The 57,671-nt window shown below is 47.6% G+C and carries 28 protein-coding genes (1 of these 28 only partly in view); 10 read left to right on the top strand and 18 right to left on the bottom strand.

The window, feature by feature from the left end:
* The 7 genes from ACOJUO_RS09720 to ACOJUO_RS09690 form a co-directional block, all read right to left on the bottom strand.
* On the bottom strand, positions 1-710 hold the beginning of the coding sequence (locus ACOJUO_RS09720) for a hypothetical protein (protein WP_422136529.1). Its footprint begins 2,323 nt before the window's first position; 710 of the gene's 3,033 nt are visible here — the first part of the coding sequence; its start codon is at positions 708-710; the stop codon falls past the left edge of the window.
* 162 nt (positions 711-872) lie between these two features.
* Positions 873-5,795 carry a hypothetical protein gene (locus ACOJUO_RS09715; RefSeq protein WP_422139663.1) on the bottom strand — a complete coding sequence of 1,641 codons (4,923 nt, stop codon included), beginning with the start codon at positions 5,793-5,795 and terminating at the stop codon, positions 873-875.
* Between the two features lie 319 nt (positions 5,796-6,114).
* A complete protein-coding gene (locus ACOJUO_RS09710; protein ID WP_422139662.1) occupies positions 6,115-11,046 on the bottom strand; it encodes a hypothetical protein in 4,932 nt (1,643 codons plus the stop codon).
* Between the two features lie 209 nt (positions 11,047-11,255).
* The gene (locus ACOJUO_RS09705) at positions 11,256-16,163 is read right to left on the bottom strand and encodes a hypothetical protein (RefSeq protein WP_422139661.1); all 4,908 of its coding nucleotides are present in this window, start codon (positions 16,161-16,163) and stop codon (positions 11,256-11,258) included.
* An 811-nt stretch (positions 16,164-16,974) separates the two neighbouring features.
* Positions 16,975-21,864 carry a hypothetical protein gene (locus tag ACOJUO_RS09700; protein WP_422139660.1) on the bottom strand — a complete coding sequence of 1,630 codons (4,890 nt, stop codon included), beginning with the start codon at positions 21,862-21,864 and terminating at the stop codon, positions 16,975-16,977.
* A 185-nt stretch (positions 21,865-22,049) separates the two neighbouring features.
* Positions 22,050-26,984, bottom strand: a complete 4,935-nt coding sequence (locus tag ACOJUO_RS09695; protein WP_422139659.1) for a hypothetical protein — start codon at positions 26,982-26,984, stop codon at positions 22,050-22,052.
* Between the two features lie 211 nt (positions 26,985-27,195).
* Positions 27,196-32,097 carry a hypothetical protein gene (locus ACOJUO_RS09690; RefSeq protein ID WP_422139658.1) on the bottom strand — a complete coding sequence of 1,634 codons (4,902 nt, stop codon included), beginning with the start codon at positions 32,095-32,097 and terminating at the stop codon, positions 27,196-27,198.
* A gap of 374 nt (positions 32,098-32,471) precedes the next feature.
* Between ACOJUO_RS09690 and ACOJUO_RS09685 the strand changes: the two genes are divergently transcribed.
* Positions 32,472-33,134 carry a hypothetical protein gene (locus tag ACOJUO_RS09685; protein ID WP_422136522.1) on the top strand — a complete coding sequence of 221 codons (663 nt, stop codon included), beginning with the start codon at positions 32,472-32,474 and terminating at the stop codon, positions 33,132-33,134.
* 40 nt (positions 33,135-33,174) lie between these two features.
* Here ACOJUO_RS09685 and ACOJUO_RS09680 read toward each other — a convergent pair whose 3' ends face one another.
* Complete coding sequence (locus tag ACOJUO_RS09680; RefSeq protein ID WP_422139657.1) at positions 33,175-35,739, bottom strand: hypothetical protein; 2,565 nt, start codon at positions 35,737-35,739, stop codon at positions 33,175-33,177.
* 753 nt (positions 35,740-36,492) lie between these two features.
* Between ACOJUO_RS09680 and ACOJUO_RS09675 the strand changes: the two genes are divergently transcribed.
* Together ACOJUO_RS09675 and ACOJUO_RS09670 are read left to right on the top strand one after the other, a co-directional pair.
* A complete protein-coding gene (locus tag ACOJUO_RS09675; protein ID WP_422139656.1) occupies positions 36,493-38,034 on the top strand; it encodes an ankyrin repeat domain-containing protein in 1,542 nt (513 codons plus the stop codon).
* A gap of 133 nt (positions 38,035-38,167) precedes the next feature.
* Positions 38,168-39,228, top strand: a protein-coding gene (locus ACOJUO_RS09670) for an IS630 family transposase (protein ID WP_422136519.1) whose coding sequence is annotated in 2 segments (ribosomal slippage) — positions 38,168-38,588 and positions 38,588-39,228 — 1,062 coding nt in all. Because the reading frame shifts where the segments join, the coding sequence is not laid out codon by codon here.
* A gap of 23 nt (positions 39,229-39,251) precedes the next feature.
* On the opposite strand, the gene ACOJUO_RS09665 is transcribed toward ACOJUO_RS09670, so the two are convergent.
* The 3 genes from ACOJUO_RS09665 to ACOJUO_RS09655 all read right to left on the bottom strand — a co-directional run bounded on the left by ACOJUO_RS09665 (position 39,252) and on the right by ACOJUO_RS09655 (position 43,315).
* Entirely contained in the window at positions 39,252-41,129 is a 1,878-nt protein-coding gene (locus tag ACOJUO_RS09665) for a hypothetical protein (RefSeq protein ID WP_422139655.1), read from the bottom strand.
* A 348-nt stretch (positions 41,130-41,477) separates the two neighbouring features.
* The gene (locus ACOJUO_RS09660; RefSeq protein ID WP_422132667.1) at positions 41,478-42,491 is read right to left on the bottom strand and encodes an IS110 family transposase; all 1,014 of its coding nucleotides are present in this window, start codon (positions 42,489-42,491) and stop codon (positions 41,478-41,480) included.
* A gap of 86 nt (positions 42,492-42,577) precedes the next feature.
* Positions 42,578-43,315, bottom strand: coding sequence for a hypothetical protein (locus ACOJUO_RS09655; RefSeq protein ID WP_422139654.1), 738 nt, complete (start codon positions 43,313-43,315; stop codon positions 42,578-42,580).
* A gap of 345 nt (positions 43,316-43,660) precedes the next feature.
* On the opposite strand from ACOJUO_RS09655, the gene ACOJUO_RS09650 reads away from it, so the two are divergent.
* The 4 genes from ACOJUO_RS09650 to ACOJUO_RS09635 all read left to right on the top strand — a co-directional run bounded on the left by ACOJUO_RS09650 (position 43,661) and on the right by ACOJUO_RS09635 (position 47,166).
* Positions 43,661-43,894: a TA system antitoxin ParD family protein gene (locus ACOJUO_RS09650; protein ID WP_422136516.1), complete on the top strand. Its 234-nt coding sequence runs from the start codon at positions 43,661-43,663 to the stop codon at positions 43,892-43,894.
* Between the two features lie 153 nt (positions 43,895-44,047).
* Positions 44,048-44,443: an IS607 family transposase gene (locus ACOJUO_RS09645; RefSeq protein ID WP_422136515.1), complete on the top strand. Its 396-nt coding sequence runs from the start codon at positions 44,048-44,050 to the stop codon at positions 44,441-44,443.
* A gap of 106 nt (positions 44,444-44,549) precedes the next feature.
* Complete coding sequence (locus tag ACOJUO_RS09640) at positions 44,550-45,488, top strand: zinc ribbon domain-containing protein (RefSeq protein ID WP_422136514.1); 939 nt, start codon at positions 44,550-44,552, stop codon at positions 45,486-45,488.
* Between the two features lie 43 nt (positions 45,489-45,531).
* On the top strand, positions 45,532-47,166 hold the full coding sequence (locus ACOJUO_RS09635; protein WP_422137299.1) for an IS1634 family transposase: 1,635 nt from the start codon (positions 45,532-45,534) through the stop codon (positions 47,164-47,166).
* A gap of 223 nt (positions 47,167-47,389) precedes the next feature.
* Here the strand turns inward: ACOJUO_RS09635 and ACOJUO_RS09630 are convergent, their stop codons facing one another.
* The 3 genes from ACOJUO_RS09630 to ACOJUO_RS09620 all read right to left on the bottom strand — a co-directional run bounded on the left by ACOJUO_RS09630 (position 47,390) and on the right by ACOJUO_RS09620 (position 51,915).
* Positions 47,390-50,077 (bottom strand): hypothetical protein, encoded by a 2,688-nt coding sequence (locus tag ACOJUO_RS09630; RefSeq protein WP_422136512.1) that lies wholly within the window; start codon positions 50,075-50,077, stop codon positions 47,390-47,392.
* A gap of 215 nt (positions 50,078-50,292) precedes the next feature.
* Positions 50,293-50,757 (bottom strand): coiled-coil domain-containing protein, encoded by a 465-nt coding sequence (locus tag ACOJUO_RS09625; RefSeq protein WP_422139653.1) that lies wholly within the window; start codon positions 50,755-50,757, stop codon positions 50,293-50,295.
* A 99-nt stretch (positions 50,758-50,856) separates the two neighbouring features.
* Positions 50,857-51,915, bottom strand: coding sequence for an RNA-guided endonuclease InsQ/TnpB family protein (locus ACOJUO_RS09620; RefSeq protein ID WP_422139105.1), 1,059 nt, complete (start codon positions 51,913-51,915; stop codon positions 50,857-50,859).
* A 22-nt stretch (positions 51,916-51,937) separates the two neighbouring features.
* Between ACOJUO_RS09620 and tnpA the strand changes: the two genes are divergently transcribed.
* The gene (gene tnpA / locus ACOJUO_RS09615) at positions 51,938-52,351 is read left to right on the top strand and encodes an IS200/IS605 family transposase (protein ID WP_422139652.1); all 414 of its coding nucleotides are present in this window, start codon (positions 51,938-51,940) and stop codon (positions 52,349-52,351) included.
* Positions 52,352-52,616: 265 nt separating this feature from the next.
* On the opposite strand, the gene ACOJUO_RS09610 is transcribed toward tnpA, so the two are convergent.
* The 3 genes from ACOJUO_RS09610 to ACOJUO_RS09600 form a co-directional block, all read right to left on the bottom strand.
* On the bottom strand, positions 52,617-54,578 hold the full coding sequence (locus ACOJUO_RS09610) for a BCCT family transporter (RefSeq protein WP_422136510.1): 1,962 nt from the start codon (positions 54,576-54,578) through the stop codon (positions 52,617-52,619).
* A 411-nt stretch (positions 54,579-54,989) separates the two neighbouring features.
* Complete coding sequence (locus ACOJUO_RS09605) at positions 54,990-55,433, bottom strand: RING finger domain-containing protein (protein ID WP_422139651.1); 444 nt, start codon at positions 55,431-55,433, stop codon at positions 54,990-54,992.
* A gap of 53 nt (positions 55,434-55,486) precedes the next feature.
* On the bottom strand, positions 55,487-55,615 hold the full coding sequence (locus ACOJUO_RS09600) for a hypothetical protein (RefSeq protein ID WP_422136508.1): 129 nt from the start codon (positions 55,613-55,615) through the stop codon (positions 55,487-55,489).
* A gap of 80 nt (positions 55,616-55,695) precedes the next feature.
* On the opposite strand from ACOJUO_RS09600, the gene ACOJUO_RS09595 reads away from it, so the two are divergent.
* A complete protein-coding gene (locus ACOJUO_RS09595; protein WP_422136507.1) occupies positions 55,696-56,202 on the top strand; it encodes a DUF29 domain-containing protein in 507 nt (168 codons plus the stop codon).
* A complete protein-coding gene (locus ACOJUO_RS09590) occupies positions 56,195-56,689 on the top strand; it encodes a DUF29 domain-containing protein (protein ID WP_422139650.1) in 495 nt (164 codons plus the stop codon). The genes ACOJUO_RS09595 and ACOJUO_RS09590 overlap by 8 nt, the downstream gene beginning before the upstream one ends.
* A gap of 37 nt (positions 56,690-56,726) precedes the next feature.
* On the opposite strand, the gene ACOJUO_RS09585 is transcribed toward ACOJUO_RS09590, so the two are convergent.
* Positions 56,727-57,629 carry a hypothetical protein gene (locus ACOJUO_RS09585; protein ID WP_422139649.1) on the bottom strand — a complete coding sequence of 301 codons (903 nt, stop codon included), beginning with the start codon at positions 57,627-57,629 and terminating at the stop codon, positions 56,727-56,729.
* Between the last annotated feature and the right edge of the window lie 42 nt (positions 57,630-57,671).

Here is a 57,671-nt window from a genome sequence, read left to right as displayed (position 1 = left end):
ATGGCTTCACCACACTGCCAGGCCGGGGACTGATCCACGCAGATGTTGCGCAGATGTTCCCTCAGATTGTCAGCACTGGCCCGCTCCCACTCCAACGTATCGAAACCATCGCCTTCACGGCCAGTATCGTGAAACAGGCAGGTTTTGATCAGCAAGGGTATCATTTGGTCGGGAAATTCCCGCGCCAGGCGATCGCCGTGCAGTTTACGCTGTTGCAACAGGGCTACTGCCCAGATCGCCGCCCGGCAACTGTGCTGGAGACCGTGAACCTCGCGGGCAATGGTCTGGGCAGAAGGTGAGATGTGTGATGGGCGATAAGGCTGAAGCAAGGCCGTTTTTGCTACCTGAGTGGATTCAATCAACGATGGATCAATGACCGGCCAATGGGCTGGTTCAGTTTCGGTTTCGCCTATACTCGGACACTTTTCTACCGGTTCACTGGTCAGCGTTGCCAGTGATGTGCCACTGATTTTCGAAGTAATATCAGCAACGGTTACATTACGTTTATGCCCGGCCTGACAATCAATTTTGATTGCCTGATTCCACTTTTCAGAAGCAGCACCGGGGAGCATGACCTCTTCAAGTTCACTCACTTTCCTGGTGGCAAAGGCGACGCCTTTGTTAACACTATTGTCAGATGAAGGGATACAACCGGCAAAAGATAGCTGTTCTGTTGTTCCACCTACTGTTTTCCTGGGGAGCGAATCCATTTTTTTAGCCCTCACTGCTGTCCTTGTAATAAGTACCTAACCAGTTGGTTTCCTCCATTGTCAGGGCTAAAAATCCAGACGATGCGTAATATGCTCGCAGGCAGGCTGAAAAAGGTGTGGGTGTCCTGGTCATTCATAGGCTCGCAGGCAGGCAATTCGAGCTCAATAAAATTCGTTATTATTAGCCCACCCTCGAAAATATTCCGGAATCAAGCGGTTCCACTCATCCTCATTTTTTGTATGTTTACCCATGTTAGCGAGATAGATTTCCAGCCAATATTGCTCGTCCTGGTCTTTAGACAACAAATCCATAAATTCCTTGGTTGTTATAGGACTAACGGCAATATTTTGATGACGCAAACAGTGTTTGGCTATTGTTAATTGACTCTCTTCTGAGCATTCTTTCCAGAGTCGATGAAAATATTCCCGGCACTCACTAAGGTGTAATTTACAAAAATGAGCTTTGAACTCTCGCATTTTAACCAGAGGCAAGCCGTCTGTTTTCAGGGATAAAATGGAGTTATTTTCTGTACTTTCGCGATTGACCTCAGGAATATCCTTCAAGCAATCGTCATGCTCATCCGCGCTGTTGGTATTACCGCTAAAGTCTATGTATTTATCATTGTATTCAGGGAACAGAACAAGATTAATAACATTTAATATCAATGCCAAAACCGCTTGCCGGGAAGAATCATTGTGTTTCAGGCGATTCTTGGCAAATAATCTTTCCAATGGACTTAATCGCATGTTGACACAACGTACTTCTTTTAGGAAGGTCGCTCTTAAATCAAAATACCAATCTTTGAGATCTTTGATTTTGCAATCACAGAATTCCGGATTATTTTCGATAAAACTTACTGCATTGGCAGTATTTTCAAATTCAAAGAAAAAAAGTACATCAGTAATTTGACAAAGTTTTTTTGGATAAGTGCTTTTAATTTCATTAATATTTTGGGACAGCACATCACTGATTAAATTCTCCAGCGGTGTTGAGTCGTAGTGTAGAAAATCACTTTTTATCATCACATCCAGCCATTGCCCCAGATTGAACTCATTGTTTTGATTAATACACGACTGATATATGATTCGGGAAAGATGGTGTGTACTTTCAAGTACCAGGCCATCCTTACCAGCTGGAGCGTAAAAGCGAACCTTGTCTAATACCAATGATGAAAACCGCTTACCTTCAAAAGAACATTTGCTGAAAAAGCCATAGTCAACTTTGGCACTGTTTAACAACTCTGTATTAAATTTACATTTGTTAAAAAGAGTGGATTTCAGTCTTGTTCCCTCCATTGAACAGCCGCTGAAATCAATCCTTTCTATACGACCCTCACTATTTAACGTAAGACCATCCAGGGAATCCAGCTTGCCCTCCAACAGTTGTGGGTTTTGCTGAAACAGCAACTGTATTTGCTCTTTGCCACAACACTTGACGAGTCCTTTGATGCCTTCGTGATACTCGCTGCCTTCAGAGATTAACTCGTGGTAATAGATTGACCAGGATTCCCGGAAAAGCTGTTCCAGCGGACGTCCATCGGGCCAGTGGCTAAAGCGTTTCTTTAGTGTACCCAACAATTGCCGCTGTCCTTCGAGAGAACTCATCTCAAGCTTGTATAACTCGTCAAGCAGGGACACGGGATTGGAAAAACGAGTCTCTTGTAAACTACTGTGCTCAATCACACTTCGGTAGTCATAGGTCGATCGCGTAATGATTTTTTCATTACGTGTGAAGGCTTCCAAACCAGAAAATTCCTTCCCATAATGCTTTTCATCTCTATAAATTTCTGCATCCATACGACCGAGTGTTTCAGAAGTCAGACGCAAAGACATGGCCCCACCAGGTTTGTATCTGGACTTATCCTCCAGCCCCTCCATGACTCGGAAAAATATGTATTTTGTGTCGCAATTCATCCTTGTTACCGTATGCATCGCACCGATATCATGGGGTTCCATACCGATCTGACTACGTCTTTCAAAAGAGTTCAGGGCAGCTTCATTTTCCAGGCTGAGCAAAAACTGTTCACTGTTCCGCTCCTCCTCTGCATGAAAGTTTAAATTGTGCCCAAGGCAGAAGTTCCTTGCGGGGTTTGCCGAAATGCCATGGGGAAACCCCGGAAGGAATTGCACCCAACGTCCTGCGCGAATACGAGAGTGGGTGTCCCATTTCAGTTCTTCATCACTGAGATTCAGCAACCGTTTAAGAAACGCTTTTTTGCTGGTGTTTACCGGGGTATTAATATCCGCTGCCACGGCACGGTTCATATTACCAAGGCAGCCGTGGTAGTCGGCCAGGGCGTCCAGCCATATCGCCTCCAGATCACTGGTATCCGGCCGCTCCCCGTCAATGCCCAGCTCTGCCAGCTCCCTGAACAATGCTTCAACCACCGTTTTATTGTGTCCCCCAAAGGTGAGGGTCAGTTGATTTTCATAACTCAGGGCATCAGGCAGGTTCGGAGGTGAAAACAGGATATTGCCCCCTTCACAGACGGTCGATTCAAGTAATACAGCCCGAACCGGTGGGGTGGCCAACCGGGCTTCCTTCAGTTGTTCCGGACTCAAATAACTGACGCTCTGGCCTGTCAGTTTGGCAAAACCATGGCTGAATTCAGCCAGTTCTACTGTCGCTTCAACCTCTTCGCCAATTCTTGAACTGACTCGTGCAGGAAAGACAGGGACGGGCAGTGGTGTTTTGATGGCTGGCAGTTCTGCAATATACGGTACGTCGGCTTTTGATGATGCCCGGCACTTGTTAGCAATGTCCTGCAGAATCGTCACGGTGTTATCAATGGTATTGTGATCCTTTGCCTGCCATCGTGATTTATTTTTGGCTAACTGCCCGGCCACTCTCTCACAATCATTGGCCAGGCTGGCCAGGTCACTGCGCCAGTCGCGGTAACTGCCTTCCAGGGCATACCTGGAATCATTCAGGGCAAAGTTGGTATATTTAACCCGCATCGCCAGACGGTGCAATCCCCGATCCAGGGCCAGGTTATCAGCCAGTTTATTGCCCGCTTCCCGGGACAACTTCAGGGTCATCCGGGTAATGGGTTGGCCATTGGCATCCAGTAACTGGCTGATACCGATCTGCCCGCCGCAGATATCCCGGCCTTTGACCGGCAGCCAACCACCACGGATACCCGCCGCCTCTATCGCCTTGTATTCCGCCATGGATACCCGCTCACCTGCCTCCAGACTGTTGGGAAAGCGAGTGGTCAGCCAGGCAATGCGATCATGAATAGTCTGTCGTAACCAGCTGCGGTCACCGGGCAGAAAACCGCTGTGTTCGATGAGCCGGTCCAGGGCCTGCCAGTCAACCTGGCGCAAGATATCCTTCAGGGTATGGCCCAGCAAGTCATCCTCTAATTGCACGAGAATATCGACGCAGGGGTTATAGATCGGCAACGAGTTCATGGAGGGCGCCTGAGGGTCCCGCAGTTTTTGCAGCAGCACGGGCATGGAGGAAAAGTCATCCGTTTTGGGGGCGGGCTCTGGTTTTTCAGGACACGGGTAGCGAGTTGCCATCCCGGCATAATCCCAGTGAAACATGACCGGCTCCCCTTCCGGGGTCAGTTCAATGCCCTCCCAGGCACTGTTTACCATACTTTCGTTACCGACAATTACATTAATCAGCAATAATCTGGCCCACTGCCCTGGAGACAAAGAGCGCAGCGTCGCCTCGCCGCCTTTGAGCTTGCCCTGCCATTGTTTGGGGAAAGGACTGACCACATAAAAATGATCCTGCTCCTCATGAACAAAACTTTGAGGTACTGTGATGCCCAGCAGCCCGGCAAGGTTAGCCATTAGCAGCTGGTTGCGGGCGCTTAGCTCACAGCTCGCCGCTTTGACGGAATATACTTGTTGGCTGATGGGGTCGGTGTAAAGCCCCGCTGACAAGGTGCAGCTTTGGCATTCTTCCATGGTAGCAGCTTGCGGGGTCAGTTTTGCCAGGGAGAAAGACGATGCCGGTGGTTCTGTCAGCTGTCCGGTATAGGGCCTAATCAACTCCCGGACAACACCGGACTGCTCACCTATGCTAAATAGCTGATAACTGAAGGGCGAAGGGTGGTGCTCCCAATGCTTCTTAGTGTTTTGACACAGGCTGCCGGTACCGATACTGAAGAAATATTCGCAGTTTGCGTCACTGTCCTGCAACTTGATCGGAGACCAGAGGTCACCCTGCCTGGCAATCACCCGGCAGACCTCTTCGGCCAGCTCGCGCCATTCTTGCCTCTGCTGATCATCCTGACAGTCAGCGAAACATTCCAGCCGATCCATGTAAAAGCACCCTCTGACCCGCATAACATCCAGCGTATCGGCGTCATGGAGCAGGCTGCGCAGGGTCTGTATCGCCTCGGGCAGATGCTCGCAGCCCTTCGGATTATCCTTGTGGCAAATGGCCTCACCACACTGCCAGGCCAGGGACTGATCCACGCCGATGTTGCGCAGATGTTCCCTAAGGTTGTCAGCACTGGCCCGCTCCCACTCGGGCGTATCGTTCCCATCGCCTTCACGACCCGTATCGTGAAACAGGCAGGTTTTGATCAGCAAGGGTATCATCTGGTCGGGAAATGCCCACGCCAGGGGATCGCCGTGCAATTTACGCTGTTGCAACAGGGCTACTGCCCAGATCGCCGCCCGGCAACTGTGCTGGAGACCATGAACCTCACGGGCAATGGTCCCGGCAGGAGGTGAGATGTGTGATGGGCGATAAGGCTGAAGCAAGGCTGTTTTCGCTACCTGAGTAGATTCAATTAACGATGGATCAATGACCGGCCAATGGGCTGTTTCGGTTGCAGCTATTTTTGGACGCTTTTTTAACGGTTCAATGGTCAGCGCTGCCAGTGATGTGCCACTGATTTTCGAGGTAATCTCAGCAACGGTTACATTACGTTTATGCCCGGCCTGACAATCAATTTTGATTGCCTGATTCCACTTTTCAGAAGCAACATCCGGGCGCATTAGCTTTTCACTTATACTTACTTTTTTGGCAAAAGCGACGCCTGTCTTAGCACTATTGCCAGAGGAACGGATACAACCAGCAAAAGCTGGCTGTTCTGTTGTTTTAATAGGAAGCGGATCCATTTTTTAGTCCTCGCATCTGCCCTTGTTACACCAGTCTGATTAAGACGAACCTGATCGAATGTGATTTTCGACTTTTTATCCAACAATTAGTTCCCTCCATTGTCAGGGCTAAAAATCCAGACGATGCGTAATATGCTCGCAGGCAGGCTGAGAAAGGTGTGGGTGTCCTGGTCATCTGGTCATACCGAATCCCTTACAGTTTGGACAGTTTATCCAGTCAGTTAGTTCCATCCATTCTGTGAAGACTGGGCAAAACTATAAGATTGACTCCATACCTGCCGAATGGCAGGAGGTACTGAGGAGGGCAGGCAATTCGAACTTAATAAAGTTCGATGGGGTTGGCCCATTCCCCAAATTCGTCCACAAGCAACGAAGCCCACTCTTTATGAATTTTTATATGTTTTTCCATGTTAGCTCTATAGAGCTTCAGCCAATTTTCCACATCCTGACCTTTACACAACAATGTTATAAATTCCTCGGTTGTTGAAGGGCTAACGGCAACATTTTGATGACGCAAACAGTGTTTGGCTATTGTTAATTGACTCTTTTCTGAGCATTCTTCCCAGAATTGATGAATATAGTCCCGGTACTCTTTAAGGTAACTGTCACATAGCCAAGCCTTGTAATGTCGCATTTCAACCAGAGGCAGGGCATCTTTTTTCAGGGATAAGACTGAGTTGTTTTGTGTAGTTTTGCTACTTACCTCAGGAATGGCCTTCAAGCAATAGTCATGCTCATCCGCGCTGTTGGCATTGACGACAAAGTCTATATATTGATCATTGGATTCCGGGAATAGAACGAGGTTAATAACATTTAACATCAACGCCAAAACCGCTTCCCGGGAAAAGTCACTGGGTTTGACGTAGTAGAGTTTGAATAATTCTTCAAATGGATCACCTTGCAGCCCCTTATAATCTCCTTTTTCCAGGAATAGGGTTCTGAACTCAAAATACAAATCTTTGAGATCTTTGATTTTGCGATCATAGAATTCCCGATTACTCCTGACAAAATTTATTGCATTGGCAGTGTTTTTAAATTCGATGGAAAAAAGCCCATAAAGAATACGACAAAGTTGCTGTGGATACGTTGCGATAATTTCATCAACATTTTGGGACAGAATATCACGACTCAAATCATCCAGCGGTGCTGAGTCCCCGCGTAGACAATAGCTTTTGCCCATCAGTTCCAGCCATTGTTGCAGATTGAACTCATTGTTCTCATTAACACACGACTGATACAGGATTCGGGAAAGCTGCTGTGTGCTTTCATATACCAAGCCATCCTGATCATTTTCAACGTGAAAACGGGAATTGTCTAATATCGATGATGAAAACCGCTTACCTTCAAAAGAACATTTGGCGAAAAAGCCGTTCTCAATGGTGGCATTATTTAACAGTTCTGTCTTGAATTTACACTCCTCAAATGAAACGGATTGCAACACTGTGCCATTCATTGAACAGCCTCTGAAATCAACCCCTTTTATATTAAACCCACCCTTCAGCTTAAGACCATCCAGGGAATCCAGTCTGCCCTTCGACAGTTGTGGGTTTTGCTCAATCAGCGACTGAATGTCCTTTTCACCACAAACCTTGACGAGACTTTTGATGCTTTTGTCAAACTGGCTGCCTTCACAGATTATCTCATGGTAAAGGACTGACCAGGATTGCCGAAAAAGCTGTTCCAGCGGGCGCCCATCAGGCCAGTGGCTATAGCGTCTCTTCAAAATAGACAACAATTGCCGCTGACTTTCGCTAGAGCTGATATCAAGCAGGTTCAACTCGTCAAACAAGGACAGAGGGTTGGAAAAACGAGTCTCCTGTGGATTAGCCGAATTATTGTGCTGAATCAAACTCTGGTAGTCACAGGTTGACTGCTTAATGATTTTCTCATTACGAGCAAAGGCGTCCAAACCAAGGGCCTTATTAAACTGACATTGATTATCATAAATTTCTGCATCCATACGGCCGAGTGTTTCAGAAGTCAACTTCATACACATGATCCCATTTTCATAAACCCGCCCTGAATAATCCGCCAGCTCCGCGTCCTCGATGATTCGGGTAAATGCATATCCGGTGTCGCATTTCATCCTGCGCAACGAAGCCCTGGGATTGATATGCCAGGTAGGTTCCATCCCGATCTGAGTACGTCGTTCAAAGGAGCTCAGGGTAGCGTCATTACTCAGGCTATCGATCATAAATCGTTCTTCGCTCCCTTCCCGATCTGCACAAAATTGTATATCGTGCGCGGGGCAGAACTTTCTGTCGGGGGTTGCCGAAATGCCTTGGGGCGAGCCCGGACGTAGTTGAACCCAACGTCCTGCGCGAATACGAGAATGGATTTCCCAATCAAGCAATTCTTCGTCACTGAAGTTCAGCACTTCTTTAAGAAAGGCTTTTTTGCCGATGTTTACCGGCGTATTGAGATCCGCTGCCACGGCAAGGTTCATATCACCAAGGCAGCCATGGCAGTCAGCCAGGGCGTCCAGCCATTGCTCCTCCAGGTCGGTGGTATCCGGCCGCTCCCCATCAATGCCCAGCCCTGCCAGTTCCCTGAACAATGCTTCAACCACTGTTTTACTGTGTCCCGCAAAGGTGAGGGTCAGTTGATTTTCAAAGCTCAGGGCTTCTGGCAGGTTCGGAGGAGAAAACAGAATACTGCCGCCTTCACAGACGACCGATTCGAGTTCAACGGCTCGTACCGGTGAGGCACTCAGGCGGTTAACCTTCAGTTGTTCCGGACTCAAATAACTGACCTTCTGGCCTGTCAATTTGGCAAAACCGTGGCTGAATTCAGCCAGCTCTACTTTTGCTTCAACTTCTTCGCCGATTCTTGAACTGACTCGTGCAGGAAAGACAGGGGCGGGCAATGGCGTTTTAATGACTGGCAGTTTTGCAATGGACGGCAGGTCGGCGGCTAATGACGCCCGGCACTTGTTTGCAATGTCCTGCAGAATCGTCACGGTATTGGCAATGCTATCCTGATCCTTTTCGTGCCATCGTGTTTTATCTCCGGTTAACTGCTCCGCCATGCCGTCACAGTCATTGGCCAAGCTGGTCAGGTCACTGCGCCAGTCTCGGTAACGTCTGTTCAGGGCAGAGTTGGTATATCTAACCCGGCTGGCCAGACGGTGCAATCCCCGTTCCAGGGCCAGGTTATCAGCCAGTTTATTGCCCGCTTCCCGGGACAACTTGAGGGTCATCCGGGTGATGGGTTGGCCATTGGCATCCAGTAACTGGCTGATACCGATATGCCCGCCCCGTATATCCCGGCCTTTGACCGGCAGCCAACCGCCACGGATACCCGCCGCCTCTATCGCCTTGTATTCCGCCATGGATACCCGCTCACCCGCTTCCAGGCTGTTGGGAAAGCGGGTGGTCAGCCAGGCAATACGATCATGAATAGTCTGCCGTAACCAGCTGCGGTCACCGGGCAGAAAACCACTGTTTTCGATCTGCCGGTCCAGCGCCTGCCAGTCAACCTGCCGCAGGATATCTTTCAGGGTATGGCCCAGTAAGTCATCCTCTAATTCTGAAAGAATATCGACGCAGGGGTTATAAATCGGCAACGAGTTCATGGGGGGCGCCTGAGGGTTCCTCAGTTTATGCAGCAGCAAGGGCATGGAGGAAAAGTCATCCGTTTTCGAGGCGGGCTCTGGTTTTTCAGGACATGGGTAGCGAGTCGCCATCCCGGCATAATCCCAGTGGAACATGACCGGCTCTCCTTCCGGGGTCAGTTCAATGCCCTCCCAGGCACTGTTGACCATATTTTCGTTACCGACAATCACATTGACCAGCAATAATCTGGCCCACTGCTCTTGAGACAGAGAACGCAGTATTGCCTCCCCGCCTTTGAGCTCGCCCTGCCATTGTATGGGGACAGAACTGACTACATAAAAATGACCCTCTTCTTCATGGACAAAGCTCTCAGGTATTGTGATGCCGAGTAGCCCGGCAAGTTTAGCCATCAGCAGCTGGTTGCGGGCACTTAGCTCACAGCTCGCCGGTTTGATGGCATAAACCTGTTGGCTAACGGGGTCGTTGTAAAGCCCCGCCGGCCAGGTGCTCTGGCATTCTTCCATGGCAGCAGCTTGCGGGGTCAGTTTTGCCAGAGAGAAGGACGATTCCTGTGGTTCTGCCAGCTGCCCCGTATAAGGCGTAATCAACTCCCGAACAACACCGGACTGCTCACCTATGCTAAAGAGCTGATAACTGAAGGGCGAAGGGTGGTGCTCCCACTGCTTTTTGGTGTTTTCACACAGGCTGGCGTCACCGATGCTGAAGAAATGTTCGCAGCTTGCGTCACTGTCCTGCAACTTGATCGGATACCAGAGGTCCCCCTGCCTGGCAATCACCCGGCAGACCTCTTCGGCCAGCTCGCGCCATTCTTGCCTCTGCTGATCATCCTGACAGTCAGAAAAACACTCCAGCCGATCCATGTAAAAGCTTCCTCTGACCCGCATAACATCGAGCGTATCGGCGTCATGGAGCAGACTGCGCAGGGTCTGTATCGCCTCGGGCAGATGCTCGCAGCCCTTCGGATTATCCTTGTGGCAAATGGCTTCACCACACTGCCAGGCCAGAGACTGATCCACGCCAAAGTTGCGCAGGTGTTCCCTCAGGTTGTCAGCACTGGCCCGCTCCCACTCCGGCGTATCGTTCCCATCGCCTTCACGACCCGTATCGTGAAAAAGGCAGGCTTTAATCAGCAGGGGTATCATGTCGTCGGGAAATGCCCGCGCCAGACGATCGCCGTGCAGTTTACGCTGTTGTAACAGAGCTACTGCCCAGATTGCCGTTCGGCAACTGTGCTGGAGACCGTGAACCTGGCGGGCAATGGTCTGGGCAGAAGGAAAGATGTTTGATGGGCGATAAGGCTGAAGCAAGGCTGTTTTCGCTACCTGAGTGGATTCAATCAACGATGGATCAATGACCGGCCAATGGGCTGTTTCGGTTGCAGCTATTTTCCGACGTTTTTTTACCGGTTCAATGGTCAGCGTTTCCAGCCCTGTCTCAATTATTTTTGGGGGAATATCAGTGGCGGCTACTTCCTGCCCGACATTTCGCATGCAATGAATATTGGCTGCCTCATCCCGCTTTGCAGAAGCAACATCCGTGGGCATTAACTCTCTACTTATACTCACTTTTCTGGCAAAAGCGGTGCCTGTCTTATCAATATTTTCAGATAAACTTGAGCCGGCAAAAGGCGTCTCTTCTCTTGTTCCACCTACTGTTTTACCGAGGAGCGAATCCATTTTTTTAGCCCTCACTACTGTCCTTGTAATATTGACCTTCTGAGTCAAACCGAATCCATTGAAACTTGGACAGTTTATCCAGTCAGTTAGTTCCATCCATTCTGTGAAGACTGGGCAAAACTGTGAGATTGGCTCCATACCTGCCGAATCACAACATCACCTTGTCTATTGTTAAAAGTGCCTCACTGAGGAGGGCAGGCAACTCGAACTTAATAAAATTTGGTGGATCTGCCCCATTCGCCAAATTCTTCAACAAGCAACGGAATCAACTCACTCTGAATTTCTACATGTTTTCCGATGTTAGCGAAATGGATGTTGCGCCAATTTTCCTCGCCGTGTTCTTTAGATAACAAATTAAAAAATGCCCCGGTTGTTTTGGGGCTAACGGCAACATTTTGATGACGCAAACAGTGTTTGGCTATTGTTAATTGACTCTCCTCTGAGCATTCTTCCCAGAATTGATGAATATAGTTCCGGTACTCTTGAAGGCGAAACTTGCAAAGACGAACTTTGTAACGTTGCATTTCAACCAGAGGCAGGTCATCTGTGTTACTTTGTGCACTTGTGCTACTTACCTCTGGAATGGCCTTCAGGCAATAGTCATGCACATCGGCACTATTGGTATTGACGCCAAAGTCTATGTACTGATCATTGGATTCAGGAAACAGAACAAGATTAATAACATTTAACATCAACGCCAAAACCGCTTCACGGGAATAATCACTGCGTTTGACGCTATAGAGTTTAAATAATTTATCAAATGGAGTCCCTGATTCACCCAGATATTTTCCTTCTTTCAGGAAGTTGGTTCTGAACTCAAAATACAAGTCTTTGAGATCTTTGATTTTGAGATCATAGAATTTCGGATTATTACTGGCAAAATTTATTGCATTGGCAGTACTTTTAAATTTAATGGAAAAAAGTCCATTAATAATTTTACAAAGTTGCTTTGGATAAGTGTTTTTAATTTCTTCAATGTGTTGGGACAGAATATCCCGGCTTAGATCATCCAGCGGTGTTGAGCCGAAGCGTAGAAAATCACTTTTTCCCATCACCTCCAGCCATTGTTCCAGATTAAACTCATTGTACTGATTAACACACGACTGATACAGGATTTGAGAAAGATGATGTGTACTTTCATATATCTTGCCCTCCTCATAACCTTCAGAGTGAAAACGGGCATTGTCTAATAGCGATGATGTAAACCGCTGACCTTCAAAAAAACATCCGCTGAAAAAGCCTTTTTCAACAATAGCACTGCTTAACAACTCTATATTGAACTTACACTCCTCAAATGAAACAGATTGCAACACTGTGCCGTTCATTGAACAGCCCCTGAAATCAATCCTTTTTATAAGAGCCCCACCATTCAGCTTAAGACCATCCAGGGAATCCAGCTTGCCCTCCAACAATTGTGGGTTTTGCTCAAACAGCAACTGTATGCCCTCTTCACCACAAACCTTGACGAGACTTTTGATGCCTTTGTCAAACTGGCTGCCTTTACAGGTTATCTCAAGGTAAAGGATTGACCAGGATTGCGGAAAAAGCTGTTCCAGTGGGCGCCCGTCGGGCCAGTGGCTAAAGCGTTTCTTTAGCCTGCGCAACAATGCCTGACCTTCGGGAGAACCCATCTCAAGCAGTTTCAACTCGTCAGACAAGGACACAGGATTGGAAAAACGGATCTCTTGTAAATCACTGTGCTGAATCACACTTTGGTAGTCACCTGCTGACTGCGTAATGATTTTATCATTACGGGCAAAGGCGTCCGAACCAAAGAATCCCGACGCAATTTGGCTTTGGTTGTTATAAATTTGTGCATCCAGACGGCCGAATGTTGCAGAATCCAGGCGCATACACATGACCCCACCTCCGCTTTGCCTGGAATTAGCCGCCAGCTCCTCCTCCATGACTCGGGAAAATGCATATTCGGCATCGCATTTCATCCTGAGTGCCGAAACATTCCCGGTTGGATCTATCCCGATCTGGGTACGTCGTTCAAAGGAACACAGGGTCGCTTCATTTTCCAGACTCTCGACCACAAACTTTCCACTGCTGCTTTGCTGCAATGCAGAATAGTTTAGATCGTGCGCGGGGCAGAACTTCCTGGCAGGGTTTGCCTCAATACCATGGGGCAACCCCGGGCGATAATGCACCAGACGTCCTGCGCGAATACGACAATGGATTTCCCAAACCAGTTCTTCGTCACTGAGGTTCAGAAGCTCTTTAAGAAATTTCTTTTTGCGGGTGTTTACCGGAGTATTGATCTTCGCTGCCACGTCAAGGTTCATATCACCAAGGCAGCCGTGGTAGTCGGCCAGGGCGTCCAGCCATTGCTCTTCCAGGTCAGGGATATCTGGTCGCTCCCCACCAATGCCCAGCTCTGCCAGTTCCCTGAACAATGCTTCAACCACCGCTTTAGTGTGTCCCGGAAAAGTGAGGATCAATTGATTTTCAAAGCTCAGGGCTTCAGGCAGGTTCGGAGGAGAAAACAGAATACTGCCGCCTTCACAGACGACCGATTCGAGTTCAACTGACCGAACCGGTGGGGCGATCAGGTTGGCATGATCCATTTGTTCCTGACTCAAATAACTGACGCTCTGGCCTGTCAGTTTGGCAAAACCGCGGCTGAATTCAGCCAGCTGTACTTTCGCTACATCGTTTTTGCCGGTTCTTGAACTGATTCGTGCAGGCAAGGACGTGAAAGGCAGTGGAGTGTCGATGGTTGGCAGTCTTGCAATGGAGGGCACGTCGGCAGCTAACGATGCCCGACACTTTTTAACAATGTCCCGCAAAATCATCACGGTATTATCAATGGCATAGTGATCCTTTTCGTACCATCGTGTTTTATCTTTGGTTAACTGCTCGGCCATTCCCTCACAGTCGTTGGCCAGGCTGGCCAGGTCACTGCGCCAGTCACGGTAATCGTGGTTCGGGAGGTTTTTGGAATTATTCAAGGCAAAGTTGGCATATTGAACCCGGATGGCCAGACGGTGCAATCCCCTTTCCAGAGCCAGGTTATCTGCCAGTTTATTGCCCGCTTCCCGGGACAACTTGAGGAACATCCGGGTGATGGGTTGGTCATTGGCATCCAGTAACTGGCTAATACCGATCTGCCCGCCCTGGACATCACGGCCTTTAACCGGCAGCCAACCGCCACGGATACCCGCTGCCTCTATCGCCTTGTATTCCGCCATGGATACCCGCTCACCCGTCTCAAGGCTGTTGGGAAAGCGAGTGGTCAGCCAGGCAATACGATCGTGAATAGTCCGCCGTAACCAGCTGCGGTCACCGGGCAGAAAACCGCTGTGTTCGATCAGCCGGTCCAGGGCCTGCCAGTCAACCTGGCGCAAGATATCTTTCAGGGTATGGCCCAGCAAGTCATCATCCAATTGCGCGAGAATATCGACGCAGGGGTTGTGGATCGGGAACGAGTTCATGGGGGGAGCCTTGGGGTCCCGCAGTTTATTCAGCAGCACCGGCATGGAGGAAAAGTCATCCGTTTTGGAGGCAGGTTCTGGCTTCTCGGGACAGGGGTAGCGAGTCGCCAGCCCGGCAAAGTCCCAGTGGAACATCACCGGCTCCCCTTCCGGGGTCAGTTCAATGCCCTCCCAGGCACTGTTAACCATATTTTCATTACCAACAATCACATTAATCAGCAATAATCTGGCCCACTGCTCTGGAGACAAAGAGCGCAGGGTCTCCTCCCCACCTTTGAGCTTACCCTGCCATTCCCCGGGGACACGACTGACCACATAAAAATGCCCCTCTTCCTGATGGACAAAGCTCTGAGGTACTGTGATGCCCAGCAGTCCGGCGAGGTTGGCCATCAGTAACTGGTTGCGGGCACTTAGCTCACAGCTCGTCGGTTTGATGGAATAAACCTGTTGGTTAATGGGATCCTTGTACAGCCCCGTTGGCCAGCTGCCCGAGCAGTCTTTTATGGCAGTAGTTTGGGGGTTCAGTTGTGCCAGTGAGAAAGACGATGCCGATGGTTCTGCCAGCTGTCCGGTATAAGGCGTAATCAGCCCCCGGACAACATTGGACTGCTTAGCTATGCTAAAGAGCTGATAACTGAAGGGCGAAGGATGGTGCTCCCACTGCTTTTTGGTGCTCTCGCACTGGCTGTCGGCACCAATGAAGAAGAAATGTTCGCGGTTTGCAGGACTGTCATGCAAGGTTATCGGATAAAAGAGGTCACCCTGCCCGGCAATCACCTTACAGACCTCTTTGGCCAGCGAGCGCCACTCTTCCCTCTGGTGATCATCCCGACAGTTAGCAAAACACTCCAGCCGGTCCATGTAAAAGCATCCTCTGACTCGCATAACATCGAGCGTATCCGCATCATGGAGCAGGCTGCGCAGGGTCTGTATTGCTTCTGGCAGATGTTTGCAGCCCTTCGGGTTATCCTTGTGGCAAATCGCTTCACCACATTGCCAGGCCAGGGACTGTTCCATGCCACAGTTGCGCAGGTGTTCCCTCAGGTTGTCAGCACTGGCCCGCTCCCACTCCAGCGTATCGCGCCCATCGCCTTCACGACCAGTGTCGTGAAACAGGCAGGCTTTAATCAGCAGGGGGACCATGTGGTCGGGAAATGCTCGCGCCAGGCGATCGCCGTGCAATTTACGCTGTTGCAACAGGGCTACTGCCCAGATTGCCGTCCGGCAACTGTGCTGGACACCATGAACGGGGCGGGCAATAGCCTGTGCATGAGGCACGATAATGTTAGGACAATAATGCTGAAGCAAGGCCGATTTCGCTACCTGAGTGGATTCGATCAACGATGGATCAATGACCGGCAAATGGGCTGTTTCGGTTGCAGCTATTTTCGGACGCTTTTTTACCGGTTCAATGGTCAGCGTTTCCAGACCTGTCGCAATTATTTTCGGGGGAATATCAGTGGCGGCTACTGTATTTCTGTCCTTGTGCCCGAAATCAATATTGATCGCCTTATCCTGCTTAGCAGAAGCAACATCCGGGCACATTACCTTTTCTCTTCTACTCACTTTCCTGGCAAAAGCGCTGCCTGTCTTATCAATATTTTTATCAATATTTTCAGATAAACTTAAGTCGGCAAAAGGCGCCTCTACTTTTCCTTCGTTAATAGGAAGCAAATCCATTTTTTTAGCCCTCACTACTGTCCTTGTAATATTGACCTTCTTGAGTCAAACCGAATCGATTGAACCTTAGACAGTTTATCCAGTCAGTTAGTTCCATTCATTCTGTGAAGACTGGGCAAAACTATAAGATTGGCTTAGCAAAATCGTCGTAAACCCTCGCCCAATCGAGGGTGTCGCAAAACTTCAACAGCTCGTTCTCACGCTCTGAAGTCGTCATTCCCGCGAAGGCGGGAATCCAGCGCCAACGGTGGATCTCTGCCTTCTCGGGGATGACAAGGCCAGGGGAACACCGGGCAGTATGGTTCTGGTGGTAAGTCAGTGTGGATTCCCGCCTTCGCGGGAATGACGAGAATGAAATCGGGAATGACGGGGGTGAAGGCGGGAACCAGAGTTTTGCGACACCCTCAATCGGGCGGGGATATAAGACGGGAACGCAGAGCGTTCCGGTTGAGTATTTGTACGTGGTTGGTTATATTTTCCATCGGTCTGTCTCTATGCAGAGACTCACGGTGACGAAAACCAAGCACTGTTAACAAAAAATTAAGGCAGAGACAACTGCCCAACCGCCCTTGAAGAACCAGACGAGCCCATACCTGAGTGACCCGTTGAGGCTGCGGCAAATCAAACAAAAGACCAATAAATAACCGAGGGGCACCCGGTTACTGCTGATGGAGGCTTCTGTGTAAGTCCAGTCGCTATAGGCTGGCTGTAGCCTGTGAAGTCAGAAGCCTCGCCTGACAAGGCGGGGAGTGTCACGAGCCTGTTGTCTATTGGCAAAAGTGCAACATTGGGTAAGGCAGGCAATTCGAACTCAATAATAACTGTTGCCTTTACCCTGCTTGCCAAAATATTTCTTAAACAAGAGGTCCCACTCTTTCTGATTTTTTTTATGTTTTCTCATGTTAGCGGCATAGATTTCATGCCAATTTTCCTCACCGTCTTCTTCAGACAACAAATTTAAAAATTCTCTGGTTGTTGAGGGACTAACGGCAACATTTTGATGGCGCAAACAGTGTCTGGCTATTGTGAATTGACTCTTCTCTGAGCATTGTTCCCAGAATTTATGAATATAGTTCCGATACTCTTTGAGGCGAAAGTAACAAAGATGAGCTTTGTAACCTTGCATTTTAACCAAAGGCAGATCATCCATGTTGCTTTGTGTACTTTCACTACTTACCTCAGGAATGGCCTTCAGGCAATGGTCATCCGCGCTGTTGGCATTGACGCCAAAGTCTATGTATTGACCACTGGATTCCGGGAATAGAACAAGGTTAATAACATTTAACATCAACGCCAAAACCGCTTCCCGGGAAAAATCATTGTGTTCGAGGATATAGGGGGCGCATAATTCATCAAATGGATCACCTGACGAGTTCTTATAATCTCCTTCTTTCAGGAAGATGGTTCTGAATTCAAAATACAAATCTTTGAGATCTTTGATTGGGCGTCGATAGAATTCCGGATTACTCGAGACAAAATTTATTGCATTGGTAGAACTTTTAAATTTAATGGAGAAAAGTGCATAAATAATTTCACAAAGTTGCTGTGGATATGTTTTTTTAATTTCATCAATATGTTGGGACAGAATATCCCGGCTTAACTCATCCAGCGGTGTTGAGTGACCGCGTAGACAGTCACTTTCCCCCATCACCTCCAGCCATTGTTTCAGATTGAACTCATTGTTCTGATTAACACACGACTCATACAGGATTCTGGAAAGCTTCCGTGTACTTTCATACACCAGGCCTTCTATATCCCTTTCAGGGACAAAACGAACATTGTCCAATAGCGAGGATAAAAGCCGCTTGCCTTCAAAAGAACATTCGCTGAAAAAGCCATTTTCGACAGTAGCGCTGTTTAACAGCTCTGTATTGAATTTGCATTTCTGAAATACAACGGATTGCAGAACTGTACCCTCCATTGAACAGCGACTGAAATCCATCCCTTTAAAAGTATGCTGAATCCCGTCCAGCTTAATACCATCCAGGGAATCCAGCTTGCCCTCCAAGAGATGTGGATTTTGCTCAAACAGCCACTGTCTGTACTCTTCACCACAACACTTGACGAGACCTTCGATCTCTTCGGCAACTTTGCTCTCTTTGCGGGTTGACTGATGGGAACAGGGCTGCTGAAAAAGCTGTTCCAGCGGGCGCCCGTCGGGCCAGTGGCTGAAGCGTTGCTTTAGTGTACCGAACAGTTGCCGCTGTTTTTCGGGAGAACTGATCTCAATTCTGTTCAACTCGTCAAGCAAAGATAAAGGGTTGGAAAAACGAGTTTCCTGTGACTTATCGTGCTGAATCACACTTCTGTAGTCATCAGTTGATTGCGCAATGATTTTCTCATTACGGGCGAAAGCCTCCAAACCGAAGAAATCCCCAAAACATTGGCCGTCATCTCTATAAATTTGTGCATCCGTACGGCCCAGTGTTGCAGAAGTGAAACGCATGTGCATGGCCCTGCCATTTATAGACTTGGAATTATCCGCCAGCTCCTCCATGATTCGGGAAAATGTATATTCAGTGTCGCAGTTCATCCTGCGCGCCGAAGCCTTGGCAGCAATATGCCAAAGCGGTTTTATCCCGATCTGAGTTCGTCGTTCAAAGGAGTTCAGAGCCGCTTCATTTCTCAGGCTGGTCACAATCTGTTCACTTTTCTGTTGCTGCTGCGCACAAAAGTCTAACTCGTGCCCGGGGCAGAACTGCCTGACGGGATTGACCTCAATACCATGGGGCAGCCCCGGGCGGTAATACACCAGACGTCCCGCGCGAATACGATAATGGATTTCCCAATCGAGCAATTCTTCGTCACTGAAATTCAGTAATTCTCTAATAAAGGCTTTTTTGCCGGTGTTTACCGGGGTATTGATATCCGCTGCCACGGCAAGATTCATATCACCCAGACAGCCATGGTAGTCGGCCAGGGCGTCCAGCCATTGCTCCTCCAGATCAAGGATATCTGGTCGCTCCCCACCAATACCCAGCTCTGCCAGTTCCCTGAACAATGCTTCAACCACCGTTTTACTGTGTCCCCCAAAGGTGAGGGTCAGTTGATTTTCAAAACTCAGGGCTCGAGGCAGGCTTGGGGGAGAAAACAGAATACTGCCGCCTTCACAGACGGCCGATTCGAGTTCTACTGCCCGAACCGGTGGGGCGCGGAGGTGGGCAGCCTTCAGTTGTTGCGGGCTCAAATAACCGACGCTCCGGCCTGTCAATTTGGCAAAACCGTGGCTGAATTCAGCCAGTTGCACTTTCGCTTCAACGTCTTTACCGGTTCTTGAACTCACTCTTGCAGGCAAGACCGGGGCAGGCAGAGGCGTTTTGATGGCTGGCAGTTCTGCAATAAACGGCACATTGGTAGCTAACGATGCCCGGCATTTGCTAACAATGTCCTGCAGAATGATCACAGTCTTATTAATGGTCTTGCGATCCTTTGCGTGCCATCGTGTTTTATCTCTGGTTAACTGTTCCGCCATGTCGGCACAGTCATTGGCCAGGCTGGTCAGGTCACTGCGCCAGTCGCGGTAATGGTCGTTCGGGGCGTGTTTGGGATTATTCAGGGCAAAGTTGGTATATTTAACTCGGCTGGCCAGACGGTGCAATCCCCGTTCCAGGGCCAGGTTGTCAGCCAGTTTATTGCCCGCTTCCCGGGACAACTTGAGGGTCATCCGGGTGATGGGTTGGCCATTGGCATCCAGTAACTGGCTGATACCGATCTGCCCGCCCCGTATATCCCGGCCTTTGACTGGCAGCCAACCGCCACGGATACCCGCCGCCTCTATCGCCTTGTATTCCGCCATGGATACCCGCTCACCCGCTTCCAGGCTGTTGGGAAAGCGGGTGGTCAGCCAGGCAATACGATCATGAATAGTCTGCCGTAACCAGCTGCGGTCACCGGGCAGAAAGCCGCTGTGTTCGATCTGCCGGTCCAGGGCCTGCCAGTCAATCTGCCGCAAGATATCCTTCAAGGTATGGCCCAGTAAGTCATCCTCTAATTGTGCAAGAATATCGACGCAAGGGTTGTAGATTGGCAAAGAGTTCATGGGAGGTGCCTGAGGGTTTCTCAGTTTTTGCAGCAGCAAGGGCATGGAAGAAAAGTCATCCGGTTTGGGGTCAGGCTCTGGTTTCTCCTGACACGGGTAGCGGGTCGCCATCCCGGCATAATCCCAGTGGAACATGACCGGCTCTCCTTCCGGGGTCAGCTCAATGCCTTCCCAGGCACTGTTCACCATATTTTCATTACCGACAATGACATTAATCAGCATTAATCTGGCCCACTGCTCTGGAGCCATAGAGCGCAGCGTCGCCTCCCCGCCTTTGAGCTTGCCCTGCCATTCCCCGGGGACAGAACTGACCACATAAAAATGGCCCTGCTCTTCATGGACAAAGCTTTGAGGAACTGTAATGCCCAGCAGCCCGGCAAGGTTAGCCATCAGCAGCTGGTTGCGGGCGCTAAGCTCACAGCTCGCCGGTTTGATGAAATACACCTGTTGGTCAACGGGGTCGCTGTAAAGCCCCGCTGGCCAGCTGTTCTGACATTCCGTATAGGTAGCAGGCAGGTTCAGTTTTGCCAGGGAGAATGATGATTTCGATGGTTCTGCCAGCTGTCCGGTATAAGGCGCAATCAGCCCCCGGACAACAGCGGACTGTTTACCTACGCTAAAGAGCTGATAACTGAAGGGAGAAGGGTGATGCTCCCACTGCTTTTTAGTTTTTTCGCACCGGCTGGCGTCACCGATACTGAAGAAATGCTCGCGGTCTGTGGGTCTGTCCTGCAATCTAATCGGGTACCAGAGGTCACCCTGCCTGACAATCACCTGGCAGACCTCTTCGGCCAGCAGGCGCCAGTCTTGCCTCTGATAGTCATCCCCAGAGGCAGCGAAACATTCCAGCCGATCCATGTAAAAGAAGTCTCTGACCCGCATAACATCCAGCGTATCTGCGTCATGGAGCAGACTGCGCAGGGTCTGTATGGCTTCTGGCAGATGCTGGCAGCCCTCTGGATTATCCTTGTGGCAAATGGCTTCACCGCACTGCCAGGCCAGGGACTGATCCACGCCGCAGTTACGCAGGTGTTCCCTAAGGTTGTCAGCACTGGCGCGCTCCCACTCCAGCGTATCGTCTCCATCGCCTTCTCGACCCGTATCGTGAAACAGGCAGACTTTAATCAGCAGGGGTATCATTTGGTCGGGAAATTCCCGCGCCAGGCGATCGCCGTGCAGTTTACGCTGTTGCAACAGGGCTACTGCCCAGATTGCCGTCCGGCAACTGTGCTGGACACCATGAACCTTGCGGGCAATTGCCTGTGCAGGAGGCGCGATGCTGTCAGGAGAATAAGGCTGAAGCAAGGCCGTTTTCGCTATCTGGGTGGATTCAATCAACGATGGATCAATGACCGGCCAATGGGCTGTTTCGGTTGCAGCTATTTTCGGACGTTTTACCGGTTCAATGGTCAGCGTTTCCAGACCTGTCTCTATTGTTTTCGGGAGAATATCAGTAGCGGCCCGTTTGTGCCCGATCTTGTGCGAGAAATCATTATTGTCTGCGTCAACCCACTTTGCAGAAGCCACATCTGTGGGCATTAACTCTTCACTTATACTCACTTTTCTGGCAAAAGCGCTGCCTGTCTTATCAATATTTTCAGATAACCTTGAGTCTTCAAAAGGCGCCCGTACTTTTCCTGCGTTGATAGGGAGCAAATCCATTTTTTTAGCCCTCACTACTGTCCTTGTAATTCTGAACTTTTGGAGTCAAACCGAATCCATTACAGTTTTGACAGTTTATCCAGTCAGTTAGTTCCATCCATTCTGTGAAGACTGGGGAAAACTATAAGATTGGCTCCATACCTGCCGAATGGCAGGAGGTGTTGAGGAGGGCAGGCCATTCGAACTTAATAAAATTTGGTGGTTTTGGCCCATTCCCCAATTTTATCCACAAGCAACATACGCCACTTATACTCAATTCCTATATGCTTACTCATGTTAGCGAGATAGATGTCGCGCCAATTTTTCTCGCAGTGTTCTTTAGACAATAACTTAAAAAATGCCCTGGTTGTTAAGGGGCTAACGACAACATTTTGATGAAGCAAACAGTGTTTGGCTATTGTTACTTGACTCTTTTCAGAGCATTCTTCCCAGAATTGATGAATATATTCCCGATACTCTGTAAGGCGATGCATACAAAGATGGGCTTTGTAACGTTTCATTCTATCCAGAGACTCATCATCTGTTTCCGGGCATGAGATTGAGTGGCTTTGTGTACTTCCGCCACTTACCTCTGGAATAGCCTTCAAGCAATGGTCATCCGCGCTGTTGCCATTGATGCCAAAGTCTATGTATTTATCATTGGCTTCAGGAAATAGAACAAGGTTAATAACATTTAACATCAACGCCAAAACCGCTTCCCGGGAATAATCATCGCGTTTAACATTATGGAGGCCAAATAAGTGTGCAAATGGACTACCTTGACTACAATATTCTCCTTCTTTCAGGAAGATGGTTCTGAACTCAAAATACAAGTCTTTAAGATCTTTGATCTTGCGATCATAGAATTTCGGGTTATTTTCAACAAAACTTATTGCATTGGCAGCATTTTCAAATCTAATGGAAAAAAACCCATAAATAATATCAGAAAGTTGCTGTGGATAACTTTTTTTAATTATTTCAATATGTTGGGATAGAATATCCCGACTCAAATCGTCCAATGGTGTTGGACCGCAGCGCAGACAATGACTTTTCCCCATCACTTCCAGCCATTGTTTCAGATTGAACTTATTGTCATCATTAACACACGATTGATACAGGATTTGGGAAAGCCGGTGTGTACTTTCACATACCCGGCCATCCTTATTACTTTCAACGTCAAAACGGGCATTGTCTAATATCGATGATGAAAACCGCTTACCTTCAAAAGAACAGTTGGTGAAAGTACCATCTTCAATAATGGCACTGTTTAACAGCTCTGTATTGAATTTACACTCGTCAAATGAAACGGATTTCAACACCGTGCCGTTCATTGAACAGCGGCTGAAATCAATCCCGGTTAATTTACGCTTGATCCATCCCTTATGCAGGCTCCCTTTCGGCTCTATACCATCCAGGGAATCCAATCTTCCCTCCAACAGTTTTGGGTTTTGCTCAAGCAGCGACTGAATACCCTTTTCACCAAAGACCTTGATGAGATTTTTAATGTTTTCGTCAACCGAACTGTCTTCGGAGATTAACTCATGGTAGTGGGCTGACCAGGATTTCCGAAAAAGCTGTTCCAGCGGACGCCCATCAGGCCAGTGGCTAAAGCGTTTCTTCAAAATAGACAACAATTGCCGCTGACTTTCGCTAGAGCTGATATCAAGCAGGTTCAACTCGTCAAACAAGGACAGAGGGTTGGAAAAACGAGTCTCCTGTGGATTAGCTGGATTATTGAGCTGAATCAAACTCTGGTAGTCACAGTTTGACTGCTTGATGATTTTCTCATTACGAGCAAAGGCGTCCAAACCAAGAGCCTTATTAAACTGGCATTGATTATCATAAACTTCTGCATCCATACGGCCGAGTGTTTCAGAAGTCAATTTCATACACATGATCCCATCTTCATGAATCCGCTCTGAATAATCCGCCAGCTCGCCGTCCTCGATGATTCGGGTAAATGCATAACCGGTGTCGCATTTCATTCTGGCCAACGAAGCGCTGGGATGGATATGCCAAGCGGGTTCTATCCCGATCTGAGTACGTCGTTCAAAGGAACTCAGGGTAGCGTCATTTTTCAGGCTATCGGTCACAAATCGTTCTTCTTTTCCTTCCCGATCTGCACAAAATTTTGTATCGTGCGCGGGGCAGAACTTTCTGGCGGGGGTCGCCGAAATGCCATGGAGAAACCCCGGACGCAATTGCACCCAACGTCCTGCGCGAATACGAGAATGGATTTCCCAATCAAGCAGTTCTTCGTCACTGAAGTTCAGCAATTCTTTAAGAAACGCTTTTTTGCCGATGTTTACCGGCGCATTGAGATCCGCTGCCACGGTAAGGTTCATATCACCAAGGCAGCCATGGCAGTCAGCCAGGGCGTCCAGCCATTGCTCCTCCAGGTCGGTGGTATCCGGTCGCTCCGCACCAAGGCCCAGCCCTGCCAGTTCCCTGAACAATGCTTCAACCACCGATTTACTGTGTCCCCCAAAGGTGAGGGTCAGTTGATTTTCAAAGCTCAGGGCTTCTGGCAGGTTCGGAGCAGAAAACAGAATACTGCCGCCTTCACAGACGACCGATTCGAGCTCAACGGCTCGTACCGGTGAGGCACTCAGGCGAGTAACCTTCAGTTGTTCCGGACTCAAATAACTGACCTTCTGGCCTGTCAATTTGGCAAAACCGTGGCTGAATTCAGCCAGCTCTACTTTTGCTTCAACTTCTTCGCCGATTCTTGAACTGACTCGTGCCGGTAAGGCCGGGAAAGGCAGAGGCGTTTCGATGGTTGGCAGTTTTGCGATGGACGGCAGATCGGCGGCTAACGACGCCCGGCACTTGCTAGCAATGTCCTGCAGAATCGTCACGGTATTAGCAATGCTATCCTGATCCTTTTCGTGCCATCGTGTTTTATCTCTGGTTAACTGCTCCGCCATGCCGTCACAGTCTTTGGCCAGGCTGGTCAGATCACTGCGCCAGTCGCGGTAAAATCTGTTCAGGGCAGAGTTGGTATATTCAACCCGGCTGGCCAGACGGTGCAATCCCCGTTCCAGGGCCAGGTTGTCAGCCAGTTTATTGCCCGCTTCCCGGGACAACTTGAGGGTCATCCGGGTGATGGGTTGGCCATTGGCATCCAGTAACTGGCTGATACCGATATGCCCGCCCCGTATATCCGGGCCTTTGACTGGCAGCCAACCGCCACGGATACCCGCCGCCTCTATCGCCTTGTATTCCGCCATGGATACCCGCTCACCCGCTTCCAGGCTGTTGGGAAAGCGGGTGGTCAGCCAGGCAATACGATCATGAATAGTCTGCCGTAACCAGCTGCGGTCACCGGGCAGAAAACCGCTGTGTTCGATCTGCCGGTCCAGGACCTGCCAGTCAATCTGCCGCAAGATATCCTTCAAGGTATGGCCCAGTAAGTCATCCTCTAATTGTGCAAGAATATCGACGCAAGGGTTGTAGATTAGCAACGAGTTCATGGAAGGTGCCTGAGGGTTTCTCAGTTTTTGCAGCAGCAAAGGCATGGAAGAAAAGTCATCCGGTTTGGGGTCAGGCTCTGGTTTCTCCGGGCACGGGTAGCGGGTCGCCATCCCGGCATAATCCCAGTGGAACATGACCGGCTCCCCTTCCGGGGTCAGCTCAATGCCTTCCCAGGCACTGTTCACCATATTTTCATTACCGACAATGACATTAATCAGCATTAATCTGGCCCACTGCTCTGGAGCCATAGAGCGCAGCGTTGCCTCCCCGCCTTTGAGCTTGCCCTGCCATTGTTTGGGAACAGGACTGACTACATAAAAATGACCCTCTTCCTGATGGACAAAGCTTTGCGGAACTGTGATGCCCAGCAGCCCGGCGAGGTTGGCCATAAGTAGCTGGTTGCGGGCGCTTAGCTCACAGCTCGCCGGTTTGATGGCATAAACCTGTTGGCTAACGGGGTCGTTGTAAAGCCCTGCTGGCCAGGTGCTGCTCCGGCATTCTTCCATGGCCACACTTTGCTGGGTCAGTTTTGCCAGAGAGAAGGACGATTCCTGTGGTTCTGTCAGCTGTCCGGTATAAGGCGTAATCAACTCCCGGACAACACCGGACTGCTCACCTATGCTAAACAACTGGTAACTAAAGGGTGAAGGGTGGTGCTCCCATTGCTTTTTGGTGTTTTCACACAAGCTGGGGTCACCGATGCTGAAGAAATGTTCGAGGTCTGTATTGCTGTCCTGCAACTTGGTCGGGTACCAGAGGTCACCCTGCCTGGCAATCACCTGACAGACCTCTTCGGCCAGCAGGCGCCATTCTTGCCTCTGCTGATCATCCTTACAAGTAGCAAAACACTCCAGCCGATCCATGTAAAAACTTTCTCTGACCCGCATAACATCCAGCGTATCTGCATCGTGGAGCAGACTGCGCAGGGTCTGTATCGCCTCGGGCAGATGCTCGCAGCCCTTCGGATTATCCTTGTGGCAAATGGCTTCACCACACTGCCAGGCCAAGGACTGATCCACGCCGAAGTTGCGCAGGTGTTCCCTCAGGTTGTCAGCACTGGCCCGCTCCCACTCCAACGTATCGAACCCATCGCCTTCACGGCCCGTATCGTGAAACAGGCAGGTTTTGATTAGCAGAGGTATCATTTGGTCGGGAAATTCCCGCGCCAGGCGATCGCCGTGCAGTTTACGCTGTTGCAACAGGGCTACTGCCCAGATTGCCGTCCGGCAACTGTGCTGAACACCATGAACCTCGCGGGCAATTGCCTGTGCAGGAGGCGCGATGCTGTCAGGAGAATAAGGCTGAAGCAAGGCCGTTTTCGCTACCTGAGTAGATTCAATCAACGATTGATCAATGACCGGCCAATGGGCTGTTTCGGTTGCAGCTATTTTCGGACGTTTTACCGGTTCAATGGTCAGCGTTTCCAGCTCTGTCTCTATTATTTTCGGGAGAATATCAGTAGCGGCCCGTTTGTGCCCGGTCTTGTGCGAGAAATCATTATTGTCCGCGTCAACCCACTTTGCAGAAGCCACATCCGTGGGCATTAACTCTTCACTTATACTCACTTTTCTGGCAAAAGCGCTGCCTGTCTTATCAATATTTTCAGATAACCTTGAGTCGTTAAAAGGCGCCTGTACTTTTCCTGCGTTGATAGGGAGCAAATCCATTTTTTTAGCCCTCACTACTGTCCTTGTAATTCTGAACTTTTGGAGTCAAACCGAATCCATTATTGATTTAGACAGTTTATCCAGTCAGTTAGTTCCATCCATTCTGTGAAGGCTGGGCAAAACTGTGAGATTGGCTCCACACCTGCCGAATCGCAACATCACCTTGCCTATTGTTAAAAATGCCACATTGAGGAAGGCAGGCAATTCAAGCTCAATAAGTACCTAACCAGTTGGTTTGGTCCTGCTCTCCAAAATTTTCCAAAAGCAAGCGATTCAATTCATCCTCATTTTTTTTATGTTTATCCATGTTAGCGCGATAGATTTCCTGCCAATATTGCTCGTCGTGGTCTTGAGACAACAAATCTCTAAATTGCTTGGTTGTTTTGGGGCTAACGACAACATTTTGATGAAGCAAACAGTGTTTGGCTATTGTTAATTGACTCTTTTCTGAGCATTCTTTCCAGAACCGATGAATACGGTTCCGGTATTCTTTAAGCTGAGATTTACAGAGAAGAGCTTTATAACGTTGCATTTCAACCAGAGGCAGGCCATCTGTGTTGCTTTGTGTACCTTCGCTACCTACCTCAGGAATGGCCTTCAAGCAACCGTCATGCTCATCCGCACTGTTGGCATTGACGTCAAAGTCTATGTATTTATCATTGGATTCAGGAAACAGAACAAGGTTAATAACATTTAACATAAGCGCCAAAAGCGCTTCCCGGGAATAACTTTTGTCTGGTCCATAATCGGACGTAAAAAATCTTCCAAATGGATCACCTGATAACCCTATCTTAGAATCTCCTTCTTTCAGGAAGATGCTTCTGAAATCAAAATAAAAATCTTTGAGATCTTTGATTTTGTGATCATAGAATCCAGGATTATTCCAGACAAAATTTATCGCATTGGCAGTATTTTGAAAATTAATGAAAAAAAGTTCATAAATAATTTCACAAAGTTGCTTTGGATAGATTCTGGAAATTTCATCCATATGTTGGGACAGAATATCCTGGGTTAAATCATCCAGTGGTGCAGAACAGGATTGTAGAAAACTACTTTTAAGCATCACCTTCAGCCATTGTTCCAGATTAAACTTATTGTGCTGATTAACACACGACTGATATAAGATCCGGGAAAGCTGGCGTGTTCTTTCACACGCCAGGTCATCCCTCCCAGATTCAGGGTTAAAACGGACATTGTCTAATATCGATGATGAAAACCGCTTACCCTCAAAAGAGCATTCGGTGAAAAAGCAACCTTTAACAATGGCTCTGTTTAACAGCTCTGTATTGAATTTACATTCCCAAAAAAGAAAGGATTGCAACACTGTGCCATTCATTGAACAGCCGCTGCAATCAAACCCTTCAAGAGCACACATCCACCCATTCAGATTAAAGCCATCCAGGGAATCCAGCCTGCCCTTCAACAGTTGTGGGTTTTGCTCAAACAACGACTGTATGCGCTCTTCGCCGCAAGCCTTGACGAGACTTTTGATGCCTTCGTCAAACTGGCTGCCTTTACGGGTTATCTCATGATAAAAGGCTGACCAGGATTGCGGAAAAATCTGTTCCAGTCGGCGCCCGTCGGGCCAGTGGCTAAAGCGTTTCTTTAGTGTACCCAGCAATTGCCGGTGTCTTTCAGGAGAACTAATCTCAAGTTTGTGCAACTCGTCAAACAAGGAGAGAGGATTGGCAAAACGGGTTTCCTGTGTCTCATCGTCCTGAATCACACGTCTGTAGTCATCGGTTGACTGAGCGATAATTTTCTCGTTACGGGCGAAGGACTCCAAACCAGAGAAATCCGCCAGGTATTGGCTTTGATCGGCATAAATTTGTGCATCCATACGGCCGAGTGTTGCAGAAGTCAGGAGCAAACACGTAACCCCACCACAGCGGTACCCGGAATTATCCACCAGCACCGCTATGACTCGGGAAAATGTGTATTCGGTGTTGCATTTCATCCTGCGTGCCGAAGCCACGGCACTTTCATGCCCAAGCGGTTCCATCCCAATCTGGGTACGTCGTTCAAAGGAGCTCAGGGTAGCATCATTCTCCAGGCTACCGGCCACAACCTCTTCACTGTTCCTTTGCCGCTGCGCATGAAAGTTTGTATCGTGTACGGAGCAGAACTTCCCGGCAGGGTTTGTCTCAATGCCATGGGGCAACCCTGGGCGGTAGAACACCAGACGCCCTGCACGAATACGACAGTGGTTTTCCCAATTGAGCAATTCTTCATCACTGAAGTTCAGTAATTCTTTAAGAAAGGCTTTTTTGCGGGTTTTTACCGGGGTATTGATATCCACTGCCACATCAAGGTTCATATCACCAAGGCAGCCGTGGTAATCGGCCAGGGCGTCCAGCCATTGTTCTTCCAAGTCGTTGATATCCGGCCGCTCTCCACCAATACCCAGCTCTGCCAGTTCCCTGAACATTGCTTCAACCACTGCTTTGCTGTGTCCCCTAAAGGTGAGGGTCAGCTGATTTTCAAAGCTCATGGCCTCAGGCAGGCTCGGGGGAGAAAACAGAATACTGCCGCCTCCACAGACGGTCGATTCGAGTTCTACTGCCCGAACCGGTGGGTCACTGAGGTAGGCAGCATCCAGTTGTTCCGGACTCAAATAACCGACACTCTTGCCTGTCAGTTTGGCAAAACCGTGGCTGAATTCCGCCAGTTGCACTTTTGCTTCAACGTTTTTGCCGGTTCTTGAACTGACTCTTGCAGGTAAGGCCGGGAAAGGCAGAGGAGTTTCGATGGTTGGCAGTTTTGCAATGGAAGGCCGGTCGGCGGCTAACGACGCCCGGCACTTGTTAGCAATGTCCTGCAGAATCCTCACGGTATTATCAATTGTATCCTGGTTCCTTTCGTGCCATCGTGTTTTATCTCCGGTTAACTGCTCCGCCAAGCCCTCACAGTCATTGGCCAGGCTGATCAGGTCGCTGCGCCAGTCGCGGTAATGTCTGTTCAGGGCAGAGTTGGTATATTTAACCCGGCTGGCCAGACGGTGCAATCCCCGTTCCAGGGCCAGGTTATCAGCCAGTTTATTGCCCGCTTCCCGGGACAGCTTGAGGGTCATCCGGGTGATGGGTTGGCCATTGGCATCCAGTAACTGGCTGATACCGATCTGCCCGCCCCGGATATCGCGGCCTTTGACCGGCAGCCAACCGCCACGGATACCCGCCGCCTCTATCGCCTTGTATTCCGCCATGGATACCCGCTCACCCGCCTCCAGGCTGTTGGGAAAGCGGGTGGTCAGCCAGGCAATGCGATCATGAATAGTCTGCCGTAACCAGCTGCGGTCACCGGGCAGAAAACCGCTGTGTTCGATCTGCCGGTCCAGGACCTGCCAGTCAACCTGCCGCAGGATATCTTTCAGGGTATGGCCCAGTAAGTCATCCTTTAATTGTGCAAGAATATCAACGCAGGGATTGTCGATCAGCAACGTGTTCATGGGGGGTGCCTGAGGGTTCCGCAGTTTATTCAGCAGCAAGGGCATGGAGGAAAAATCATCTGTTTTCGAGGCGGGCTCTGGTTTTTCAGGACACGGGTAGCGAGTTGCCATCCCGGCATAATCCCAGTGGAACATGACTGGCTCCCCTTCCGGGGTCAGTTCAATGCCCTCCCAGGCACTGTTGACCATTTTTTCGTTACCGACAATCACATTGACCAGCAATAATCTGGCCCACTGCTCTTGAGACAGAGAGCGCAGCGTCGCTTCCCCGCCTTTGAGCTTATCCTGCCATTGTCTGGGGACAGGGCTGGCCACATAAAAATGACCCTGCTCTTCATGGACAAAACTCTGAGGTACTGCGATGCCCAGCAGCCCGGCGAGGTTGGCCATCAGTAGCTGGTTGCGGGCACTTAACTCACAGCTCGCCGGTTTGATGGAATAAACCTGTTGGCTAACAGGATCGCTGTAAAGCCCTGCTGGCCAGGTGCTGCTCTGGCATTCTTCCATGGCCACACTCTGCGGGGTCAGTTTTGACAGGGAGAAGGATGATTCCAGAGGTTCTGTCAGCTGTCCGGTATAGGGCCTAATCAACTCCCGGACAACACCGGACTGCTCACCTATGCTAAACAGCTCATAACTGAAGGGCGAAGGGTGGTGCTCCCACTGCTTTTTGGTGTTTTCACACTGGCTGGCGGCACCGATGCTGAAGAAATGTTCGCAGCTTGCGTCACTGTCCTGCAACTTGATCGGATACCAGAGGTCCCCCTGCCTGGCAATCACCCGGCAGACCTCTTCGGCCAGCTCGCGCCATTCTTGCCTCTGCTGATCATCCTGACAGTCAGAAAAACACTCCAGCCGATCCATGTAAAAACTTTCTCTGACCCGCATAACATCCAGCGTATCTGCATCGTGGAGCAGACTGCGCAGGGTCTGTATCGCCTCGGGCAGATGCTCGCAGCCCTTAGGGTTATCCTTGTGGCAAATGGCTTCACCACACTGCCAGGCCAGGGACTGATCCACGCCGAAGTTGCGCAGGTGTTCCCTCAGGTTGTCAGCACTGGCCCGCTCCCACTCCAACGTATCGAACCCATCGCCTTCACGGCCCGTGTCGTGAAACAGGCAGGTTTTGATTAGCAGAGGTATCATTTGGTCGGGAAATTCCCGCGCCAGGCGATCGCCGTGCAGTTTACGCTGTTGCAACAGGGCTACTGCCCAGATTGCCGTCCGGCAACTGTGCTGGACACCATGAACCTCGCGGGCAATTGCCTGTGCAGGAGGCGCAATGCCTTCAGGACAATAAGGCTGAAGCAAGGCCGTTTTCGCTACCTGAGTAGATTCAATCAACGATTGATCAATGACCGGCCAATGGGCTGTTTCGGTTGCAGCTATTTTCGGACGTTTTACCGGTTCAATGGTCAGCGTTTCCAGCTCTGTCTCTATTATTTTCGGGAGAATATCAGTAGCGGCCCGTTTGTGCCCGGTCTTGTGCGAGAAATCATTATTGTCTGCGTCAACCCACTTTGCAGAAGCCACATCTGTGGGCATTAACTCTCCACTTATTCTCACTTTTCTGGCAAAAGCGCTGCCTGTCTTATCAATATTTTCAGATAACCTTGAGTCTTCAAAAGGCGCCCGTACTTTTCCTGCGTTGATAGGGAACAAATCCATTTTTTTAGCCCTCACTACTGTCCTTGTAATTCTGAACTTTTGGAGTCAAACCGAATCCATTATTGATTTAGACAGTTTATCCAATAATTAGTTTCAGCCATTATCAGGGCTAATTTACTGACTTTTTATATCCTCGGGCTCAATAAAGCCCAGATAGAGATTAAAGAATTTTTTCCAAAATTTATCGGTTTAGTTTAGCCGCGACCTGTGTTGCAGATTTGCCATGACACATCTCATTATTTGAAAATTGTTAAGATTACATTTACGAAAAATAATGCATCAATAGAAAATTTTCAGGAGAATCTGGCCTTAGGTTGAAAACTGGCAAATGATGCATATCCTTAAAGGCAATCAACTTTAAGGAGTATTCAAAAATGTTAAAAACACTGACTCAAATGTTATGTGCATGGACCATATTATCGTGCAATGCTTTGTATGCTAATGAGGAGCTGAATAAATTATATTACCGATTTTCAACTCAAAAAATGCCCGAATTGTTTGACTCTATCCAAAGTGCATTGAATGAGTCACCCGAAATCTCTCAAAGAGCAAAAGTTAAAGATTTGGCGCTGGTTACCAAAAAAGCCTATAAAACCTGGTATAAAAGTCTGGAAACACTTACTCCGGTTGAAGCAGGGACTGCAGCAAATCTAATAAGGAATAATTTATCAACAGTATACTTTGAGCAAAAAGTTGATGAGTTTCTATCCTCTAAAAGCCATATGATTAGTTGGGAAATCCCTGTTTATCATCAGATAATTAACATAATGATCGGCGTATGGGGCGGAGTGTTTTTCGAAAATGAGAACCTGGCCAAAATAAGAAAAGAAATTTATCATTTATTCACTTGTGATGATCATGATTGCTCTGAAATTGCTGAAAAATTTTCTTCCCAACATGATGAAGATGTAACTCTTGCAATACAAAGGTATTTTGAGTGCAAAAAAACAAAAGGTTCAGCTTATGGTCCCCATCTGGCTGAATTATGCGAATTGATTAATAACGATAACTTTTATAAGTCGACATACTTTGCATAAGTACTGTAAGCAACCATTTTTGGACAGGCATCCGTTATGGCTACCTTACATCATATTGTACATTGGTAATCGTAACTTCCTGTCTCTCCTTCGATACCATGAATGCGTCAAAATAATCAAAAGGTGCCCTTCCTTCCAGAAGTTTCACTTCTTCACCTGTTTCACCTTTTTTAGGATCCGCGCGGTGATAAAGCGGTAGCTCCATCTCGTCGGCAATGTCCCGTGCGGCATCAATGAATAATAAATCACTCTTATCGGGGTAGGCCTTCTCAAGAAATAACGCAGGGCGATCATCCCGATCAAACACCAGACGAATAACGCTTCTGCTGAGGATATCTCCTTTGGCGCTCTTTCTGACAATCATGGCATTGCGTCCATCCATCACGTAGCTCATTAGTCCTCTGCTGTAATCCTGAGCGCCGTCCGGTGTCAGGCAAGTGCGAACTTCAAGACCACTGATAAAAAGATCCCAGGGGTCTTCCGTCAGCCTCAGGGTTTCTCCCGGGGACAGCAGCTTGTTTCGGGTTTCCACACTGAAGTCACTGAAGTTCGCGCCCCAACCTGCTTTAAATTGGGGGTATTTCCGGTAAACGGCCTGCAAGTGTGGATTGTTCAGCGGTGACTGCCTGCGCACAGTAAAAGTATTGCTGGCACTGGCCTCTATAAACTGATGGATAAGATCTGTAACTTCTCTATTTCCATATTCTTCCATTGCTGCCATGTAAAAAGGCAGGAGATGATAATGTCGTTGTTTCCATAGCCATTGTGAGACCTCCTTACTTTTTCCCACTAAAGCGTCAGCCCCTTTTTCGGCGATCAACAATGGCAATCCTTCTTTCTGACAGCTTAAGCCCATGCTGTCCAGAAATTGATTAAACCTGTCTCCCATGTTGAATATCATGTAGAGCAAACCCAGTTTTTCATACGTCAGGCTTTGGGTGAGTTTTTTCAGGGTCTGTATTACCATTGCCTTATTCATATCATTGCTGGCCAATAGCCGTTCCAGAGTAACCAGCCACTGATGGAAAACCTTGCCATCTTTCATCTGTCGCCTGCTCCTGCTGGCGCTGGGAGCCTGCAAAGATTCACAGAGTTCCTCAATGTCATCTTCTGAGAGGATATCGGGCACAAATGCCAGCCATTGCAGCGGGGCCATGCGCAAATGATCGCCACCTTTGATTCCGGGCTCACCCAGTATTTGCCGTATTTTCGGGGTACTCTGAACCAGACGGGCCAACCCACCGATGAGATAGGGAATATTTTTTTTATTGCCATGTTTCATAATGGCCCTGACAAAATGATCCAATACTGAAGCAGCCATTATTTCTTTGGATGATTTGCAGGCGGCAATGATCATTAAAAGTCGATGCACTTTCGCTTTGATATCGGGTTTGCCTTCAGGCAATGATAGAGCAGCCAATCTGCTTTCCAGATCGTCAACTGCACGGAGCAATACCTGTGAATAGTCCGGGGTCGTTTTATCAATATTTGTTCTGAGTACCCTCAGATAACTGGCCAGCGGTTTGCCTTCAAGTAGAACAAACCCATTGATATCACTGAGTTGTTTGAGTTCTTCAAACTGTAAGGCAACAGGAGCAGGTGCTTTCAAGATATTTGCCACAGTATCAATATAGTGGTGATAATCAATGGAATCAGGTTGTTTCGACAAATAGGCCAGCTCTTTAGCAATATGCCAGATGCTATTTGAATCAGCGGTATACAAAACCGATCTAATGTACGACGTTAACTCAGTAATATCAGCCTCTTTTGAAAAACCGGAGCAGGCTGCATACAGATACAACAATCTTCTTGTGTAGAATTTGAAATCATCATCAACAAAAATGCTTGGTAAATAGCCATCCGCATCAACTCTTGGAAGAAATTCTTTTTCAATATTGTCAACTTCACTCAGCAACTGTCTGGAAAGTTCGTTATTTTCCGATTCAAGGATTTGCCTTATCTGCAGAAGTCCGTCCTTGACCAGTTTGTCATCCTCTACAGGGTTTAGTGCTGTCAGCTTTTCATTGATTTCATTGTCCTCCCTTGCCAGAGAAGGCTTATCAGGAAGGCGTTGAAACAGGTTCTTTGCCTCTTCTAATCGGATGGACAAAGGAATTCTCTCAAGGTACCGGGCGACCATTTCCGCTGGCAATTCAAACTTTTCTTCAGCAGCCAACATAATCCGGAGTTTTTCAGCCGCGCTTAAAATTTTTTTTTCGAATAACTTTTTTACCGTCTTCGAAGCATCCAATCTCATGCGCTCATTAATAACAGCCCGTTGCACCTCTTTGGTTGGAGACTTTTCTATTGCCCCATCATGAAATTTTTCCACCAGATTGCTGGCAGCTCTTTTTATAGCTTCTACTTTTGAACCGGGTAATTGATTGACAAGATCAGGGTGAAGATTAACCAGCCGTTCAAACAGCTGTTTACTGCCATCGGTATTGAGGGTTTGTTCAGACAGTAAGGTAATGCCATCATGCAGCTGTACCTGCCAGCCAAGATACTGAACGGAGTCACCTTCTGCTGAAAAGCCAATGGATGACTCCATGATTAATGCATGCAGCTGCTGTAGTGTCAGACCATTTAAACGATAAAAATTCATTTTACCTCAGCGGTACGGTAGGCATAAGTACTCAGCCATACGGAATCGAATATTTCTGGCTTATTAGGCAGCTGCTCTGCAAGGCGCAACAACGGGAACATAGCAAGCTATGTGACCAGAGTTGCAACGCATCACGACTGCATGGATGCAGGAGCTAGAGCAACGCAGGAGCAGTTGCCGCGAGTGCCTGAACAATAAGTCAGAAAATATGATTTCGTATGGTTGAGTACTTATTCACTGGACAAGCATCTGGCTACCTTACATCACGTTTTACATTGGTAAACGTCACTGCCTGTCTCTCCTTTGATCGAGTCAAAGTGAGAGCGCTTTATTTTCTCCCTCCAGAACACTCCCCCCCTTTTTCGGCGATCAACAATGGTAATCCTTCCTTCTGACAGCTGAAGCCCATGCTGTGCAAAAAATAATTTTTCGTAAGTCAGACTTTGGAAGCATTGCCCAATCGAGCCGGGCAGGCGGAGATATAAGACGATTGAGTCGAGACTCATAATAATTCAGACATTTTAGCTAATAATTAGTTCCATCCATTATCAGGCTGTGCTCAGTTTAAGTATTGGCGCACTCCCCGAAGCCAGAAAAATCAGGAGATTATGAAAATACCTCGCTGTGAAACAGGAGAACCTTTTGTCCTCAATTTAAATCGAACTGAATCAGGGAACTTTTTGATGCATTTTCGAGTCAAAATCTTAGGATCAATATAATTAATGCGATTAATCAGGAAGGGAGGAACGAATAATGCAGCCAGCCACAAACTTAAAAGCGGGTACTGTCCTTAGCCCAGTCTCTGGTGCAAACAGTAAACGTAATCAACCGGGTAATTTTCAGGGTCGTGCCAGCACCTGCGTCGGCGCTGGCAGCTCTGGCTACTCACCACCCGTTGTTGGAAGGCATCCTTCATACCCAGCGGCAGTTCCACTTGCTGATCGAATGACGACTGAAGGCAGGAATATGTCCCCCCGGTTCGCAAATGCAATGGAATACACCAGCTGTGCAACAACTAACAGAGACAAATTTCATTCAGAGTCTGACAGTAGATTGCGCGAACAGCTCGAAGAATTATCATTACCAGATCCCTCACTTTTGCATGGCGATAGAGTTCAGCAGACTGGAGGAAGAAAAGGATCTCACAATGATAAAGCTAAAGCACTGCTGGAAACGATACTGCTTCAAAAAGCTCTCAGCCCGGAAATTAAGCCCGATGGTGGTTCTGGCAAAAGTCCTGGTTTCTTCATGAGGCGCAAGCTGAATGGATTGGTAACAAAAGCAGTTGATAATTTCTTCAAAAAATCAACTCATAATTTTTCGCCTGCGAGTTTGGTGAGCAGTCAAGCGCAACAAGTTGAACAGCTGCTTCAATCTTTTGCCCGAACGGAATCCGGTCAAAGGCTCTACAGAAAAGCCGTTGCCAATAATCTAGTAGTCCTTGAAAGTCTGTTGAGAAAGGCGGGTGTTGATATCAACCATCAAAGCCCTAAAAGTGGCGACACGCCAATAATTGCAGCCGCCAAGGCGAATCATTGGTCAATGGTTAGTTTACTGCTTGAGGAAAAAGCCACTGTGCATCAACAAAACAAATCTGATTTTCATTTGTTGATGCTGATTTTTAGCGCCTGGGGGGATTACAAGATTACCGATCAGCAACAGAGGGAACTTACTTTAAAAGCCCTCGAAAATCAGCCTGAAGCTCAGATTAAGTTGGCAAACGGTCAGACAAAGTTACTTGCCGTTTATGCCTTTCAACATGCAGTCTTGAGAAATTGTCAGTTATTTTGCAATCAGTTGCTGAAAAACTCTCATCTGGTCAGCGCATTAAAACAAGAACAGATAGGTTCCAAGCTTATGATAGATGTAGTGATGAACTATCGTGACCCGGCAGCAGCAACGAAGTATCTGGTGAATTTGAAAGATTCTGCCGGGCGGCGACTTTTTGATCTTAACTGTAAGACACAGTCAGGTAAAACGCTCCTGATACTGGCAGCAAAAAAAGGTAACACCCATACCATGGAAACCCTTCTTAACACCCCGGGTGCTGTAGAAAATATTAATGCTTACACCACCACCTCCCTACCGTGCCCCCCCTCTCGGTGGACGGCATACACTTATGCTCACTACTACAGTGAAGCCCATCAGAACCGCTATATCCTCGAAAAGCTGGTGAAACGTGGTGCCTGGCGGGTGCCTGCATACAAGGTGAAAGAAAAGGAACCAGATAGTATCTATGGTCATTCCTACCATTTCGGTAGCTATGGCGGCGATGACGGTCCAGATGGTGAGTGATACGGGCAGTGGTTTTGGGGATAGCGGTTGACACCTGAGGAGCCTAGTACATAACTCAAATTTCTTTGTCCTGCAGCAATGCCGGAATTTTCCATTCTGGCATTATTCTCCCTGATTCAGATCAGGGTGACCTATGCCAGCTCAATACCGTATCCGCCTGTCCATAGACGAACAGCAGCAATTAAAAGACCTCATTCACCAAACCAAGGTGGCCAAGCATAAACGTATTCATGCACAGATCCTCCTGTGTCTCGATGAAAACGGGCCAAAACTGACGGAGCTCCAGACCAGCCAAACCTGTGGTGTTTCAACGAAAACGGTTCAGAGAACACGCAAACGCTGTGTACTTGAAGGGCTGGATATTGCTGTTAATAGCAAGTTCAATGGCATTGCCCGCCCAAGAAAACTCCAGGGGGAGCAGCAGGCGGCATTGACAGCTCTGGCTTGCTCAACACCACCAGAAGGTCATAGCCGCTGGACGCTACAGCTTCTCGCTGACCGTATAGTTGAGTTGGAGCATGTCGATTTCATCTCGCATCAAACCATTGGCCGAGAGTTAAAAAAAACGAGTTGAAGCCTTGGCAGAAAAAGGAGTGGTGTATTCCAAAAAAAGCGAACGCAGAATTTGTTTGCGCTATGGAACGTGTTTTGGATGTTTATCAACAACCACATGATCCGAATCGACCACTGATCTGTATGGATGAGAGCAGTAAGCAGCATACTTTGGAGGTCAGGACTCCACTCCCTATGAAGCCTGGCCAACCCCTAAAATATGACAATGAGTATGAGCGCAATGGTGTGAGTTCTCTCTTCATGTTTTTTGCGCCACTGGAAGGTTGGCGACATATCGAGGTGACTGATAGCCGAACTGCCTGCGACTGGGCTCACCAGATCAAACAGCTGGTTGATGTTCACTTCCCAAAAGCTGATGTCATCCGTCTTGTCATGGATAACCTGAACACACATACACCTGCATCTCTTTATAAAGCCTTTGAACCAGGAGAGGCTCATCGGTTGGCCAGTAAGTTGGAAATCATCTATACACCCAAGCATGGAAGCTGGCTCAACATGGCAGAGATTGAAGCGTGGGAGTCCCAGCGTAATGGTGTAGAAAGCAAAATGGAATGGCGATTTACGACCGAGGATGCTCGGGTAAAACTCAAGAAGCTTTACCCGACGATCAAATCGGAGTGATGTACTAGAAGCATCCGTTGTGACTACCTTACATCACGTTGTACTTTGGTAATCGTAAGTTCCTGCCTCTCTTTTGTTGACAGAAACTCGTCAAAGTAATCGAAAGGCGCCCTTCCTTCCAGAACTTTCACTTTTTCACCTTTTTTTGCATCCACGCAGCGGTAAAGAGGAAGCTCCATCTCGTCAGCAATGTCCCGTGCGGCATCGATGAACAATAAATTACTCTGATCGGGATAGCCTTTTTCAAGCAATAACGCAGGGCTATCATCTTGGTCCAGCACCATGCGAATAACACTTCTGCTGAGGATATTTCCTTTTTGGTTCTTTATGACAATCATGGCATTGCGTCCATCCATCACATAGCTCATCAGTCCACGTCTATAACTATGTAGGCCGTCTGGTGATATGCAGCTTTTAACTTCAAGCCCACTGATAAAAAGATCCCAGGGGTCTTCTGTCAGCTTCAGGGTTTCCCCCTGGGACAAGAGCTTGTTTCGGGTTTCCTCGCTGAAGCCACTGAAGTTCGCTCCCCAACCTGCTTCAAATCGGGGGTATTTCTTGTAAACGGCCTGCAAGTGTGGATTGTTCAATGTTGACTGCCTGCTCTGAATAAAAGTACTGTTAACACTGGTCTCTATAAACTGATGCGTAAGGTCTATAACTGCTGCATTCCCCTGTTCTATCATTGATGCCATGTAAAAAGGCAGGAGATGGTGATGTCGTTGTTTCATTAGCCATTTTGAGAACTTTTTATTCACTCCCACCAAAGCGTCAGCCCCTTTTTCAGCGATCATCAATGGTAATCCTTCCTTCTGACAGCTCAAGCCCATTCTGTCCAGAAATGCAGTAAACCTGTATCCCATGTTGAATAACATATAAAGCCAGCCCAGTTTTTCATAAGTCAGACTTTGGGTAAGCTTTTTCAGGATCGGCATTACCATGGCCTTATTCATAACCTCGCTGGCCAACATCTGCTCAAGGGTAGACAGCCATTGGTGGAAAATCTTGCCATCTTTCATCCGTCGCCTGCTCTTGCTGGCGCTGGGAGCTTGCAAAGATTGACAGAGTTCCTCGATGTCATCTTCTGAGAGTCTATCGGGTACAAATGCCAGCCATTGCAGCGGCGCCATTCGCAAATGCGGTCCGCCACTGATTCCGGGGGCACCCAGTATTTTCTGTATTTTCGGGGTACTCTGAACCAGACGGGCCAGCCCAGCGATTAGATAAGGTATATTTTTTTTATTGCCATGTTCCATGATGGCCGTGACAAAATGAACCAATATTGAAGTATCCATTATTTCTTTGGATGATTTGCAGGCGGCAATAATCATTAAAAGTCGATGCACTTTCGCTTTGATATCAGACTTGCCTTCAGGTAGTGATATACCGGCACATTCTTTTTCCAGAACGTCAACTGCATCGAGCAATACCCGCGAATATTCCGGGGCTATCTTATCAATGTTTGCTCTGAGTACGGTTAGATACTTGTCCAGCGGTTTGCTTTCAAGTAAAGCGAACCCTTTGATATCACTGAGCTGTTTGAGATTTTTAAACTGTAAGGCGACAGGTGCCGGTGTTTTCAAACAATGGGCCAGGGTACTAATATAGTGACAATAATCGATGGAGCCGGGTTGTTTCGACAAATAGGCCAGCTCTTTAGCAATATGCCAGATGTTATCTGGAAAGGAGTTACTTGGTTCGATGATATAAAGAACAGATTTAATGTACGACATTAACTCAGCAATATCACCCTGCTGTGAAAAACCGTAACAGGCTGCATAGAGATACAGCAATCTTCTTGAATAGATTTTGAATTCGACATAATCATCATGGTCTGATAAATTGCCATCCCATCCAACTCTTGGGATATATTTTTCTTCAATACTGTCAACTTCACTCAACAATCCTCTAGAAAGCTCGTTATTTTCGGATGTTAGGGTTTGCCGGATCTCTAGGAGCCTTATATGGTCCGCCCCGTTTTGCAAGAGCCTGTTTTGTTAATTAGCAAACAAAGATAACTGCAATCATATATACGGCCTATTCATGAGGTCTAACCCTCTGGCCCTGATGGGTATCCGCGCAACCTGGCCTTATCAGTCCGACGGCCTCAAGGGCCAAGGCTCCTATCAGGTTTCAGGTTGCCGGTTTTTACCTGTTTGCCATCAACTGTACATGCTCATCGCAATCTGCGGGGGGGGTCCCCTTTGATTAAGCTTATGCTTTACTTTGCCGCTGCCGCCTTTACCTCATTATGCAGCCTTGTAAACTTCATTTCGGGTCATGATGACCCAGACAATCCGAGCCATTTTATTAGCCAGACCAACGGCGGCAACGTTGTGATTGCTGCGCTCATTAAGTTGGCTAACCCATTTTTTACAGCGGTCATCCTTATTTTTGAGGCAGTGGAGTACCGAACGTGCGCCGTGTATCAATAATGTGCGCAGGTATTTATCACCCCGTTTACTGATGCCCAGCAGGACTGACTTACCGCCTGTGGAATGCTGTCTTGGAACTAATCCCAACCATGCGGCAAGGTGTCGACCAGATTTAAAATACGTCGCATCACCAACGGCTGCCTTCAATGCTGTGGCAGTGATGGCTCCGATACCCGGCATAGTCATCATTCGACGACATTCGTCGTCGTTTTCAGCCAGCTCCTGAATTTTCTGGTCATACTGTTGAATACGCTTGTCAAGACTGGCCAACTCTTCTGATAAACCATGTAGCAGCTCACGAGTCAGCGAATGGAGTCCATTTTCAGCATCTTCCAGAATTCGTGGAAGCTGTGCACGAACTTTACCAATACCCTGGGCAACCACAATACCTTCTTCCAATAGTGACCCCCGGATCTGGTTAACCAGGGCAGTTCTCTGATCAACCGCTTGTTGACGATAGCGGTGCAGAAGTTGCCAGGCCTGCTGCTCTGACGTTTTAACAGGTACAAAACGCATGCTGGGCCGTGAAGCTGCTTCTGCAATCGCTTCAGCATCGTTGTAGTCATTTTTGTTGGTCTTGACATAAGGCTTGACAAATTGAGGTGAAATCAGCTTGACAGTATGCCCATAGTTCTTGAATAACCGAGCCAAATAGTGAGCACCACCACAAGCTTCCATAGCGATAATGCATGGCTCCAGATTTGCCACGTACTCCAGAAGGTTCTTCCTGGACAACTTCTTTCTGATGACTTTGCTACCCTGGTCATCAACACCAAACAGGTGAAAGTTGTTCTTGCCAATATCGATACCAAGTACTGAAATAGTCATGGGTGGTTCGCTCCGGTTAATCCTGTTTAAATGGTTAACTCCATTTTGGCTCATTTGAAGCCGTTTAGGAGGGGCGGACCATCCCATTAGTCCCTGACCTTTATTTGAGGGTCTAATGCTGTCAACTGTTCATTAATTAGATTGTGCACCTCTGACAGAGAAGGCGTATCAGGAAGACTTTGAAAGAGGTTCTTTGCCTTCTCAAATCCGATGGATAAAGGAATCCTCAAAAGTGTCCAATAAACCTCGTGAAGTGGTCCTTTATGTTCTTCTTCAGCAGCCAACATAATCCGAAGTTTTTCAGCCCCGTTTAGAGTTTTTGTTTTGTTCAGCTTTAATACCGTTTTCTCAACATCAAGTTTCAGGCACTCAAGGAAAACGGCACATTGCACTTCATTGGTTGGTGACTTTTCTATTGCCTCAAGTTGAAATTGACTCACCAGATTCCTGGCGGCCATCTGTATAGCTACAGCTCTTGAATCAAAGGGTTGTGTCTCAAGATTAACCTGCCGTTCAGATAGCGGTTTACTCCCGGTAGCAATGAAGAATCCCTCTGACATTAATTGCTCATTTTTCATAGGTAAAACTTCAGTTTCTGGCATTCTTTTACGAAATTTACCGGGCAGTAAAGGGTCGTCTGTTGTATTTGCCGTTCTTTTTCGAGCAGTTTTTTCTGTCTGTGCGGTGGTGCCATCCTGTCGCTTTACCTGCCTGCCGAGGAACTGGGTGGAGTCATCTTCTGCTTCTGTTGAAAAGCCATTGGGTTGCACCACCTTCAATTCATGCAGCTGTTGAGTCAAACCTTTTAACTGATAAAAATCCATTTTACCTACCTCCATTGTGGGCGTATGTTGGAACCATTACAGGACAGCCAAATACCATATGTTCTGGAAAATCAGCGTTCAGATCTTTAATACAAAGAAAAACCCTGAAGCTGATTTTCTCATTCCTGTCTTTGCAGTACCGACCTGACTGAATAAAGACGAATCTCTATAACATTTGACTGTTAATCCAATAATTAGTTCCATCCATTGCTCTGTTAAGTGTTGGAAGACTACCCGGTTAAAACTGTGGGTCTGTTGCCAGTCTCGGGGATTTTTTGTAGCTATTTGCTACTTTTATTGTACTCTGCTACATATCACGAATGATCATCAGTTGGAGAATTTGTCATGCCTTCTGCACCATTGAGACTTAATGATGAATTAGTCCGAAAGGCTACTATCGTAGATTCGGCTCTGAGTAGAACCCCACCCAAGCAAATAGAGCACTGGGCTAAGATTGGAAAAATATTAGAGGAAAACCCCGATTTAACCTATTCCTTTGTTGAAAGGATACTTATTGCAAAGGCGGAAATGGACTCAGGGGAAGTGGTTGATTATGAATTTCTGGAAGATGAGAAATGAAGGTAGTAGCAACAATAACCTTCATGAAAACAAAGAAAAAACTTCACAAGAACCAGATTATTGATTTAGATCGGGCAGTCAAATAAAATTGCAACAATCGCAAAATTAATTACGCCAGACACAAGATAAATCGTCAAAAGGTGAATTTATCTTGTGGGGTTCAACTACAAAGCTAGCCAAAAGCGTATCTTACTCAAAGAGCACCCTGATGCAGAATTTATCAGCGACATTGCCAGTGCTTTCAACTTTAAGCGAAAAGGACTGCAAACCATTCTGGAATCAGCGGTGTGCGGAAATCCAACCCATATTGTGGTTGCCACGAAAGATCGCCTTGCCCGATCAGGGTTTGGACTCATCAAATGGCTTGTTGAATTATCGGGAGGATACATCGAGGTTTTGGATGACCCGGATAACGCCTGTGAGCCATTCGACACCCAAGAGCTTATCGGTTTCATTACCTCATTCTGCAATAGCCACTACGGGAAGCGATCTGCTAAAAGACGCAAAGATAGTAGCGTCAAAAAAGATCAGGTTTTACCCAGAGAATAAGCAAGCCTATCACGATGCCCTGATACTCTATCGCAGGTCGTACAACCTTGCTGTTGAGCGTTTCCGCAATGATGACTATAAAGATGCCAGCGGAAAATTCATCAACATGCGACCTGCCATTAAAGCTCAAGTGAAGCAAGAGCAAAAAGAAAGTGGCAGGGCTTATAACTCGCTTGTTTCTGATAATGGAACACTGGCGGCAGCGACCACATTCAAAGCGGTCTGCGAGCACAACAAGAAGCTCAAGGGAGCTAAAGAGGGCTTTGCAGAAATCAGTTTCAAAAGCCGCAAAGGTAGCAGGCACTCATTCTCTATTGACCGTTTGCCAAAGGGGTTAAATCCCTGCGTACAGGCTCTTGGCAAGATTCACCTGACAGAAGATGTGCCAGCAGAAGCGATTGGCAAGTCTTGTGTCATAACCTACGACAAAGGTCGCTGGTTCATTCAGGTTCAACAACATATTGAACTAAATCCCGAAATCCAAGGGAAGGTTAGATGCGTTGGAGTTGACCCCGGAGTTCGCACCTTTGCCACTTGCTACAGCGAAAAAGAGGCGTTGATAGCGGGTGATAAGGTTGCAAAAACAAAGCTGTTCCCACTGATGAAGCAAGTGGACAGCTTGATCAGTCAAAAGCAAAAAATCCTGAACACTCAGAAGGGCGTTAAGTTCCCCGACATGCCCCAGTGGGCAAGAGATCGGATTATTCATTTCAAGAGGGAAATTGACCGGCTGAAATGCAAAAAGGATGACATTGTTCTTGATCTGCATAACCGGCTGGCGTTCGAGCTGGTGTCGAACTACGACGTTGTATTTTTGCCAACCTTTGAGACAAGAGGTATGGTCACACGCAAAGATAAGAAGGTTCGCACCATTCGCCGTAACACCTGCCGCCAGATGCTTGACCTCAATCACTACCAATTCAAAATTCGGCTTAAGTGGTGCGCAAAAAAGTATGGAAAGCATGTAGTTGATTGCAACGAAGCCTATACATCCAAGACTCAATCATGGAACTGCCTTTCACCACACCGATTGATATTTGCCTAAAATCTGTTGTCAAAGAAATAAACAGACATTCAGGTACACCAACATGTCTCAAGCTCAATACCAGTCTAAGAACCTCAACCACCTTGGCTTGGTTGCCGCTATGTGTCGGGAGTTAAAGATAGCCGAATACATTGATGCCCGTATCACAAATGACTCCGATGTTCGTAATGTCACTATTGGACAAGCTGTAGTTGCAATGATCATCAATGGCTTGGGCTTTACGGGGCAAACTCTATACATGCTCCCTGAGTTTTTTGAGGATAAGCCGATTGACCGCCTTATCGGGGAAGGTATACAGGCTGAACACTTGAACGATAAGGTACTTGGTCGGGCTCTCGACAGTTTGTACGACGCTGGTGTTAGCGACTTGTATCTCAATCTGGCCGTCAAGGTCGTCAATCATCTGAAACTTCCTTGCAAGGCATTAAATCTGGATGGCACCAGCTTTCATGTGGATGGAGTCTATAACAGTCATGACAATCCAGACGACTTGAACTGTATTCATATCTGCCAAGGTTACAGCCGTGACCACCGGCCTGACCTGAACCAGGTAGTCTTACAGTTAATGACTGAAAACCAGGCGGGCATCCCTGTGTTTATGGCCCCTGCCAGCGGTAATGTAAACGACAAAACCTGTTTTCAGGAAATTATCAAAAATCATCTGTCATGTTTTAAGGCTGCTTTGAATAGCCGCTATCTGGTTGCTGATGCTGCCATGTATGTTGCAGAAACCCTTCAGTCGCTTGATGAGCAAAAGCAGCTGTTTATCTCCCGGGTACCCCTGAACATCAAGGAGGCAAAGGAGCTGGTCTGCAAAGCGCCAACCATGTCGCTGGAGCCTGTTGAAGGCTATGAAGATTATTACTCAGCTGAAGTGCCTTCCTGCTACGGAGGGGTTCAACAACGATGGTTCCTGTTTCTCAACAAAAAGCGCGGGCTTAGTGAACGGAAAACACTGACCCGAAAGATGCAAAAACAGTCATTGAAAGAGGCCCGTGATCTGGAGAAGCTGAGCAAAAAGGCCTTTTTGTGCCGGGACGATGCATTGAAGGCTTTTGCCTTGTGGCAGAAACAATCGAAACTTTGCCAAAGCGAAACAGAGCCTGAGGTTATCTGTAAACCCTGCTATTCGGGCAAAGGAAGACCATCGCCGGATAGCAAGCCTGATCACTTCGAGTACTTTGTGCAGGCTGAATGCTTTGTTTCCTGCGAGAAGAGGGAGCATGCAGAGGCCTCACTGGGTTGTTTTATCCTAAGCACCAATGAGCTGGATAAAAATAGTTTGAATGCCTCTGAGCTGTTGTCTATCTATAAGTCGCAACAAAAAGTTGAAGGCGGCTTTCGGTTCCTGAAGAGCCCGGACTTTCTGGTCTCTTCGCTCTATTTGAAGAAAGCGGAACGTATTGAAGCCCTGTTAATGGTGATGACTCTGTGCCTGATGGTCTATGCTGCTATCCAGCACAGAATCAGGCAGGAACTGAAAAAGCAAAGTCGTGTATTTCCAGACCAGAAAAAAAAGCCCTGCCAGAACCCAACAGCAAGATGGGTATTTTTCTGTTTTCAGGGGCTTAGTGTATTAACGGTCAATAATCAGGAGGAACATGTGGTTGGTTTGAAGGAAAGGCAGTGGACGATCATTCAAATTTTGGGCATTTTTTACGAGTCCATGTATTCCTGATAGGGGTGGTGAAAGGCGGATGGAACGATACCATTGACGAAAAATTAGGTTCTTTCAAGGTTATTAAGGGTGAGGGCTTCACCGTTGATCGTGACATCAACGGTGCCAGAAATGTCTTTCTTAAGTGTTTGACAAGGTAGCTTGAACCTTAGCCATAACAGCGAGTGTTGCGCTCGTTGCGGTTTTAATCAAGAGCTGAGGAGCCTGCAAGCATCCGTTATGACTACCTTACATCACGTTGTACGTCGGTAATCGTAAGTTTCTGTCTCTCCTTTAATAAAGGAAAAGCGTCAAAATAATCGAGAGGTGCTCTCCCTTCCAGAAGTTTTATCATACCTTTTGTACCTGTTTTAGCATCCAGGTAGTGGTAAAGGGGCAGGCCCATCTCGTCAGCAATGTCCCGTGCGGCATCAATGAACAATAAATTACGCTTATCGGGATAGCCTTTTTCAAGCAATAACACAGGGCAATCATCCTGATCCAGCACCATGCGAATCACACTTCTGCTGAGGATATTTCCTTTTTGGTTCTTTATGACAATCATGGCATTGCGTCCATCCATCACATAACTCATCAGTCCAATTTTAAAACTCAGGGCGTCAGGTGATAGACAGCTTTTAACTTCAAGCCCACTGATAAAAAGATCCCAGGGGTCCTCTGTCAGCTTCAGGGTTTCCCCCTGGGACAAGAGCTTGTTTCGGGTTTCCTCGCTGAAACCACTGAAGTTCGCTCCCCAACCTGCTTCCAATCGGGGATATTTCTTGTAAATGGCTTGCAGGTGTGGATTGTGCAGCGGTGACTGCCTGCTCTGAACAAAAGTGTTGTTAACACTGGTCTCTATAAACTGATGGGTAAGGTCTTCAACTTCTGCATTCCCCTGTTCTATCATTGATGCCATGTAAAAAGGCAGGAGATGGTGATGTCGTTGTTTCATTAGCCATTTTGAGAACTTTTTATTCACTCCCACCAAAGCGTCAGCCCCTTTTTCAGCGATCATCAATGGTAATCCTTCCTTCTGACAGCTCAAGCCCATTCTGTCCAGAAATGCAGTAAACCTGTATCCCATGTTGAATAACATATAAAGCCAGCCCAGTTTTTCATAAGTCAGACTTTGGGTAAGCTTTTTCAGGATCGGCATTACCATGGCCTTATTCATAACCTCGCTGGCCAACATCTGCTCAAGGGTAGACAGCCATTGGTGGAAAATCTTGCCATCTTTCATCCGTCGCCTGCTCTTGCTGGCGCTGGGAGCTTGCAAAGATTGACAGAGTTCCTCGATGTCATCTTCTGAGAGTCTATCGGGTACAAATGCCAGCCATTGCAGCGGCGCCATTCGCAAATGCGGTCCGCCACTGATTCCGGGGGCACCCAGTATTTTCTGTATTTTCGGGGTACTCTGAACCAGACGGGCCAGCCCAGCGATTAGATAAGGTATATTTTTTTTATTGCCATGTTCCATGATGGCCGTGACAAAATGAACCAATACTGAAGTATCCATTATTTCTTTGGATGATTTGCAGGCGGCAATAATCATTAAAAGTCGATGCACTTTCGCTTTGATATCAGACTTGCCTTCAGGTAGTGATATACCGGCACATTCTTTTTCCAGAACGTCAACTGCATCGAGCAATACCCGCGAATATTCCGGGGCTATCTTATCAATGTTTGCTCTGAGTACGGTTAGATACTTGTCCAGCGGTTTGCTTTCAAGTAAAGCGAACCCTTTGATATCACTGAGCTGTTTGAGATTTTTAAACTGTAAGGCGACAGGTGCCGGTGTTTTCAAACAATGGGCCAGGGTACTAATATAGTGGCAATAATCGATGGAGCCGGGTTGTTTCGACAAATAGGCCAGCTCTTTAGCAATATGCCAGATGTTATCTGGTATACGGTTATTTGGCTCGATGATGTAAAGAACGGATCTAATGTACGACGTTAACTCAGCAATATCAGCCTGCTGTGAAAAACCGGAACAGGATGCATAGAGATACAACAATCTTCTTGTATAGACCTTGAAATTTCTATAATCCTCAGCGTCTGATAAACGGCCGTTCCATCCAACTTTTGGGATAAATTTTTTTTCAATATTGTCAACTTCACACAACAGCTGTCTGGAAAGTTCGTTGTTTTCCGATTTAAGGGGTTGTCTGACCTCCAAAAGTCTGTCCCTGAGCATTTTATCAGGTCTTAATGCTGTCAACTGCTCATTAATGACATTGTCCACCTCTGGCAGAGAAGGCGTATCAGGTAGGCGCTGAAACAGGTTCTTTGCCTTCTCAAAACCGATGGATAACGGAATCCTCGCAAGTATCCAGTAGCCCTCAGGAAGTGGACATTTATTCTGTTGTTTCTGCTCTTCTTCAGCTGCCAACAAAATCAGGAGCTTTTGAGCCCCATTTAAAGATGTTGTTGTGTTTAGCCTTATCAGCGTATTATCAACATCAAGTTTCAGGCACTCAAGGAAAACGGCACATTGCACTTCATTGGTTGGTGACTTTTCTATTGCCTCAAGTTGAAATTGACTCACCAGATTCCTGGCGGCCATCTGTATAGCTTCAGCTCTTGAATCAAAGGGTTGTGTCTCAAGATTAACCTGCCGTTCAGATAGCGGTTTACTTCCAGCAGTAATGAATAATCCCTCTGACATTAACTGCTCATTTTTCATAGGTAAAAGTTCAGTTTCTGGCATTATTTTACGAAGTTTACCGGGCAGTAAAGGGTCGTCTGTTGCATTTGCCGGTCTTTTTTGAGCAGTTTTCTCAGTCTGTGCGGTGGTGCCATCCTGTCGCTTTACCTGTCTGCCGAGGAACTGGGTGGAGCCATCTTCTGCTTCTGTTGAAAAGCCATTGGGTTGCACCACCTTCAATTCATGCAGCTGTTGAGTCAAACCTTTTAACTGATAAAAATCCATTTTGCCTAACTCCATTGTGGGCGTACGTTGGAACCATTACAGGACAGCCAAATACCATAAGTTCTGGAAAATCAGCATTCCGATCTTTAATACAAAGAAAAACCCTGAAGCTGATTTTCTCATTCCTGTCCTTGCAGTACCAATCTGACTGAATAAAGACGAATCACATTAACATTTGACTGTTAATCCAATAATTAGTTCCATCCATTGCTCTGTTAAGTGTTGTCCATGATGTTTTTTACGCAGTCGAGTATTAGTTCCAGTTTTACGTCGTGTTCCTCCAGCTTGGTTACTATTTTTTTATGGTCACTGACGAGTATTTCCTGACTGCATTCCAGTTTGTCCATTCTGGAGTCCAGTTTTTTCTGCCCGTCTTCCAGCCTGTCTACTTTGGTTTCCAGCTTGTCTACTTTTGTTTCCAGCTTGTCCATTCTGGAGTCCAGTTTTTTCTGCCCGTCTTCCAGCCTGTCTACTTTGGCTTCCAGCTTGTCCATTCTGGAGTCCAGTTTTTTCTGCCCGTCTTTCAGTGCGGCAGTGTCGCTGCCGACGATTGACAGATTTTTTTCTATTCTGTCCAGTCGGCTCTCTGTAACGTGCCATTCTATTTGCGCTCCTGCTTTGGCGGTTTCATCGGATACACCGGCTTCCAGCAAAGCGGTATACAAAGGTTGGTGAAGCATTATTTTTACCGTAGGTTATTGTTTGGGTGGGCTGAGTATAGTCGGGTTTGACTATCGTGGCGGTACGATACAAGGTAAAACGTTGACATCCTCCCCGCCCTAAAGGACGGGGATTCCTACTGCTAGACGGTCATGCCCGACCGCAAGAATGTTTCTGGCTGCGTTCAAATCACGCAAATGTTCAGCTCCGCACTCTGAACAGACCCATTCTCTTATTCCAAGACCTGCCCTACCTTTCGGACTACTGTCGGGTATTTTCCGGCAGCACGAACAGGTCTGGGTGGAGTAAGCTTCGTTGACTACTTCAAAAACCACGCCTGCGTGATCGCATTTATATTCCAGCATAGTTTTCAACATTCCCCATCCAGCATCCAAAGCCGATTTTGCTTTTTTGGTTTTGGTCATTGCCAGACTGGACACATTACCAACGAAGATGGCCGCATTCTCATTGACAAGCTTACGGCTGTATTGATGTAAGGCATCTTGTCTTCTGTTTTTGATTTTGGCGTGTATCGCCTTAACTCTTTTTCCGTTATTGGCTCTCTGGGCAATACCGAGTTTCGCCTCAAGTGCCCTGTACTCACGACCTTTAACACCGTCACCATTAGAGTCCGTTGCAGCCTCTTTGCAACCAAGGTCGATGCCTACCGAGCATTTTCCCTCTGTTGCTTCTGTATCTACGTCCACAACAACATTGAAATACCAGCGACCGCGAGCATCTTCATTAAAACTGGCTGTACGGAACTTGTACCCGCTCAATCCATAGGAATCCCAGACCGAGAAATAGTGGCCGTTATGAAACACCTGACCATTCTTCCATTTGGACTGCCCTGTGTTGACTGGAATCCAGCCGAGAGAGCGGCGAACACCATTTGACTTGCGCCAGTTAAGTTTGGCTTTTTTGAACTGTTTCCGGCGAGTCACATATTCAGCAGCTATGCACTGCAATGACTGGCTGTGCAAGCCGAGTTCTTTACCCGCTCCTTTGGTGTATGGATGTATGTCATAGGCAGACAAAAAGTTGCCACGCTCCTTTATAGAGCGAGTACTGAGTTCATTGATGTAGTTCCAGACGAAATTAACAGAGCGAGCCAAGCAGTTAAGCAGCTTCACATGTTTGTCTTTTACTCGAACCTTCAGTGTCTTTGTCTTCTTCATGGCCTGAGTATACAATTGGTCTATGAGTAAAACAAATGAATATAGAACTGGCAGACATTGTGTTTTTAAACTTCACTGCCACTTGGTCTTTGTAACAAAGTACCGATACAACGTGCTTGAAGGCTACATGTTTCCAGTACTGAAAAGCCTTTTCGAGAAGGTCTGTTCTGACTTTGAGACAGATTTGGTAGAGTTCAACGGGGAGTCCGACCATGTACACCTGCTCATCAACTACCCCCCAAAGATAGCGTTGTCAAAACTGGTCAATAGCTTAAAAGGTGTATCCAGCAGGAAACTAAAGCTTCATCACCCAGAAGTGGCGAACCGGTACTACAAGTCAGCTCTATGGAGTCCAAGTTACTTTGCCGCAAGCTGTGGTGGCGCTCCTATAGAGGTCATCAAACAGTATGTGCAACAGCAGAGAACACCGCATTAGTCGGCTATCGCCGACGAGCTTACATCCCCGCACTAAAAGTACGGGGTTTTACGCTCATTCGATAATAACCGGTACAACAAGCAAGAAGAGATGCAAAAGGCTAAGTGCTAGAGGGTGTCGCTCGTTCCCACGCTGGGACCCACAGGGCCTAAGAGCATGGGAACCAGAGTTTTGCGACAACCTCTAAAGAGGGTGTCGCAAAACCCGATAAACCTTAAGCCCGAAAGCCTGCCAAAAGACAACTTTCCAGCAGAGCGCCGTTGATTCAGCGAACCATATGCAGGAAGTGCATATGTTTCTCGTACTGATCAATAATATCGCCAATGACCTGTTCCCGGGTCCAGCCCATAATGTCGTAATCCTGACCACCCTCCCTCAGGAAGACTTCTGCCCGGTAATACTTGCTCTCTTCTTCGTCATCAATGACAAAACTGGGTTGAACATAGGAACGAGGGCTGACCCTGTAGAGAAAGTCCTGTTCCTCACCATGAAAAACATTGAGAGAGGCAATACTTTTGTTGCGATCAAAATCAATTCCGGTTTCCACTCCCTGCTCTTCCAGCTCTCTGGACAGGGACTTCATTGCCGGTAACACGACACTTCTCATGAAGACCCTGACACTTTTGCGCGCCGGGAAGTGGGTAATATTCTGCAATCGACTCTGCCATGGAATTGAAACATTGGCATGGCTCGGAGCCAGGGTGGTTTGGGTCAGACTTTCTTTCTTGGCAGCATCCAGTGCCAGCGCTTTTAACAACCCATAACCGGAAACCAGCAACACCACAGCGAATGGCAAAGCCGTTGCAATAGTGGCTGTCTGGAGCGCCTTGAGACCTCCGGCAAGCATCAGTACCAGGGCAACCAGACCAATCAGGGTAGACCAGAATACCCGCTGCCAGACCGGTGTTTTCCCTTCACCCTTAGAAGCCAGCATATCAATCACCATGGCACTGGAATCGGAAGAGGTTACAAAGAACACCACGACCATGATAATGGCGATTCCTGACAGGAACTCAGTGGCCGGGAAGTACTCCAGAAACTTGAAGAGCGCCAGTGAAACATCGACCTGAACAATGTCAGCGAGATCTTCCGCACCATGATTCATAATCAGATCAATGGAAGTGTTTCCGAATACGGTCATCCAGATAAAGGTCAGACAGGCCGGTACAAACAGCACGCCACAGATAAACTCGCGAATGGTTCTGCCTCTGGAGATACGGGCAATAAACATGCCGACAAAAGGCGACCAGGACAACCACCATGCCCAGTAAAACAGAGTCCAGCCACCCATCCAGTCGGTCGGTTCATAGGCATAGAGATTAAATGTTTTGTCGACGATATCGGACAGATAACTGCCAATATTCTGCACCAGTATCTGCAACAGCAGGATAGTAGGCCCGAGAATAATGACCATGGCCATCAGCAACAGTGCCAGCAGCAGATTGATCTCGGATAAACGACGAATTCCCTTATCAAGCCCTGAAGCAACAGAGAGCGTGGCCAGAGCGGTAATCACTACGATCAAAACCACCTGAACATGGGTGCTTACATCAACATCAAACAGGTAATTCAGGCCCGAGTTGACCTGAAGCACGCCATAACCCAAAGCTGTAGCCACACCAAAGGTCGTACCCAGAATGGCAAAGATATCAATAATATGACCAATAACACCGTGAATACGATCACCCACAATCGGGAAAAGCGCTGAACGGAGGGTTAACGGCAGATTATGACGATAGCCAAAGAACGCCAGAATCAGAGCCACAATGGCGTAGATGGCCCAGGCATGAAACCCCCAGTGAAAAAAGGTAATTCTCATGGACTCCCGGGCGGACTCGATGGATGCAGGATCGCCCACAGGGGGAGTGAGAAAGTGCATAACGGGTTCCGCCACGCCAAAGAACATCAGGCCAATCCCCATACCGGCTGAAAACAGCATGGCAAACCAGGAGCCGAAGCTGAAGTCCGGCTCGGAATGGTCAGGGCCTAACTTAATATCGCCATAACGGGAGAGGCCGACAATAGCGACGCCGATAAGGATAATGGCGACTGCCGTCACATAAAACCAGCTGGCGTTGGTCATTATGGCCGTTTGCAAGAAGGTGGAATAAAGCTCGGCCTGCTTCGGAAACAGAGCCGTAGAGACTACTATCAGAAGAATGATACTGGCTGCACCGACAAAGACGGGCAAGTTAAGACTGTGACGTGATTCTGAAAGATCAGACATAAAGACGAGTGGCTCCCAAAGTCAGGTTGATTGACTGAAGCTCTTCAGGTGAAGTTGTTTAAGTGAAGGCGCTGAGACTACCTCAGTATTAAACAATTTCAGGCGAGAGGGCGGAAGATACTACAGGTCTGATATTCAGTGGTCAAATGATGTTGTTTTTTCTGATCTGTTTGTGGCAACCGGTCGAATCAAACATCTGAACAGGCCAAGAGATCACTGAGCTTGAATCCTGTTATTGGGACGATGTTCTTGTTTCTTTACAACAAATCATCAGGCCACAGACGTGCATTCTAATGGGAATCCCTCGCTGGCTTCTTTGAATCGGTTGTGACGAAACTGACCAACTCACTGGGCAGAACGCTTGCTCTGGCAGCAGGTAATGATGTTAAAGTGCCTGCAAAGGCAACTGAATCAGAGCATTATATTACTTAAATCTGAACTCGTTGGCTCCTGCCTGTCTGTCTCACCCCGCATAGCCATATAGCTCGATGCTATGGCTTCTCTAGCCTGCCGGTCCAATCTCTGCCTGTCTGTAGAGGAGTTTCCATTCTCACGGGTCGCAGCAGAAAGTCTCGATAACATGGCCAAGGCTTGGGCTCGGGATTGATCACTGGGTCTTAAGGCTCGCAATAGTTCTACTTCCCTGGACACTAAAGAGGTTCTGCAAGATGGACAGGTTGAATTTTTCGATAGCCACCGTTCCAGGCAGTCTCTGTGAAACATATGTTTGCATTGTTTGAGAACCATGACTTTCTTTCCGGCAAAAGTTTCGAGACAAACAGGGCAATTGTCGCTCGGCTTTTGATAAAGTGCTGACTGGCTGTCTGGGCTGCTGGGCGGTTTGATTCCGTTCATATCTCTTACTCTTCTCTCTGTTTTTCAAATAACTTACGTTATTGGACCAATGTCTATCCATTGAGTTCCCTGTGCTTATGTTTGCGATACCGACGGTTCTCTTTGGCATCAATGGCCGAATTGACCAGCCCAAAACCACGGGCAAAGCCCCCAGCAAAGGCATCTGTGCTTTGGTAATTCATTTTGCTTCCCTTCTGTTATTTGCCTAAAGTGGTTGGGCAATGGAGGTATTTTTTTAAAGGTATCCAGTTAAGGTAAAACGATGAATAGCTTATATAACACTGATTATCATCAATGGCTGAGTCAGCAGGTGACCCTGTTGAGAAATCGTAATTTTGAACAATTAGACCTTGAGAATTTGTTGGAGGAGTTGGAGTTGGGGATAGAATCCAAGGTAGACAATCTGGAGAGCTATCTAATTAATCTCATACTTCATTTACTTAAAATGGATTATCAAACATCCGTTCTGAAGGATTCGGTAGCCTCTGAAAGAGTAATTAAAGGTTGGATGGATACTATCGATAACGCCAGGGATGCGATTAATAGATTAATCATAAAAAATCACAGCCTAAAACAACGGGTGAAAGATGTTTTAAGTGAGTCGTATCCTGCTGGGAAAAAAGGAGCCATTCGGGAAATGAATCGTCACATGCCGCCAAAATGCCCAAAACTGGATAACAGCAGCTTTCCCGACACCTGCCCTTGGTCTTTTGACCAAATGATGTCTGAAGACTGGTATCCACTGAACGGAGTAAGCCTTTATGAGTAGTTTATACAAAACCGATTACACCCAATGGCTGACCCAACAGCGTGAACTGCTGGCCCAGCGCCAATTTGACAAACTCGACATCGACAATCTGTTGGAGGCGATGGAACAACGTATGGGCGATACGAAAAAAGAATTAAGGTCTTATCTAAGAACATTGCTCATACATCTTTTGAAATACGCTTACCAAAAGCGAGTATTGAAAGATTCGTGGGTAGAAGACAAAGTTCTCTACACTTGGATACCCAGTATCAACAACCCGAGAGTAGATATTAAAGACCATATAAAAGAAAACCCCTGTCTTCAGCCAAAGATAGACGAAGTACTTGCAGAAGCCTACTCTCAGGCTAAAAAAGAAGCCGTCAAACAAATGAACAAATACATCAAGATCGAAAGCAAGCGCCTGAACAAAAGCAGCTTCCCCGAGTATTGTCCATGGACGTTTGAAAAGATCATGGATGACGACTGGCTACCGGAGGTTGGAAAATGAGTAGTTTATACAACACAATTACAGAACAGCCAAAGCATCACCGCTCTGACCCGAGTGCAGAGTAATCGATTAATGCTTTTATCTTTATGGAGCACAGTTGCAAGACAAAAATCAGTGCACGGACACTCTGAACCTGCTCAGGCTCTGTGGGGTTGACTGATTGAAGACAGAAGTGAAGCTGATGACAAGCGTCCACCCAGTCACTACAGTACATCCGCCCTTCTTCAACGTCATAAAGAGCATGTCTGACACTCTCTAACCCTGATCGGATGGTCTGTTTCAGTGTCTCGAACCGGCTGACCAATTGCGGTAATTCTGCCCGCAATGAATTGACCACGCCTGAACCGTTGTTTCCAGCCAGCGACAAGAATAATTGGTACCCATACAACATTGTGTGAGCCCCATGAAGCAGCCGATTCACGTTGTCACTGGTCTCTGCCAGTAATTTTAATCCTTCCGGTGTCATGCTCAGTTTTTCCGGGTTTGCGAGACAATCCAGTCCGCCACCGGAGTTAAAAAATGGTTGCAGTCGGGCGTTTTGATCCCTGAGCCACTGAAAACCGCTGTCGACCTGATCGAATGTGCCTTCAGGGGGGAGAAAATCCTCCCATGATGGGACGGCTTTGGCTAACGGTAATACAGAGAAAGCAGAGGGCAGGCTTCTGTCATTGTCCGTTGTTCTTGCGAAGCAGGCTTCGCTGAGGCTCTCGCCAGAGGCAATGGCCTCTTCAGTGCTTGCCGAAGAGTACATTCCAGTTTCAGCCTCGCTTAACATTGCTTTTCGAGCCGCAAGACTTGTACCTGCTTGCGAAAGTTGACCAACACGTGGAATAGACGGCACTGCAACCGTTTTGGTATCGGAGTCCTGTGCGCCACCCTGCTGCGGTTGAAATACCGTAGCAGCTGCAGTGCTGGTTGTTTGGCTTTCTCCATAAGTCATAATCTATCCTCCATGAAAATTAATAATTTAGAATCGGCAGCG

Source organism: Endozoicomonas sp. ALC020, assembly GCF_049275935.1.
Taxonomy (GTDB): domain Bacteria; phylum Pseudomonadota; class Gammaproteobacteria; order Pseudomonadales; family Endozoicomonadaceae; genus Endozoicomonas_A.
This window is presented reverse-complemented; position numbering and strand designations above follow the sequence as displayed.

Coding starts and splice junctions, on each gene's coding strand:
- ACOJUO_RS09650 (WP_422136516.1), top strand. CDS start 43,661: ATGCCTTCTGCACCATTGAGACTTAATGATGAATTAGTCCGAAAGGCT.
- ACOJUO_RS09610 (WP_422136510.1), bottom strand. CDS start 54,578: ATGTCTGATCTTTCAGAATCACGTCACAGTCTTAACTTGCCCGTCTTT.
- ACOJUO_RS09585 (WP_422139649.1), bottom strand. CDS start 57,629: ATGACTTATGGAGAAAGCCAAACAACCAGCACTGCAGCTGCTACGGTA.
- ACOJUO_RS09595 (WP_422136507.1), top strand. CDS start 55,696: ATGAATAGCTTATATAACACTGATTATCATCAATGGCTGAGTCAGCAG.
- ACOJUO_RS09685 (WP_422136522.1), top strand. CDS start 32,472: ATGTTAAAAACACTGACTCAAATGTTATGTGCATGGACCATATTATCG.
- ACOJUO_RS09705 (WP_422139661.1), bottom strand. CDS start 16,163: ATGGATTTGCTTCCTATTAACGAAGGAAAAGTAGAGGCGCCTTTTGCC.
- ACOJUO_RS09590 (WP_422139650.1), top strand. CDS start 56,195: ATGAGTAGTTTATACAAAACCGATTACACCCAATGGCTGACCCAACAG.
- ACOJUO_RS09660 (WP_422132667.1), bottom strand. CDS start 42,491: ATGACTATTTCAGTACTTGGTATCGATATTGGCAAGAACAACTTTCAC.
- ACOJUO_RS09640 (WP_422136514.1), top strand. CDS start 44,550: ATGCGACCTGCCATTAAAGCTCAAGTGAAGCAAGAGCAAAAAGAAAGT.
- ACOJUO_RS09605 (WP_422139651.1), bottom strand. CDS start 55,433: ATGAACGGAATCAAACCGCCCAGCAGCCCAGACAGCCAGTCAGCACTT.
- ACOJUO_RS09635 (WP_422137299.1), top strand. CDS start 45,532: ATGTCTCAAGCTCAATACCAGTCTAAGAACCTCAACCACCTTGGCTTG.
- ACOJUO_RS09655 (WP_422139654.1), bottom strand. CDS start 43,315: ATGGATTTTTATCAGTTAAAAGGTTTGACTCAACAGCTGCATGAATTG.
- ACOJUO_RS09690 (WP_422139658.1), bottom strand. CDS start 32,097: ATGGATTTGTTCCCTATCAACGCAGGAAAAGTACGGGCGCCTTTTGAA.
- ACOJUO_RS09620 (WP_422139105.1), bottom strand. CDS start 51,915: ATGAAGAAGACAAAGACACTGAAGGTTCGAGTAAAAGACAAACATGTG.
- tnpA (WP_422139652.1), top strand. CDS start 51,938: ATGAGTAAAACAAATGAATATAGAACTGGCAGACATTGTGTTTTTAAA.
- ACOJUO_RS09710 (WP_422139662.1), bottom strand. CDS start 11,046: ATGGATTCGCTCCTCGGTAAAACAGTAGGTGGAACAAGAGAAGAGACG.
- ACOJUO_RS09630 (WP_422136512.1), bottom strand. CDS start 50,077: ATGGATTTTTATCAGTTAAAAGGTTTGACTCAACAGCTGCATGAATTG.
- ACOJUO_RS09715 (WP_422139663.1), bottom strand. CDS start 5,795: ATGGATCCGCTTCCTATTAAAACAACAGAACAGCCAGCTTTTGCTGGT.
- ACOJUO_RS09675 (WP_422139656.1), top strand. CDS start 36,493: ATGCAGCCAGCCACAAACTTAAAAGCGGGTACTGTCCTTAGCCCAGTC.
- ACOJUO_RS09625 (WP_422139653.1), bottom strand. CDS start 50,757: ATGCTTCACCAACCTTTGTATACCGCTTTGCTGGAAGCCGGTGTATCC.
- ACOJUO_RS09700 (WP_422139660.1), bottom strand. CDS start 21,864: ATGGATTTGCTCCCTATCAACGCAGGAAAAGTACGGGCGCCTTTTGAA.
- ACOJUO_RS09600 (WP_422136508.1), bottom strand. CDS start 55,615: ATGAATTACCAAAGCACAGATGCCTTTGCTGGGGGCTTTGCCCGTGGT.
- ACOJUO_RS09695 (WP_422139659.1), bottom strand. CDS start 26,984: ATGGATTTGCTCCCTATCAACGCAGGAAAAGTACAGGCGCCTTTTAAC.
- ACOJUO_RS09680 (WP_422139657.1), bottom strand. CDS start 35,739: ATGAATTTTTATCGTTTAAATGGTCTGACACTACAGCAGCTGCATGCA.